The sequence below is a fragment of the Paenibacillus sp. FSL R7-0340 genome, assembly GCF_038002205.1.
GTDB lineage: Bacteria > Bacillota > Bacilli > Paenibacillales > Paenibacillaceae > Paenibacillus > Paenibacillus polymyxa_B.
This window is the reverse complement of sequence record NZ_JBBOBY010000001.1, coordinates 1,617,501-1,675,171: the sequence shown is the minus strand read 5'-3', so window position 1 is coordinate 1,675,171 and position 57,671 is coordinate 1,617,501. Positions and strand designations below refer to the sequence as shown.

The window sequence follows — 57,671 nt, the reverse complement described above, 5'->3', positions numbered from 1 at the left end:
CCGTACTTGTTAGCAAATTCTACACCTTCGCGCATTTCTTCAAAACTGAAATTATCGGCGTTAGAACGCAGACCATATTTTTGTCCACCAATATATACAGCATCCGCGCCATAGTGAACGGCAAACTTCAGCTTTTCCAGATTTCCGGCAGGAGCTAATAGCTCCGGCTTATCCAGACGATTCCGTTTACCTATATATTTTCTCGTTTTGGTTATCGTCCCCATGACGTTCCCCCCTCTGTGAATTCATTTTAAAATTAATAAACCTGCTCTTTATAGAAAAATCCGAAGGAAAGTTCCCGTTCCGGATCTTGAAGACGGCGAACTTCATCCAGCCAGCTTTCATCATAAGCATAAGCATCCGGGTCAGCTGTATAATTATCTATGGCTTTACGATAAGCACGAACAACCGCCTCATTGTAAGCCGTAGGTTTCAATAAGCCCTCGATCTTAAAACTATGCACGCCCGCCTCCATCAGAATATGCAGGTCCTCCATGATACAAAAATCATCTGAACTCATAATATGTGTCCCATTAATATCCTCGTAGATGGGGAACTTCTCTTCCTTTCGCTCTGCTTCAATCAGAAACAAGCCGCGCCCTCTACCCAAATCGCCTTCTACATTACGTCCCTGGTGCAGCATGTAACTTTGAACAAGCTTACGCTTGGAGTGATAAATATTGGTCATGCCATGTACCTGAACCTGTGCTTCTATGTTCAACTTTGGTATCATTTCGGTAATTTCATCCATACTGAGCTCACGAGCCAAAATGACCCGGGAAGCTCCTTTTTCACCCCAATAGTTGGCGGTTGCGAAGTTGGTGGAGATCATCTCACCGTTCCAGAACAGCTTAAGATGCGGGGCGTACTCCTTCACGGCCATGAGCACTGCGGGATCATTAAACTCAATGGCGTCTATGCCGCATCCAGCTAGGGTCTGCACATATTCGGGAAGGAGCGGCAATAGCTCGTTCGTCATCAAATTCGTCATGGATACGTATACCTGCGCCGTATGCTTCCGTGCCTCTTCCACCACTTCACGGATTTGGTCCGGTGTAAAATGTCCCGGCAGCCGCATTCCAAAGCGGTCATCTCCAATAAGTAATGCAGTAGCTCCAGCCTCCAGCATATGGCGGGCATCCTCCGAAGAGCTGGCAGTTGCCAGTAGTTCGGGTTTGTAAGCCATAGGCTCACCTCCTAATTTGTCTTACGGTTACTTACCTGAATGTTATGCAAATGTTCTTTATACGTTTTGGCAAACAAATGTTCATGTGTCCCATCTTTTTTGGTCACGTAAAACAAATAATCTGTAGCTTTCGGCTGTAAAGCCGCTATCACTGATTTCAGACTGGGACTTGCAATCGGCCCTGGTGGAAGTCCCTGATGCATATACGTATTATAAGGGCTTTCCACAGCCAAATCCTTGTAATACAGCCGTTCCTTTTGCTTATCCAGCATATATTGAACTGTAGCATCAATTTCCAGCTTCTTATCCTGTTTGAGTCGGTTATAAATGACGCCAGCTACTACAGACCGCTCATCTTCCACAACCACTTCGCGCTCTACTAGAGAAGCAACTGTCAGCAGTTGATGCAGCGTTTCACCCCGTTGTTTTAGCTTCGCATCCAAATCGGAAACAGTTTCCAACCGCTTTTGTGTCTGTTCTAGCATCGCCTGTATAATATCTTTGGCCGTGCTGCCCTTTTTCAGCTCATAGGTTTCCGGGAAAAGATAGCCCTCCAGCGCATAGCGAAGCCCCGCCTGCTTTGGAATGTCCCGCACCAGCGCGACGTCAAAAGCGGACGGATCGTTGGCCAGCTGCAAAAATTGCTGCCGGTCTGCCAGTCCTTCCTTTTGCAGCTTATCAGCCATCTGTCTAATCGTAAAACCTTCCGGGATTGTAAAACGAATCATTTCCTCTTTGACAACATCTCCAGCCGATAACTTAGTAATCAACTGATCAAAGGTTGCGCCAGGCTTCGCCTCATATTTTCCGGCCTGAAATCCGCTTCCTTGCTGTTTGAATTTTACATAAGCCTTAAACACGAGCGCATTACGTATAAGTCCCTTTTGCTCCAGCGTATCTGCAATAGCCGATGTTCCTGTTCCCTGCACCACCGTAAAAGCAACGGGTTGTGTTTGGGGCTGAACAGGCTGCATGGCATTCCAGATATAGAGGGCTGCACCTCCTGCTATAATGATAAGCAGTAGAAATAACGTAAACATCCTTGTCCTTCGCTTCACATCCACCCAACTCCTTCACAGCCAAAAAGGGCGGACTGGTCCGCCCTTTCAGGTTTGATCTCATCGTTATCCAGACTTACAGTTCTTCCGGCAACGTACATTCGTCGTACAGCTCGGAAATATCTTCCCACTCATCATCATCTTCAATGGTGGTGATGGAGATTTCGCCGTCTGTGGATGAGCTTACATGGTAAAGTTCATGTTCGCCAACAGCAGCCCCAGGTCTACGCAATACGGCGTACCGTTGCTCACCTACCTTGAACTCTGCTTCCAATTCCATGCGAATCGCATGGCCCTGTTCATCCTGCAGCTCTACATCGCCGTCGAACGTTTCCTTCAAATCAGAGGTCCAACTCAGGTCTTCACGTGAATAGCTCGTCATTTCCCGTCTTCCTCTTCATCTTCTTCTACAAATGTATTAAAGGTCTCTTCGACGATTTCCCATTCGGCATCGTCTTGGATCACAAACAATTTAATATCATCGCCTTCTTCCTCGTAACGGAAGGCGTACACATCGGACTCATCAGCTTCAGGGTCCACTGGCGCAACCATCATGTACTTCGCTTCGGAACCATCTACCTCAAACTTCATAATGACCTCGAACTCTTCCTCGTTGCCCTCGTCATCGGCAATATAAATAATTTCCGGCTCTTCTTCCATACCCACTTGATTTTCAGCCATTACGAAATCCCCCTCACCTTGTACTGTGTGCGTCCAAATAGTTTTGCAAGATCAGGCTTGCGGCCAGTTTATCTACCACCTGCTTGCGTTTTTTTCGGCTGACGTCGGCCTCCAGAAGCGTACGCTCCGCCGAACGCGTCGTCAGCCGTTCATCCCAAAGGTGAACGGGTAAACCCAGTAACTCCTTGAGTCGGTTCGCAAACTCGATGCAAATCTCACCGCGTGGACCCACGGTTCCGTTCATGTTTTTTGGCAAACCTACAACAACCTCGCCCACCTCATTGTCACGAACTAAATTTGCAATTTTACCGAACTCACTGTCGTCACCGCGTCGTTCTATGACTTCCAATCCTTGGGCGGTCCAGCCGAAGGCATCACTTACGGCGACCCCAATTCGGCGATCCCCGTAATCCAATCCCATTACTTTCATGCCTGTCTCCTAACGGTGCTTGGCGAGATAGAAACGAACCAACTCTTCAATCAACTCATCGCGCTCTTTTTTACGTACCAGGCTTCTGGCATTATTATGCCGTGGCACATAAGCCGGATCACCGGATAGCAAATAGCCGACGATTTGATTGATCGGATTGTATTCTTTTTCCACCAGCGCATCATATACGGTCAACAAAATCTCCTGTGCAGAAGCTTCCTTCTCATCTGCCTTGACATTAAATTTGACCGTTTTGTCCATGGAATCCATTGTTGACACCTCGCTTCCACAAAACATGTGTACATGTTTATGCCAGCTTATTCTTTTACATCATACCATAAGCAAAGCCCTACAAGGAAATATCTAAGCCCGTTTTTTCCCAAAAATCCGCAAAAATTATCGAACTTTATCCTTGTGAGGCTGCCGACACCAGTTCATGCGCACGTTGAAGTGCTTCGTCCAGCTTGCTGGCATCCTTACCACCGGCTTGCGCCATGTCAGGTCGTCCGCCACCACCGCCACCGCATACGGCAGCAATTTCTTTCACGAGCTTGCCTGCATGAAGTCCAGCCTTGGTATGCTCTGCCGGAACTGCTACGACAAAATTAACTTTGTCGTCCATTGCAGCGCCGAGCACCAGCACAGCAGCCGGAAGTTTCCCTTTCAGTTCATCAGCAATCGCACGCAACGCATCCATGCTGGAAGCCTGCACGCGTGCAGCCAACAGCTGCACCCCGCCTACTTGCACGACCTGATCGGTCAGCTGGCCCGCCTCAATAACGCTCAGCTTGCTTTGCAGCGATTCATTTTCACGACTGAGGTCTTTAATTTGTTGCTGCAAAGATTCGATACGCTTTGGCACCTCAGACAGCTTGGATTTTACAAGCCCAGCTGACACCTTCAACAGCTCTAATTGACCTTCCATATATTCAAAGCCAAAACGTCCGGTCACCGCTTCGATACGACGTACACCTGATCCAATGCCGCTCTCGCTGACAAGCTTGAACAAGCCAATTTGCGAAGTATTGCTGACATGACAGCCACCGCATAGTTCAATGCTGTAATCGCCTACCTTAACGACCCGTACGATATCTCCATACTTTTCACCGAACAGCGCCATTGCTCCGAGAGCCTTGGCTTCATCAATCGGTTTCAGTTCAATACTAACATCCAGTTGGCTCCAGATGGCACGGTTTACACGCAGTTCAATATCCGCCAGCTCTTCTGGTGTAATGCTTCCAAAATGGGAGAAGTCAAAACGCAGACGCCCAGGCTCTACCAAAGAACCCGCTTGATTGACATGGTCACCCAGCACTTCTTTAAGCGCTTTGTGAAGCAAATGCGTAGCCGTATGGTTTTTCTCAATTTCTCCACGTGAAGCTTGATCTACTTCTGCTTTCACCGTATCGCCAACGTTCAGCTCACCGGCTTCTACAACAACCTGATGCACATGCTGACCTTGTGGCGCCTTAAACAGCCCTTCGACCTTCGCAGTTACCGTACCTCCACGCAGCAAGCCTTGGTCACTGACTTGTCCTCCGCTTTCGGCATAGAAAGGAGTCACATCCAGCACGACCTGACAAGACTGCCCTTCACTAACACTGTCCACCAGTACATCTTCATATACAATCGCCACTATTTTAGACTCAGTTACGAGGTCATTATATCCAACAAATTCACTTTTAACCGCCAGATCGGACAAAGCTCCGCCCTGAATCTTCATGCTCGCGCTGTCCTGATGAGCATCACGGGCACGTTTTCGTTGCTCCTGCATCGCTTCATCAAAACCTTCACGGTCTACTTTCAAGCCCTGCTCGTCCGCATAATCCTCTGTGAGATCGAATGGGAACCCGTACGTATCATACAGTTTGAAAGCATCTGCTCCGCTAATGACATTGCGACCTTCGGCCTTCGCCTGAGCACTGATATCGGACAAAATTGCCAATCCATCTGTCAGTGTTTCATGGAAGCGTTCCTCTTCCGTTTTGATCACTTTAATGATGAAATCACGCTTGTCCACTACCTCAGGGTAATACACACCCATGACATCCCCAACGGTTTCCACCAGCTCAAACATAAATGGACGGTTCATGCCCAGCATTTTTCCATAGCGCACAGCCCGGCGCAGCAAACGGCGAATCACGTAACCCCGTCCTTCATTAGAAGGCAGCACACCGTCACCAATTGCAAAAGCTACGGTGCGGACATGGTCAGCAATAACTTTAAGAGCTACGTCACTGTCCACATTTTCGTTATATTTTACTCCTGCCATCGCGGCTGTTTTTTGGATTAGTGGCTGGAAGATATCCGTATCAAAGTTGGAATCCACATTTTGCAAAATGGATGCAAAACGCTCTAATCCAGCCCCTGTATCAATATTTTTGTTCGGAAGCGGCGTATAGCTGCCGTCTTTGTTATGGTTGAATTGTGAGAATACGAGGTTCCACACTTCCAGATAACGCTCATTTTCTCCCCCCGGATACATTTCAGGGTCCGTCATGTCGCTGCCGTAGGCTTCGCCACGATCATAAAAGATTTCCGTACAAGGTCCACAAGGGCCTTCACCGATATCCCAGAAGTTATCTTCCAGTTTGATGATACGCTCGGCAGGAAGTCCAACTTTTTCGTTCCACAGCTTGTACGCTTCCTCATCCTCAGGATACACAGTTACAGCCAGACGTTCTGGATCAAAACCAATCCATTTTGGATCCGTCAGAAACTCCCATGCCCATGTAATGACTTCTTCCTTAAAATAGTCACCAATGGAAAAGTTGCCGAGCATTTCGAAAAAGGTGTGATGGCGGCGCGTTTTACCGACATTCTCAATATCGTTCGTCCGGATACATTTTTGCGAATTGGCAATACGTGGATTTTCTGGCTTCACACGTCCGTCAAAATAAGGCTTAAGCGGTGCCATACCCGCATTAATCCACAGCAGGGAAGGATCTTTATGTGGAACAAGCGGCGCGCTTGGTTCAATCACATGTCCCTTGCTTTCAAAAAACTCCAGCCATTTGGAGCGGATTTCACTAGCTTTCATATAAGTAGCCTCCTAATTATGGTGTCACTGGTTCCTGGCACAGGCCATAAAAAAACAGAAAAACGCCCCTGAACGGATCAGGGACGATTGTATCGCGGTACCACCCTGGTTAACGCCGTCCCCTCTGTACGAAATGCCCATGCGCAAGCTGCACACCAACATTTGCTTAACGGACGATCGATCGCCTTGTTTTCACTGGTAACGGGAGCATCCCGGCGGGTTCAGCCCGCACTTCGAAATGAGCTTTCCCTACTGGATAAACACATTTAAACATACTCAACTCAGTATATCCGTGTCATTTAGCCGTGTCAACGCGATTTCAGACAAGATACATACGGTGTATGGACAAAATCAGATTGTTTTCCGCTTCACGTAATAAGCAAAAAAATGCTGAAGTCCTACCTTTAAAACTGCCATCACGGGAACCGCTAAAATCAAGCCGGTAATTCCCGCAATTTCCCCACCCACTAGCAGAGCGAAAATAATAGCTATCGGATGCAGATGCAACGTTCGTCCCACCACCTGGGGAGAAATGACATTGCTCTCCAACACTTGAATACAGGTGTTAACGACCACGACCAAAAGCACCATTTTTAAGGAGACCGTAGAAGCCATGACTACTGCCGGAGCGGCTCCCAAAAAGGGACCCAAATACGGAACGATGTTAAAAATCGCAACCACTCCTGCCAGCAACAGCGCATAAGGCATGCCAATGAGCATATATCCGAGATAAGCCATCACTCCAATAATGACGCATACCAGTAATTGTCCCCTGACATAGTTGCCAAGCGCCTGATCAATTTCCTTAAGTACCGTTACAATCGCCTTGCGACGAGAACGCGGGAGGTAAGACACAATCGTCCGCTCGAACACATCAAAATCCTTCAAAATATAAAAAATGAGGAACGGTACAATGAACACATTGAACAGCATATTGATCATCCCGCCGATGTTATCCATAAAGTTAGAAATCCCTGTTGCCATCCGATTCTCTAGTTGGAAAAACCATTGATTCATACCCGTTCGCACCCCTTGGGGCAAAATGCCGCTATCCATATTCGTCATTAATCCTTGTGCATGCATGGTCAGCTCAGGCAGATGCTCATTCAGCTCATCTAGTTGTTCAATGAACATCGGAATCAGGTTCATCAGAATCACAACGAGACTGGCTAAAAACACAGCATAGATGAGCAGCACAGCTACGCTTCGAGGCACCTTGCGACCGCCCAGCATACTGACAACCGGATTAAGTACATAGGAGATGATCATCGCTACCGCAAACGGAGCAATGATTGTTTTCAGAAATTCATACAAATGCAAAAACAAAGGTCGCAGCAGCCAGATAAAATATAGAATGACAAGTCCCAGCAGCGTCCATATTCCGTACCGGAACAGTCTACTTTTCGTTAATTGCTCCATTTCGTGCCCCCTTACTGGACTAGCCTCCTTTAAGTATATGCCTGTACCTCTACTTTAATCCTTCCCGCGAGTCTGGAATGCCCCATAGATTACCATTGTAAAAAAATGATGAAAACGGATGAAAACAATTAACAAAGTCATTCCATCTGACGATATAAGTACAAAGCACTACTCTAAGTTTTCACATTTCTGAAACATCGGGGGTCGTTACATGAACTTAAAAATCAAGCTTATTCTCCTTTTCACTTGCATTGTTATCGTTGCAGCTGGGCCATTGTCGATCATTAGCATGACAAGCGTTAAAAATCAGGCCAATCATGATATCGAAGAGCTTATGAACAGCAAAACCTCCGAAACCGTCCATCAGCTCGACGGATGGATAGGTGGTAATGCCAAAATTATTGAAACATTGGCTGCAGGTCTGGAATCCAGCGATATTTCATCAGATGCCAAAGCCGTATCTCTGAAGGCAGCTTTTCAAAACTATAAAGATCAAAATATTTCCAATATTTACGCAGGCTTTGAAGATGGAGCCTACTGGGATGGATCTGGCTGGTTTGAAGCAGGTTATGATCCTCGCGCTCGACCGTGGTACAAGGATGCCAAAACCAAGGGAGAAATGTATTACTCGTCCCCGTACATTGATGCAAATAGTACGAATTTCACCATTTCTATTGCGAAGCCTCTCAAAAATTCGAATGGCTCCGTCACTGGTGTGGTCAGCGAGGATATAATGCTCAACGATATGACAAAAATAATTAAAAGCATAGACCTGAACGGATTGGGCTACGCATTTTTGATTGACCAAAATGGAGCCGTGATCGCGCACCCAGACAACAAGCTGGCTGGCAAAAACCTCAAGGACAATCCCGAGTTGGGTTCATCAACCGCGGCCCTGCTGAGCGCAGCTTCGGGAGAAACAGACTATAGCTATAATGGTAGTGACCGTCAGCTTTATTTTAAAAAGATGCCTAGCACAGGCTGGATTGTAGGGTTGTCCATTTCCAAAGATATTGCTTTTCAGGAGTATTACTCCACTCGTAATATGTTGATTATAACGGTTGCTATCATCTTGGTTGTCGCTATGCTGCTGGCGATCTGGGCGGCAAACAACTTTATTAAGCCGATTCGCAGACTCCAAGCGAATGTCAAACGTATAGCTGAAGGCGATATGACCGCTCGTGTGGATGTTAAAGGTAAAGATGAAATTGCCAGCCTGGGGACAGATTTTAATATCATGTCTGATAATCTCTCTCACCTGTTGCGCAAGGTATCAGATACGGCGGGCGATGTCAGCTCAGCTTCCCATGATATGCATCAGCACGCTAAGGATACTGGAACCATCGCGTCACAAATCTCCAGTGCAGTTCAGGAGCTTGCCCAAGGAGCGAGCGATCAGGCTGAAGCTGTATATTCCGGCTCTGAGAAGCTGACTCACATGACAGGCTCCATCGACCAGATTGGCGAAAGTGTTAAACGGACCCAAACTGCCGTTTTCGAAACAGATTCTGCCGTGCTTGCAGGGTATGAAACAGCAGAACGTCAAGCGAAACTGGCCGCCGAGTCCAGACAAACGACGACTGCGGCAGGAGAAGCCGTAGATTCGCTCGCGCTGAAAACTCAGGATATTGAGCGGCTGGCCGGGGCCATCCACGATATCGCCGCACAAACAAACCTGCTGGCCCTCAATGCATCCATCGAAGCGGCACGGGCCGGAGAACACGGACGAGGTTTTGCCGTCGTCGCGGGAGAAGTGAGAAAGCTGGCTGAGCAAGCGGGCAGTTCCAGTGACAGTATCATGAGTAAGCTGGAAGAAATTAAAATTGCAGGAGTACAAAGCGCGGAGGAAATGAAGAAGGCTCTTGCTGTAACTGTAGAACAGGAGCATGCTGCCATTGCAACGAGACAGGCGTTTGAATCCATTCGTGGGGCTTCTCAGCATATGCTTGCCCAAATTGAGGACGTTACCGCTGCTACAGATCATCTCCGTGTGAATGCTGGACATATTTCCGATGTCATTTCCAGCGTTGTCGCTGTTTCTGAACAAAGTGCAGCATCTACAGAGGAAGTGGCTTCCTCTGTGCAAGAACAAGGTCATGCCATGAACAATATTGCCGACCTTTCTGCCAAACTCGATTCTCATGCAGATCTTTTATTGGAAGAGGTCAAACGCTTTAAATTGTAGAACTAACCATCTTCACAAAAACGGTATACAAAAGAGGGTGCCCCAGCCAATATGGCCGTTCGGGGCACCCTCTTCGTTGTTTTTATCAAGCATTATCCAACCTACTAAGCGTATGTAGATCACACCTCTTAGCAAGCAGCCTGTCCACTTTCGGTGTCAAGCTTAGGAAGAAGCATGAATTTGCGGCAAGTCCTGTTGTGCCATCTCATCTCCAAAGAATAGGTCGTCCAGCGAACTGAGCGTTCCATCCTCTTCCACTTGGTAGACAGACATTTTTTCACCATTCACCTGAAGTTCGATAAAGCATCCCCAGCAATAAAATTGATGGGAGCCGATTTTGCCGATATCTTTGGAATTACAATTCGGACATCTCAATAAACTCACCCTATCCATTAACAGAATATATGGCTTTTTCCAGACGCTGCTCGCTTAACGGGGGAACCATAACAGCATTTTCCCCGATGGACATATCTTCGGTGCAGGGCAGCCATTTCCGCCCCTCTATAATATCCGATACAAAACCATCGCTGATTTCCAAGCCTATTATGTTATTGCCCATTTCCTGGTCAAAATAAACATCCGAGATGTGCCCGAGCATAAGCCCTTCCTCTGTTAGCACGGATAGATCCTTCAGTTTACCGGGTCCAAGCAAGTACGTATGTTGTATATCATGGGCCTCCGTTTTACGGACAGCCTGCTGATTGCGAATCATGATCGCATCCTCACCGTAAGCAACGATGTCATCCCAAGCAACCATTTTCACGTGAGAAGAAAAAAGCCCTTTTCCTTCCAACTCGATCCCTGTGATCCGCCAATCAGCTGTCACCATAAAGTCATGTATTTTACCAATCTGCTTCCCGTCCTCCACATCGAAAACGGCAAGTCCGATCATATCTTGAAGCTTCATATATAGGGTACCTCCTCATTCTGCAATCCGAACGAAGGTGCGGTCCTTTTCCTACATGCCTGTCAGACCTTGCTTCCGTTCATGCAATGAAATGGAAAACCGCCCCTCCCTTCTTATTAAAATGCGGAGAAATCCCTAGTACCTAGTACGCAGCCGCTTCCATATGGTTTCAATTTTCTTGGCCGTGTATTCCATTTCTTCCGTAGTATTACCCAAACCGAAGCTAAACCGAATCGCTGAATGTAAAACATCTTCAGGAAGATCCATCGCCTGCAATACATGCGATAGCTCTAGAGATCCGGAAGTACAGGCTGATCCGCTTGCTACTGCGATTCCTTCCATGTCAAGGTTCATCAGCATGGTCTCTGTACCAATGGCCGGAAAGCTAACATTAAGGACATTAGGTAAAGAATGATCAGGATCACCGTTAATTACAAAATTTTGGCTACCCAGAGTGTCTTCCAACCCTTTAAGCAGTGTCTGGCGAAGAACCGTATCGTGCACCCCACGCTCCTCAATGGAAGCATTAGCTAGAGTTGCGGCTTTAGCCAGACCCGCAATACCGGCGATGTTTTCTGTCCCGGCACGGCGTTTCTTTTCCTGAAGTCCCCCATGCATTAGCGGCTGAATGCGTGTACCTTGGCGGATATATAATGCACCCACCCCTTGTGGTCCGTTAATCTTATGACCCGACACACTCAGTAAGTCAATTGGGAGATTCCGGCAGTCGATGGATATATGACCGTAAGCTTGAACCGCATCTACATGGAATACAATGCCATGTTCTCTCGCAATCTGCCCTACTTCTGAGATCGGCTGAATGACGCCCACCTCATTGTTGGCATACATCATGCTGATCAAAAAAGTGTCCGGACGAATGGCAGCCTCGATATCCGCAGGGTTCACGCGTCCAAAACCGTTGACCGGGACATAAGTCACCTCATACCCCGCTTTTTCCAGCTCATCACAAGCATGAAGCACTGCGTGATGTTCAACCGCGGTTGTAATCATATGCCCGGAAGTACGGCCGTCTGCCGTAGCCGTCCCAAACAGGGCCAGATTATCGCTTTCTGTCCCTCCGCTCGTAAATATAATTTCTTCAGGCTTGCAGCCCAAAGAGGCCGCAACGGCATCCCGAGCAGCGCTGACGGTGCGCTTGGCATCGCGGCCAAAGGCATGAACGCTCGAAGCGTTGCCATATTGGCCGGTCATGATGTCCATCATAGTCTGCGCAACCTCAGGATGCATAGGAGTCGATGCGGCATGATCCAGATAAATTCTGTTCATGTTAATCCACCTCAAATATAGAACATGTAATTGTCCAATTCATCATGTTCTTGGTATGTGATCAAGTCCTTAAGTGTAGTAGAATCCAACACTTCAGCGATGCTGTCACGAATCCGCAGCCACAGCTGACGTTTTGCCGGATCGTCTTCTTCCGTGAAATCTACCGGAGATATCGGACCTTCCAGTACACGAATGATGTCTCCCGCTGTTACTCCTGCCGGTTCATTCGCCAAAATATAACCGCCGTAAGCACCACGGATACTTTTTACCAAACCTGCATTACGCAAAGGCGCGATGAGCTGTTCCAGATAATGCTCTGACAACTGATTTTTTTCGGCAATACTTTTCAAAGAAGTTGGACCTTCGCCAAACCTGGCTGCAAGTTCCATCATAATGGTCAGGCCATAACGGCCCTTCGTTGATATTTTCAATTGTGCCACCTCACTTATAGTAACAATTCCGTTAAACACGCGGAATAACTGGTGTTGTAAACCTCTCTATTCCGATCCTAACCCTCAGCTTATGTTAACATATTAGGGCAGGTAAAGGGAAACATTACGGTAACAATCTTAAAAAAAGTTGCTTTCGAGCGATTTGGAACAGCTTTAGCCCATTTTATATAGCTTTCTTCCATCGTTCGCCGTGTCGTTTGATCGTCCAAACATCGTATCTTATTATCGTTTATGTTACAATAGGTGGGTTCTACAACAATATTGAAAGAATTGGGTGATGACCATGGCTAAAGCCAATCATGAAACCCGTGTCGTCGTCGGGATGTCCGGTGGCGTCGACTCATCCGTTACCGCGCTGCTGCTGAAGGAGCAGGGCTATGACGTAATCGGCATCTTCATGAAAAACTGGGATGACACGGATGAATTTGGCCGTTGTACGGCTGAGGAGGATGCGGAGGATGTGCGCCGCGTCTGTGAACAGATCGACATTCCTTACTATACCGTCAATTTTGAGAAAGAATACTTCGATAAAGTATTCTCCTATTTTCTTGATGAATATAAAGCTGGACGCACACCCAACCCGGATGTCATGTGTAACCGTGAAATTAAATTCGGCGAGTTTCTAAATAAAGCGCTGGATTTGGGAGCAGATTATGTTGCTACTGGACATTATGCACGGGTTGTGGAAGAAGACGGGCACTTTACTTTGCTGCGAGGTGTGGATAGCAACAAGGATCAGACTTATTTCCTAAATGCATTAAGCCAAACACAGTTGTCCCGAGCCATGTTCCCTATCGGTCATCTGCCGAAACCAGAAGTGCGTAAAATTGCGGAAGCTGCAGGACTGTATACGGCCAAGAAGAAAGACAGCACAGGCGTATGCTTTATCGGCGAGCGTAATTTCAAGGAGTTTCTGAGTGGATATCTGCCTGCAAAAGGTGGAGATATGGTGGATATCGCTACTGGTGAAGTCAAAGGACGCCACGATGGTCTGATGTACTATACACTGGGTCAACGACAAGGCTTGGGCATTGGCGGCTCAGGTTCAGGCGAACCGTGGTTCGTAGCGGATAAGGATCTGGAGAAGAATATTCTGTATGTGGTACAAGGTGATCGTCACCACAGTCTGTATTCTACCAGCCTGATTGCAACGGACGTGAACTGGATTGAAGGCGCAGATACTCGTCCGACCAGCGAATTCCGTTGCACAGCCAAGTTCCGTTATCGCCAACCTGATCAGCAAGTAACTTTACAATGGCTTGCGGATGGAACCGTGCATGTCATATTCGATGTACATCAAAAGGCCATTACGCCTGGACAAGCTGTTGTATTTTACGACGGAGAACGCTGTCTGGGTGGCGGAACCATTGATAAGGTTGAAAAACTTCAGCCTGAAACAGTTTAAATAAAATGACCATTTTGCATTGATATAGCAGGGAATTAAAAAAGTCGTCTCTCCAGATTTGGGAGGCGACTTTTTTAATGAAAGATGTTTTTAGTAATGGCTTGTAAAGAATTGATAATCTGCTCTTTATGATGTCTGTCATGCTGGACAAACATTCCTTGCAAAAAATTTTCCATGGTGTATGCACGTCCCTTTTTTAATCCATTGGTATGCTTCCCATTTAAAATAGGAACCGTCATATTTAAATAAGATCGCTACAATGGACTTCTAACTTCTTCCCTATGTAATCCTTTTCGAATTAACTTGAAAGACCATTAATACATAAGGAACTTTTGATAACATCCTCATTTGGGTATATGATGTAGACAAGATCATACTTCAATTGAAAAGGAGCGTGCCTTTATGTCTGATTCATTAGGAATGCTGACACCGGGTAAAAAAGTTTCTTTGAAAGAATGGGACCCCAAGGATACAAAAAATATCAAAAATAAAGAAGAAATCCGACTGGAAACAGATCAATTGAAGGAACGCTTCACGGAATTACAAAGCAAATTATTTACAGAGAAAAAACAATCCGTTTTGTTTGTATTTCAGGGTATGGATTGCAGCGGCAAAGATGGCGTCATCAAACAGGTATTTTCCAACCTTAACCCTGCGGGGGTGACTGTCCACAGCTTTAAATCACCTACGGCTGAGGAATTGAGTCATGATTTCTTATGGCGTGCTCATAGCGTTACCCCAGGACGTGGATATATTGCAGCATTTAACCGTTCTTATTACGAGGATGTGCTGATTACACGTGTTCACGGACAGATATCCGATAAGCAGGCCAAACGGAATATTAAGCATATCAAGCATTTTGAACAGTTGTTGCTGGATAATGGTGTAAAGGTGGTTAAAATCTTTTTACATATTTCAAAGCAATTTCAGTTAGAAAAGCTGATCGACCGGATTGAAAAGCCTCACAAAAACTGGAAACTCGATCCAAGTGACTTGCAGGAACGAAAATTTTGGAAGCAATATACCCAGTATTATGAGGATGTATTAGAGCTAAGCGCAACCAAACAAGCTCCTTGGTATGTCGTTCCTTCAGACAACCGTTGGTATAGGGATTATACTGTGCTACGGATTGCCGTCCAAACGCTGGAGGAAATGAAGTTGTCTGATCCTGATCCAAGACCTGAACTTGAATCCCTTTTACCTGAATTGTACAAAGAACGAGATAAAAAATAGCTGTATAGGTACAGCACTAAGCTTCCAAAACCGTATCACGGCTGAAAATGCCTTGAGTACGGGATTGGAAGCTTTTTATTGCATTTTTACGTGTTATTTCGAAAATGCATAAAGCTTAACTGACTCTGTACCCGATAGCCGCAGCTACAACTCCTACCACGACAGAGGACAGTACATACGTAGCCATGCGTCGGTATTCTTTACGCTCCATCAGTTGAAGAGATTCATAGCCAAATGTGGAAAAGGTGGTGTAGCCGCCACAAAAGCCTGTTCCTAGCAGCATCCAGAGTGCAGGAGACAAATGGTTTTGCGTAAACTCGCCATAGAGCCAGCCTAGCAGCAATGAACCGCTGACGTTAATGATCCACGTCCCCCACGGAAATGCGGTACCAAACCTCTTTCCGGCCCACATGCCAAGCCCGTATCTCGCCAGTGTACCCACGATACCGCCTGCCGCTGCCCACCAGATCATAAGCGTTCCTCCTTGGGAGCAGCCTGCGTCATTTTTGAACCTAGGCGGATACCTGTCCATGTCAAAAACAGCCCTCCGCCTACGCTAAGCAGCAGGTACAACACAGCCGTCAGCATACGATCGTGAACCGTGAGGCGGACAGCATCCACTGCAAAGGTGGAAAAGGTGGTAAAGCCCCCTGTAAAGCCTGTTCCGATGGCAAGTCGCAATCGCGGCTTGATCCGCCATGATCGCAAGGTTACCGTAAAGAACCAACCCAGAAACAGGCAGCCGATCCAATTGATTAGCAGCACACCAAGTGGAAAATCCGCACCCGCCGCAGGCAACAGCGATTGCAGGCCATAACGGGTAGAGGTTCCAAGCGCTCCGCCCGCAGCAACGAATAGCACGTCTTTCATCTTTTTATCCCCTTCTTCGCTCTTGCACGATCATGGTGTAACGTGACGATATCGTACACACTCTGTATATGAAGTCGCACATATATTAAGACTGTGAATCCCGCCACCGCTGGTTTTGCCTGATTTTGGACTCATTCCCCTGCTCAGTAGCCTGATAGAAGGTTTGGTCTGCTATCGAATCGGGCAAATATTGCTGCTTCACATAATGATTCGGATAATTATGTGGATATTGATAGCCAACATGACCGAGCTTTTCCGAGCCTTTGTAGTGTGCGTCACGCAAATGGAGTGGCACCTCGGCCGATTTGATATCGTCCATAGCCGACATGGCCCGTGAAATCGCTGTATATACGGCATTCGATTTGGGGCTTTCCACGGCAAACAAAATGGCCTGTGCAATATTCAGTTTGGCCTCGGGCCAGCCGTTATTGCGATAAGCTTCAAGCGCACTCACCGCTTGCACCATTGCCTGCGGGTTCGCCAGGCCAATGTCCTCACTGCTCGCCGCGATGAGGCGGCGGATAAAGGTCATCGGGTCCATGCCGAGCTTTTCTACGGCGTACAGGAACCAGAATAGCGCGGCGTCGCTAGAGCCGCGAATGCTTTTGTGAAAGGCCGACAGCACGTCATACTGCGTGGATTCATCTGCTTTGACAATCGGGCGGCGAATGGATTCCTCTGCGACTTCCAGTGTCACGTGAATCGTGCCGTCTGCCAGCGGAGGCGTCGTGAGCGCCGCCAGTTCTAGCGCGTTCAAAGCGCGGCGGATATCACCGTTCGCCATGGACGCGATGTGAGCCAGTGCAGCTTCATCTACCTGAAGCTGCATGTAGCCGAGCCCTTTGTCCGCATCACTCAAGGCGCGGCGCATAGCAGCCAGCGAATGCTCCTGCGTTAGCGCTTCAAGCTGGAACAGCGTAGAACGGCTCATTAAAGCGCCGTTGACGTAGTGAAAGGGATTTTCAGTCGTGGCGCCAATAAACACGATCGTGCCCTTTTCCACCGCAGGCAGCAGTGCATCCTGACGTGAACTGTTAAACCGATGTACCTCGTCGAGAAACAAAATAGTTTTTTTGCCATACATCGATTTATTCGTCTGTGCACGGTCAATGACTTCTCTTACGTCTTTCACAGATGCTTCTACAGCATTCAGACGTACAAAATCGCCTTGCGTGTGTTGCGAGATGATATGTGCCAGCGTTGTTTTGCCGCACCCCGGTGGTCCGTACAACAAAATAGAAGAGACCTGATCTGCCTCTATAGCTCTTCGCAGCAGCTTACCCGGACCCACAACATGCTCCTGTCCAATATATTCATCCAGCGAAGTCGGACGCAAGCGATCCGCAAGCAACCGATTGCTTGGCGTTGACTCTTGGGAATATGAAAATAAGTCCATTTCATTCACTTCCTTATGGTTTATGAACGAACACTTTCTCTTTTTCTTCGAAACCTACTATATTATGTTCGCTCATACGGTTAAAAATCATGAAAATTCAAGTCATCTATAATCCTGATACAGTGTAAACCGCCTCTTATTCTACCATATCCGTTAACAAGTTGCAGATAGCATGGTCACGGCACAGCTGTAGATCTCCAAGTCAGTCGCCCACAAAAAAAGAAAGAACAGCTTTAGACGAAAGATGAATTTCGTCGCTGTTCTTCGACTGACATGACTTCCTAATTTCCATCACTAAGATAAACAGTAAACAAAAAGGAATACAACAACTCAGGCGATGCTTTACAACGCTTTTCTGTTTACTCCGTCTGTGCCTGTACGTAACTAGGAAGTGAGCCATCATGCAATAGCCACAGCTCATGCAGCGCACGGGTACATCCTACATACAGCAGCTTGGCATCCCATGCCCGTTCTCCATAATGCTCATGGTCGGCATCCGCCACAATAACTGCATCGAACTCCAGACCTTTGGATAGGTACACAGGCAGTACCGACAATCCGCCTTCATATTGCTTTTTACCACCGTCAATCAAATTCACATCCAACCCCGCGCTTGTGAAAACCTCATGTAGCTCCACAGCCTCTTTTAAGGTACGGGTCAGCACAGAAACAGTACGATACTCCTTGGAGGACAGCTCTTTTAGAGCGGTGAGCAAACTCTGCTCACGCACCGATGAGTCGTAAGACATCGTACGCACCGGATCGCCACTACGAAATACCGGAACTGCCGTAATACCGCCGCGAACTCCCTGCTCCAAAATCGTGTTTGCAAATTCTATAATTTCCAAGGTTGATCTATAGCTCCGCGTAAGTGCAAAATACCCTGTATGTTCGGGCGCAAAAAGAGAACTCATTTCCTCCCACGCATGTACGCCACGATATTCATGAATGCCCTGCGATAAATCGCCCAGTATAGTGAAGGAATGCCCTTTCACGAACAAATCCAGCAATGCGATATGAAAAGGTGAAAAATCCTGCGCTTCATCAATGACCACATGGTCAAAACGTTGAGATGACTCTACCTCATGAATCAGCACGTGAAGATACACTAACGCAGTCAGATCTTCTTCACGGATAATCTGTTTTCGCAGGTCCGACTGTGTGGTCTTAAAAATAGCAGTCGGCAGAGAAGCCTTCATCTCCGCAGCCGTATCTGCGGGTAACCCTTTAGCTGCCTGAAAAAGCTGCTTATAGAGCGTCAGTGCGTCATATTGTGGCCATTTTTTAGCATATGCCTTTTCCCGTGTCCCTGCCTTTTTCTTGCGTTCCTTGAGCGCTGCCGCCGAAGGCGACTTTTTCAGTTCCATTTCAATCCAGCGGTGCACTCTTGCCAGCACACGCTCCTTCCGCTTCGCGAGCGGATAAGGCTTATATTCCTCATTAAACCAATTCAAAATCTCAGCTTGTGGCAGCACCGCTCCATCCCATGGTGAAAAATCCCCCTCGGGCACGGAGATGGGCTCCAGTCGTTCAACAAAAGCTTGAAGCAACTCCATAAAGTGAACCGAGCCCTTGAATCTTCCCGGCGCCTCATCCATGGATTCCTTTCTCAGACTGCCACTCTCAAACCAATAAGATAATGTTTCGGCAGGATCAGCCAAAGGTAAATCCAAACCCAATAAGTCCAGTGCCCAGTCTGCAAATGTACTTTGCTGAATATTCCCGACCCCCAGCTCTGGAAGTACATCTGAAATATAGTCAAGGAACATATGGTTTGGTGCGAAAATTACCATTTTGTCCGCTGATACCTGATCCTTGTATTGATACAGCAAAAATGCGAGACGATGCAGCGCTACCGTCGTCTTGCCACTACCCGCTACCCCCTGAATAACGAGGGCTGTATTTTTGGCCGCGCGGATGATCTGATCCTGCTCCGCCTGAATGGTAGACACGATATCCCGTAAACGGTTATCCTTGTTTTCTCCCAAACGATAAACGAGAAACTCATCAGAAACGGCAGGCTCGTCGCTTTCACGATTATATGTATCGGCTACCCGTTCCAGGATTTTTTTCCGAATGACAACATTACGCTTCAGATAGACCAAGCCCTCAATGGTTCCCTCAGGAGCTTCGTAAGACGCGGTTTCTTCACCACCTGTAAACGAATAAAACAAGCTGGCAATCGGTGCACGCCAATCAATCACCAGCGGATACGCTGACGTTTCTTCACGCTCCACTCCAATTTTACCGATATAAAGTGGCTTCCGCTGCCCTCTGCCACGCTCGTCAAAATCCATACGACCAAAATAAGGCTCCTGTGAGCTTTTGGCCAAAGCCTGACGTTTTTCCTCCCGTGCCGATTCCAGCACTTGCTCCGTAAAATCATGCCCGGTGTACACCGGCGTATTGCGAAGCCGTTCCAATCTCCGATCAATTTCCTCCATAGCAAGCGACAGCCTATGCTGTTCTTCTTGATAGGCACTTTGAAACTCATTCTCCATTTCAGTTACCTCCTAAGAATATCAAGTCTCGATTTCTGCATCGCATTCACTTGCTCCGACACAAAAAAAGGAAAGTAAGCGTAACACATTTAACCATAAAAATCCAACCTTATTTCCTAATACGCCTTTTTCCCTATTCTTTTACAAAAGTATGAAGCTTTGCGGCACCAGTGGAGCGTGTGATTTGAATCCGAAGAAGCGGAGCGATCGGAGGATCAAATCACACGCGAAGCGGCCTCTAATACTCCATACTTCTTTCCCCCATCTCCACAAACTGCTTTTGAGCCAGCTCACGGTACACCTGATGGGACTCTAATAACTCAGCATGAGTTCCTGCACCGGTCACCTTGCCCTTGTCCAACACGATAATCTGATCGGAGTGAACCACTGTAGACAAACGATGAGCAATGACAATCGTCGTGCGTCCCTCCATCAAGTTCGCTAGGGCCTTCTGTACCTCATGCTCAGATGAGCTGTCCAGACTAGATGTAGCCTCATCCAGCATGAGAATGTCAGGGCTACGAAGAAGCGCACGCGCAATAGCGATCCGTTGACGCTGCCCTCCAGACAGCTTCATTCCCCGTTCTCCCACCTCAGTGTTGTAGCCTTGAGGTAGATCCATAATAAATGTATCCGCATACGCCATCGTGGCTGCTCGTCTCACTTCTTCCAAGTCAGCTTCGCGCCCCAAGCCATATGTAATGTTATCTCTGACCGTTCCGGTCATCATTGAGCTTTCCTGCGATACATAACCAATTTTGGAGCGCCAGGAGGAAAGTGTATATGACGATATCGGTTCGTCTCCATAACGAATTTCCCCTGTATCCGGCACATAAAAGCGTTCCAACAATGAAAACAAGGTGGACTTCCCACTTCCACTCGGTCCCACGAATGCTGTCGTCCGGTTAGCCGGGATGACCAAGTTCGCATTATGAAGGACCTCTTCACCTTCAGTATAGGAAAAGGCAACATCACGAAGTATAATATCTCTGCTCTCTTTTGCCGCTTCCTGCTTCAACTCGAGCGGTTCCTCTTCATGATCTAAAATCGTCTGAATCCGTTCAGTAGCCCCAACCACCTTTTGTAGTCGTGAATACAGGGTCGTGAATTGTGCCATCGGTGTGATCACCTGAAACAGCAGCAAAATAAAAGCCACCAAATCCCCAGCGGTCAGCACACCCGATGCGACACGAACACCACCAACACCCAATATAATGACCAGCACTGCAGTCAACAAGAAGGTAGAAATGGGACCTACAAGGGCTAGGATGCGTGACTCTTGCAAACCGAAGCGGAACATCCGGTAAATACGATCCTCACCGGCCTGAGCCTCTCTGCTTTCGGTTCCGTAGGCCTTCACCAGTCTGATTTCGCCGATAACCTGACTCAACACTGAGGTCAGATCTGCCATCTCATCCTGCTGTTTTTTGGAGATACGGTACATTTTTCTGCCTACAGGAAATAAAATTAGGGCTGTTAGCGGAACAATAGCCATAATAATGAGCGTCATCACCCAATCCAGATAAAATAACAATGCAATACCACCAATAATTGCAATCACATTAGAAATCAGATTGACTAGATACTCCGTAATTAAGTTCATAATCAGGCTTGTATCATTGGTGACGCGACTCATCGTATCTCCTGACCGATTTCGATCAAAGTAAGGGATAGGTAGAGATAAGATTTTATGCCATAAGCGTTTGCGCAAATTAGCCACAATCTTATGCCCAGCATAGTTCAACATATAGATAGAAACCGCCGAAGCCACCGCTTGAAGCACAAAAGCGCCAAGCAGACCAACAATGACCATACGGTTTAATGAAGAAAAGGTCAAGCCATCAATCAACCCTTTGGTCATCATGGGTACGATTAAACCAGCAGTGGTCTGAATCAGCGTCAGAATCAGGGCGATGATCAGAATGGCCTTGGGCGGATGCGCACTCGCAATCAATTTGATAAACCGCCCCATGCCAGCCTTATCGGGTCTTTTACCCGGCTTTTCCTTCATCCGGCCCTCCTGCTCATCTCGGTGTATATGATGTTCTTTTTCCATATACCATCAACCTCGCTTCCTGTCTGACCATTCTTGTTCAAACAACAACACCCGCGCTCTGCGCGGGTATGAACAGTACAATCTATCTTCGAGTTTACTACACCAGAGAATGAAGCACAAAGTTAGCCACAAATAGTACAGAAATGATATATAATGCGACAGGCACTTCCTTGCCCCGTCCTGCTGCCAGCTTGGCTACGGGGTATGCAATAAAACCAAATGCCATACCGTCTACAATACTGTAAGTAAAGGGCATCATTACCATGATCAGAAATGCAGGAAACGCTTCAGTAAAATCACTGAAATCCATCTCTCGCACATTTTGCACCATTAGACCCCCAATGATGATCAACACGGGCGCAATGGCACTGTCAGGAATATAAGCCAACAGTGGAATAAAGAAAAACGTCGCCCCGAATAAAATAGCAGTTACCAGCGGTGTCATTCCCGAGCGTCCCCCCGCTGCAATACCAGCCGTCGATTCCGCAGCGGCTACCGCCGGACTGCTGCCCAAAATACCGGCAAAGATATTGGTTACAGCCAACACACGCAAGCTGTTTTTAAATAAATCTGGTCTTCCGATCATGTTGGTTTGTGCAGTAATCATACCAATATTCTCGAATAGTACAATGAGTAGGAGCAAAAAGACAGCGATCCAAAAAGCTACCGAGACAATGCCTGAAAAGGAAAGCTCTCCAAACAATTGCCCATACTGTCGCACCGTTTCAGAGGTTCGTACCGTGCTTGTAGGCTCTACAGCTCCCAGTATATAAGCAAGCCCAGTTCCCGCCAAAATGCTAATTAGTAAACCTCCCTGAACGTTACGCACAAACAATACAATAGCGAGCAGCAACGTTACACAAGCCGTAATTACCTTGGGATCATTAAAATGGCCAATAGCCACAAAAGTCGTCTGATGAGCAATCACGATGCCGCTTTTTTGCAATCCGATAAAGGTTAAAAACAAACCAATGCCTACCGTAATTCCGTGCTGCAAATTATGGGGAATCGCTTGGCTAATCAGCTTGTACAATGATGTAAAGGCCACAATGGCGAATAAGATCCCTGTGATGGCAACCACCATCAACGCTTCCTGCCAACTCAGCTTCATAGAATGTACGAGCGTATAAGTGAAAAAGGCATTAATCCCCATACCTGGTACAACGACCATTGGAGATTTCCCACCAAAAGCCATAAGCAGGCAGCCAATCATTGATGTCAGCAGTGTCCCGAGCATCGCCCCTTGGAGAGGAATCCCGGCATCTGCCAAAATAGTTGCATTAACCATAACAATGTATACAACGGAAAAATAAGAAATGGCCCCAGCGGCTAATTCCTTTTTCCAATGATGCTCGGGCTTGAAACCGAGACTTCTGGACCACAGTCCATCCTTCATACCAAAACCCTCCAGCAAGTTGTTCAATCTGTTTGCAGTAAGCTGCGCTTTTTCAAAACAAAAAAGAGCTGTAGCAACTGTGACACAAAGGATGTGATGCACAGAACTACAGGTCTTAAAGTGAATACATACTGATGTAAATCTACGAATGCACTGCCATGCTATTTTTGCAACTTACACACCAGCATGTTCTAACAAATCCTTCACGGCTACACTAACCATGATCAGTCCTGCTACCGGAGGTACAAATGCATTGCTTGCAGGCGGCTGCTTCGCCTTCCGGATTTCAGGTGCGTTTGCAGGTACAATTTTTTTTGTAATTTCTTCACGTGGCTTCATTGGTTCTTCATCGGAGAATACAACCTTGACGCCTTTGGTAATACCTTCCTTGCGCAACTTGGTGCGGATGACACGGGCAATCGGGTCCATTCTCGTCTGGGAAATATCTGCAACTTGAAAACGACTCGGATCCATTTTGTTCGCAGCCCCCATACTGGAGATCATCGGAATCCCCCGTTTCAGGCATTCCTTAATCAAATGAATTTTGTAAATAATCGTATCCGAAGCATCCAGCACATAATCCAGTTCGTACTTGAACAGCTCCTCATATGTTTCTTCCGTATAAAACATGTTCAGTGCAATCGCTTCACATTCAGGATTAATCAGCTTCACACGCTCTACCATCAGATCAGCCTTTTTTTGGCCTACCGTCGTTGTCAACGCATGTATCTGGCGATTAATATTGGTGATATCTACAACATCTTTATCAATCAAAATGATACGTCCAACACCCGTGCGCGCCAGCGCTTCCACTGCAATCGAACCGACACCGCCGATACCCAGCACGGCCACCGTGCTATTTTTCATAACCTCTAGACCTTCAGTTCCGATGGCCAATTCCGTTCGTGAAAATTGATGCAACAATATGGTATATCCTCCCTCACTGATTTAAACTCTATGCCTGAACTCCAGCATACAAACCACGAACCCATTATCCATATGAGGGTAACGGGTTCATGGCATTCTATAAGCTATCTCATGCCAATGGATGGCACTTGCAAACGTCTTAAGCTTTAGGAGCAACAGGCTTCGGAGCAATACGGATATGAAGCTGTTCCAATTGAGCTTGATCTACTTCGGCTGGTGCATCCATAAGCAGGTCTGTCGCACTAGCTGTTTTCGGGAATGCAATCGTTTCACGCAGGTTTGTACGACCTGCAAGCAACATCACGAGGCGGTCAAAACCGAAGGCAATACCACCATGTGGAGGCGTACCATATTCGAACGCATCCAACAGATAGCCGAATTTATCAGTAACTTCTTCCGGCGCCAGGTTGAGAGCTTTGAACATTTTCTCCTGAACATCACGTTTGTAAATCCGCATCGAGCCGCCGCCCACTTCGTAGCCGTTCAGTACGATGTCATAGGCTTGAGCACGAACTTGACCTGGATCGGTATCCAAGAGGCCAAGGTCTTCGTCCTTCGGACGGGTGAACGGATGGTGTTCCGCCACATAACGTTTTTGTTCTTCGTCATAGCCGAGAAGCGGGAAGTCTACAACCCAGGCAAATTTGAATTTGTTATCGTCGATCAGTCCCAAATGACGGCCAATTTTCAGACGAAGTGCGCCCAATACATCAGCAACTACCTTTTTATTATCCGCAGAGAAGAGTAACAGATCGCCTTCTTCGGCTCCTGTGCGCTCCTTCAAAGCTTCGATTTCTTCCGGTGTGAAGAATTTAACGATAGGCCCCTTGAATTCGCCTTCCTTCACTTGAATCCAAGCCAAGCCTTTAGCTCCATAGCGTGCAGCGTAAGGACCCAGGTCATCAATCTCCTTACGACTCCAAGTGCCACATCCTTTGGCATTGAGGACTTTTACTTCGCCACCCTTTTCAATTACGGAAGCGAATACTTTTACACCACTAGTTGCCACGATATCATTGACTTTAATCAACTCAAGGCCAAAACGCAGGTCCGGCTTGTCCGAGCCGTATTTGTCCATCGCATCAGCATGTGTAATCCGTTGGAACGGTGTTTCCAGTTCTACCCCAACGGTTTCTTTGAACAATTTCACCATAAGACGCTCCATCATTGGCAGCAAGTCATCCTGTTGCATGAAGGAGGTCTCGATGTCGACCTGCGTAAATTCAGGCTGACGGTCAGCACGCAAATCTTCATCACGGAAACAACGTGCAATTTGGTAGTAGCGCTCCAGGCCACTCACCATCAGCAATTGCTTGTACAGTTGTGGCGATTGCGGCAAGGCGAAAAACTCACCTTCATGCACCCGGCTAGGTACCAGATAATCACGTGCGCCCTCTGGGGAGCTTTTCGTCAAAATTGGTGTTTCCACCTCGACGAACTCTTCTCCGTCCAGGAAGTCACGGAATATTTTTGCTGCTTTGGAGCGCAGTTTCAACGTCTGGTACATTTCCGGACGACGCAGGTCCAAATAACGGTATTTCAAACGCAGAGACTCGTCCACTTCTACACCATTTTCAATGAAGAACGGAGGTGTTTTGGACGCATTCAATACTTCAATTTCAGTGACACGCACTTCAATTTCACCTGTTGGCAGGTTCGGGTTAATCGTTTCTGCATCACGCTTAACAATAGTACCGGTAACCTCAAGCACGTATTCACTACGAACACGATCCGCAATTTGCAGTGCGTCACCGGAATATGCCGGATTAAACACAATTTGTACAATTCCGCTACGGTCGCGCAGGTCAATAAAAAGTACGCCCCCCAAATCACGACGGGTTTGTACCCAACCGTTCAATGTAACTGTTTCTCCGATATGCGCATGAGTCAATGCGCCGCATTCATGACTCCTTTTCATAATACACACTCCTGTTTATGTTTAGTAGTTAATGCTATATGACAACCAGAGGAAGCTCCACCGATTGATGTTACACCATTTTCTTTAGCCTAATTCTTCCACCAGCTGATCCAGTTTAACGGTACGCTGCTCGCCAGTTTCCATGTTTTTCAGTGCGATTTCACCTTGAACCAGCTCATCCTCACCCAGAATCGCAGTATACCTTGCTTTAAAGCGATCGGCTGATTTCATCTGCGCCTTCATTTTACGTCCCAGATAATCTCGCTCCGCGGAAAATCCGGCTTGACGCAACTTGAATAGTTGTTTGGTCACTTCTGTTTCTGCTGCTTCTCCCAATGCTACCATATAGATATCTAACGGCTTGGCTTCGTTCAGTTTGACACCTTGATGTTCCAGGATCAGCTGAATTCGCTCCAGTCCAATGCCAAAACCAATGCCCGGCTGATCCGGTCCGCCCAAATCTCCAACCAATCCGTTGTAGCGGCCGCCTCCACCGATCGTATCTATGGCACCAATTCCTTCAGCTTTGAATTCGAACGCTGTCAACGTATAATAATCCAGCCCCCGTACCAAACGCGGGTTAACTGTATATTCCACGCCCATGGCATCCAAATTTTGCTTCACTTTCTCAAAGTGTGTGCGAGATTCCTCGTCCAAGCTATCCAAAATCGAAGGTGCACCTCCAAATTTGTCCTGGTCATCTTTGCTATCCAGCACTCGCAGCGGATTACGCTCAATGCGTGCTTGGCTCTCCTTGGTCAACGTATCCTTAATTGGCATCAAGAAGTCCACCAGATGCTGACGATAAGCTGCCCGGCTGGCTGCATTACCGACGGAGTTAATCTCCACCTGTACTCCTTTCAAGCCCAGCTCACGGCAGAATTGATACCCGAAAGCAATAACTTCTGCATCCAACGCCGGATCGACCGCACCAAATGCTTCAATTCCAAATTGGTGAAACTGACGCTGACGCCCAGCCTGTGGACGCTCATACCGGAACATCGGGCCGATATAATACAGCTTAGTTACATCCGGCTCCCCGTATAGTTTGTTCTCCACATAGGAGCGGACAACCCCTGCTGTTCCTTCCGGACGCAAAGTCATGCTGCGCTTCCCTTTATCCTCAAAAGTATACATTTCTTTTTCCACCACATCCGTCGTTTCACCCACACCTCGAACGAACAAATTCGTTTGTTCGAACATTGGCGTACGAATCTCTCGGTAATTAAAGCGGCGGCTAATCTCACGGGCTTTTTCCTCGACAACTTGCCACTTTTCTACACTGCCCGGCAGCAAATCCTGTGTTCCTGTCGGTTTTTGAAAGGCCATTAACGTATCCCCCCATCGTTGTATTTCGTATTGTGCACTTTCTTCTTGCTCCACTTTCAATATAAAACAAAAAATCCCTCGTCCTGTTAACATTAACAGGGACGAGGGATTGTCGTTTACAATCACCCGTGGTACCACCCACATTCCGGAGTTTGCCCAGACAACCAGCATAAGAATCACTCATTGCCCGTCAGCATTATGCTGACTCCGCTCATACGTATAACGCCCGTAACGCGCAGTACGGCTATTATGCAGGACCATCCACTGTAGGCACAGTTGCAATGCACTTTCAGTAGGGTTTCCTCAATTGTTCGCCGCCTGTTCTCGGGGAGGTCATTCATCCGCTCATCAAGGGAATTTTTACAGCCTGGAAATTCCTCTCTGCGCTTGTGGGTTCGGAGTACTTGGTCCCGTCATCAAATCATTTTTCATTATTTTATGATTTTAATGAACCGCTTCGACAAAGTCAAGACATTCTCCCTATAATCGGACAAATAAGGCTTATAAAAAGAAAATAACCTGCGGAAACGGTCCGCAGGTTCAAAAAGATATATCAAAAGGGGGTCATGCTGTTATTATAAACAACGAATATTAAGGAATGATGTTTTGAATATTACAATTGTATTACAGTCACTCTTTTGCGGCTAAATCCCTCAAGTATCGACAATCTTGTGGCGCGCTCTCAGCTTTAATCCAACTGCGATACATATCCACGATTGGAACGTAGCTTATAAATGACCTCATCATAATCGGCGTCATTCACCTTTGCTGATAATACATACCGCAATTCATCTTGATCACCGTTAATATACACATCTGTCGCACGGAGCAACCCTCCATCATGATTCGTTGTTCCGTTCCGATCTTCATCCAGATCCCTTTGGGCTGAGCCAGAGTTAATCTGGTCATCCTTCGCATCTGGTAGAATATTCTCGCCATAAGCACCCGCCGCAGGGATTGCCGCACCCGCAGAGCCTCCTGTGCTCACAGAGCCTGTATTGTTATAGGGGACCAGCGGAATTAAAACTCTCGTCTCCCGGCCGAGCGTATCACCCAAAGCACCTACTTCCAAATGTTCGGTTCTATAAGCTTGAAGCGAAGCTCTGGCACCCTCAGCTTCATCTTCTGTGCGAAAATAAGCCTGAATCTGTTTTGCCATATCAAATCCTCCTCGTTTGGGAATTGTACTGGCATTAATCTAAAGAAATATTCGCGTTCAGCTTACAATACTTTTAATAACTCACGCACAAAGGCAAGCTCATCCTTAGGGGTCCGAGACGTAATAAAGTTACCATCCACAACCGCCTCTCGATCCTCAAAATGAGCACCCGCATTAATCAAGTCATCTTTCAATGGAGGATAAGCTGTAATCGTCCGGCCTTGTAACAAATCAGCACTCGCCAAAATTTGTGGTCCGTGACAGATAGCGCCTATCGTTTTTTTGGACTCATTAATTTCAGTCACAAATTTCAGAACATTTGCATCTAGTCGTAGATTTTCCGGGGAGGATCCGCCGGGAATAACAACTGCATCATAGTCACTTGATTTCACATCTGCAATGGCTTTTTCAATAGTGTAGCTTGCTTTACCTTGCTTACCGCTCACTTTTTCACCTTGCTTCAGCCCAACAATATCTGCCTCATGTCCAGCCTTTTTTAATTCATCATAAGGTACCTTCATTTCGGAATCTTCAAATTGGTCAGCCAATAAAAATGCAATTTTACTCATTAATGTTCAGATCTCCTTTCCGGTTATCCTCAAAACAAGTTTAAAATTAAGTTTGTTTGTCTATCACGCTTTGTTATTACCCGCTTGATCAGTTTTTATAACAATTCGCAGCGGTGGAAAAGAAAAAGGAGCCTTTCGGCTCCTGCACTAATTCAATGCTACATATTTTGTTTTTGACCTCTTTGTGCTGCTTTCGGGTAGAACCTCATTAACGCTCCATTTAACCCGATGTTACCTGCGCGGCAAAGCACCGCGTCCCGGCTTGTCGATGGCTGTTGCAACATGCTGCAATAACGTATCAGCATTACGAGTAAGGCTGATTGCCTCCTGCATACTACCGGGAAAAAGCAGCACAGTGCTTCGATGCCCGTCCATTTTTGGGGTTTGACGCATAGCTTCGTCTCTCCTGTCACCCTTAGGCTATCCGCCTGGCTAATCACCAATCAGGATGACATTATGGTCCCTCTGAACAGCTATTTTATTCTACTCAGATCACGCCATGAATGCATAGTTACGAACGTTCGGTATCCAAAATCAGTGTCACTGGGCCCCAGTTCGTCAATGAAACATCCATCATAGCCCCAAAAATTCCCGTTTCTACCTCCAGGCCCTTGGCTCGAAGCTGACTGTTGAAGAAATCATACAGCTTCTCCGCTTCCTCTGGTTTGGCCGCCCCCATAAAGTTAGGCCTTCTTCCTTTACGGCAGTCACCATACAACGTAAATTGAGAGACAGACAAAATGGCTCCACCGACATCCAGAACGCTGTCATTCATTTTACCTTCAGCATCCTCAAATATACGTAATCCCGCTGTTTTATCCGCCAAATAAACGGCATCGGCTGCTGTATCTCCCTGACCAATACCAACCAGCAGCATTAATCCGGTTCCAATCTTGCCGACCACCTTTTGATTCACCGTCACCTGAGCGTCTTTACAGCGCTGAATAATGATCTTCATCGCCTATCCGATATCTCCTTTAACCTTCCCTTTTAAAAGGTGCTCACAGCCGTATTACGGCTCTTTTAGCAGCCTATGGGTCTTTCTACCCAAGATGTGTTACAAAGGCTATAAACCTATCTGTACGCTTAATAAGGTTATTGCATAATCCGATGCACAGTGTATACATCCTTCACCCGTTTAATCCGTTCGACAACAGAATGCAAATGATCCGTGTTGCGAATGAGAATCGTGATGTGAATCATCGCCATTTTATTTTTATCTGTACGACCTGTAACGGCCGAGAAGCTGGTTTTGTTCTCAGAAATGGCCTGAAGCACTTCATTCAGCAAACCGTTGCGATCATGCCCCGTAATCTCAATATCGACGCTGTAATTGACTTCCGCTGCTTCTTCCCACTCCACTTCAATCACGCGCGCCTGATCTTCGCCCGTACCCGAAGGAATATTCGGGCAATCCGTCCGGTGAACGGATACGCCGCGTCCACGTGTTACATAGCCGATGATGTCATCTCCCGGTACGGGATTACAACATCGTGCAAAACGAACGAGCAAATTATCGACGCCTCTGACGCTGACACCGTTGGTCGGTGTTTTTTTCCGTTCGCCCTGCGGCTTGTACTCCTTGACCTCGGTCGTCAATTCGATCAACCGTGCCTCTTCTTGTTCCTTACGCAGCTTCTCTGTCAAACGTGTACAGACCTGCGCTGCGGTTATACCACCAAAGCCAATCGCAGACAGCATATCTTCGGAATCGTTAAAAGAGAACTTCTGTGCCACTTCCTGAAGCTTGTCGTCGCTCATCCACACCGATGGCTCGATATCACGTTTTCTTAGCTCACGTTCCAGATTTTCGCGGCCTTTTTCAACATTCTCCTCACGCTTTTCTTTCTTGAACCATTGTTTGATTTTACTGCGCGCGTGAGAGGACTGAGCAATTTTGAGCCAGTCCTGACTAGGTCCATAAGAATGCTTGGACGTCATAATTTCGACAATATCACCGGTTTTAAGTCGATAATCCAAAGGTACGATTCTTCCATTTACCTTAGAGCCAATCGTTCGATTGCCAACTTCGGTATGAATACGGAAAGCAAAGTCCAGCGGAACGGATCCGGCCGGCAACTCAATGACCTCTCCCTTAGGAGTAAACACAAACACAAGGTCTGAGAAAAAGTCCATTTTGAGCGATTCCACAAATTCCGACGCATCCTTCGCCTCATTTTGCAGCTCCAGGATTTCTCGAAAAAAGGTGATTTTATCCTCAAAGTTAGTGTTGTTTGCTCCGTTGCCTTCTTTATAGGCCCAATGGGCCGCAATCCCGAATTCAGCAGTACGGTGCATATCCACTGTGCGAATTTGTACCTCGGTAGGCTCCCCGTTGGGACCTACTACTGTCGTATGAAGGGACTGATACATATTGGCCTTAGGCATAGCGATATAATCCTTAAACCGCCCCGGCATTGGCTTCCACAACGTATGGATAATCCCCAGTGTGGCGTAACAGTCTTTAATGTTATCCACAATAATTCGAATCGCCAGCAAATCATATATCTCATTGAATTGCTTGTTCTTCGTCGTCATTTTTTTAAACACACTGTAAATATGTTTAGGGCGTCCGGACAGATCAGCCTGAATGCCCATCTCTTCCAGCTTCTCTCTGATACGCTGTATGACATTATCAATAAACTGCTCCCGCTCGGCCCGCTTCTTATGCATCAAATTAGCGATGCGATAATACTGCTGAGGATTCAGATAGCGTAGAGCAATATCTTCCATTTCCCATTTAATGGCTGAAATACCCAGTCGGTTTGCAACCGGACAGAAAATCTCTAACGTTTCATAAGCAATCCGACGCTGGCTTTCCTCTGACTGATATTTCAAAGTACGCATGTTATGCAGACGATCTGCTAACTTAATGACGATGACACGAATGTCCTGCGCCATAGCAATAAACATTTTTCGATAATTTTCGTTCTGTTGTTCTTCCTTGGAACGGAACTGGATACGCTCCAGCTTCGTCAGACCATCGACAAGCATCGCACATGTATCGCCAAAATGCTCGCGAATCTGCGCCAAAGACACCGTCGTATCCTCCACAACGTCATGTAAAAGAGCGGCGATAATGGAGATGGTATCCATCTGCATATTAACGACGATATCAGCAACCGCAAGCGGATGCAGAATATAAGGTTCACCGGACTTACGAGTCTGGCCGGAATGGGCCTGCTCGGCAAAATCATAGGCGTCCCTGATGCGGATAAGATCTGCTTCTCTGGTATAGGCCCCGGCCTTTTTAAGTAATTGCTCTATCCCCATTCTGCTCTATTCCGTGTCCTTTCTATGCAAAATGGAACCCGCCGATCAATGTCGCGCAAAGGTTCCCTTTTAAAAGTGATTTCCTACAATTATGACGGTTAGCACGTCGCACGTCAACTATTACAGGTTTGGCATTGTCGCATTATTCTGTCACACATGGATAAGTAAAATGAGGATTGTTGACGAAATGAAACGAATTATATTGAAAAAATTACGAAAAGTAATTAATGTATATAAGAATAATTGAAAGAACTAAGGAGTGAACTGCGTTGCAACGCGAAATTCAAGTTAATGAAAAGCTACCGGCAGGACCCGGGTTCCTGCTCAGCGTACAGCATTTGTTTGCCATGTTTGGCAGCACTGTGCTGGTGCCGAATATTTTCGGCGTCGATCCCGGCATGATTTTGCTAATGAACGGTATTGGCACATTGTTGTACATATGGATCTGCCGCGGCAAAATTCCCGCCTATCTCGGCTCTAGCTTCGCTTTTATCGCTCCCGTCAGTCTTGTGCTTAAAAACAATCCCGGCGGCAACGGCTATGCTATGGCCCTCGGTGCTTTCATCGTTACAGGTATTATTTTCTGCCTCGTCGCACTGGTGATCAAATATGCCGGAACCCGTTGGCTGGACGTCGTTTTTCCTCCAGCTGTTATGGGCTCCATCGTAGCCTTAATCGGTCTAGAACTGGTTCCGGTTGCAGCAGGCATGGCAGGCATTATCAATGCCGATCCTACTAAAGCCTGGACTCCAGATCCCAAAACGATTACTCTTTCGCTCGTTACACTCGGGGTCACTGTTCTCGGTGCGGTGTTGTTTCGCGGGTTTGCCAAAATCATTCATATTCTGATCGGTATCGTAGTGGGCTATGTGCTTGCTTATTTTATGGGCATGGTCAATACACAGGCCATTGCAGACGCTCCTTTTTTCGGACATCCTGCAATTACCACTCCAGTTTTTAATACCTCTGCTATGCTGACGATTCTTCCTGTTGCTCTGGTCGTCATCGTAGAGCATATTGGTCACTTACTTGTGACTAGCAACATTGTCGGGCGCGAGTTGTCCAAAGATCCTGGTCTCCATCGCTCTCTGCTGGGTAACGGTATTTCCACCGTCATTTCCGGTTTTGTTGGTTCTACACCTAATACGACTTATGGTGAAAATATTGGTGTCATGGCATTAACTAAAGTGTACTCTGTATGGGTCATTGGCGGAGCGGCTGTCATTGCCATCCTATTGTCCTTCTCAGGCACGTTCTCAGCGATTGTTTCTAATATTCCAGCTCCAGTTATGGGTGGCGTATCCTTACTATTATTCGGTGTCATCGCTGCCTCCGGTCTAAGAATCTTCGTTGAGCAAAAGGTTGATTTCGCCAAGCCAACCAACATGCTGCTTGCGACCATCGTGCTTGTTGTAGGAATCAGCGGTACTACGCTCACTTGGGGCGCTGTAACCTTGAAAGGTATGGCATTGGCTACAATCATCGGCATCATCCTCAGCTTGTTCTTCAAGCTGATTGACGTGCTCGGCTGGTCCAACGATAAATCGCAGGAACCTTTAACCGAGAAAACACCAGATTGATATCTGTTTTTAAACTTTAAAACGCTGCTCCATGAGTCACGGATCAATACGCTTGAGCTGTTAAGATAAGCGTGTAAGGATCCGTCTCCCATGGTGTCGGCGTTTTTTTATGCACGGCCTTTTTAAAATAGATACTCCTTCATCCATCTTCAGAGCACCCCATCCAAGTCAGTTGCAATAACTGCTTTAACCCTAGATAAGCAACGAGCAGCATTTTTGACTTATTTCCGTATCTAGCTTCTGCTTAGCAAAAAATAAAACAAAAACTGATTGAAATCAGTATGACCACTATGCTCCTTATGACCACCTCTGCTCCTTTTTTTATTGTTCATAGACATTTACGAAATTTTTTCATACCTATTTTCCAACAAAGAAACAAAATAGTCCGATGGAGCAACTCTTTAGATAAAGAGATGTTCCATCGGACTATTTAGGCGATCCGCACATAATTATTTCCCGGGAAACCCGGGTTTCGAAATACTTAATACGTAATCAGGGTGAATACATCTACATCAGGCAGTTTCGCCCGACCGTTTAAGTCAGACAGCTCGATAAGAAAAGCAGCCCCTGCCACATTACCACCAAGCTGGCGTACCAAGTTCACGGATGTAGCAATAGTTCCACCTGTAGCAAGCAGGTCATCAGCAATCAAAACATTTTGGCCTGGCTCTATAGCATCCTTATGCATCGCCAGCGTATCTTTACCATACTCCAAACCGTATGCTTCCTCAATGGTTTCCCCAGGGAGCTTGCCACTTTTACGGATGGGAATAAAACCAACACCAAGCGCATAAGCCAAAGGAGCACCAACAACGAACCCACGTGCTTCTGGCCCTGCAATCAAATCAATTTTCAAATCCGATACCAGTTCCTTCATATCGTTGATAGCCTTGCGATACAGTTCACCATTTTTCATCAGGGTCGTAATGTCCTTAAAACTAATCCCTGGTTGTGGAAAATCGGAAATCACCCGAATATATTCTTTGTAGTCCAACTTAGTTCCTCCTACTGTAAACTTCAAATTAGTATATACATTTTACAACATAAATTGCGAAATAGTATCTCAAGACGCACCCTTCATAAGCGACATAATCCAGCTCGTCATCTGGGTAGTGTCCGCATCCAACAAGTACTTCTCCATCTCAGCCATATTATACAATTCCTGATAGCGTGGAGAAGCTGTTAAATCCCGCTTAGGCGGATTGGATACAAAACAGAATTGACCATCTGTACGCGTCATAAACTCAAGTTCTTCGAAGATGTCCAACACTTTGGATAACATGCGTACTGAACAGGAACACTGTCGGCTAAGAGCAGGCAGCATTGCCTTTTCATCAATAGGCTGTGTCCCCATTCGGGAAAGCACAACGTAAATACGCTTGAACAGCTCTCTGTCGGGGCTTACGAGTCGACCGCCACGCTCACTGACCGAATGAAGGAGAAATACGTTCTCTACATTCTCAAAGGTAGACCATAATGCCTGAAACTGATCCGGTGTATCCGGCGGCTCTAGTACGAACAGCGACTTTACAGAGTGCTGTGCATCTCTTTGACCATCACTGGGAATAACGCTGCCATCTTTATCGTACAACCATAAGGATTCAGCATCCACGGAGCCCGAGGGACGAAGCCTAGATGACGGGTGGATCAACACCGCAACGTCTTTCTTTCTTTCCTCTATGCGTGGATGAAAGATCTTGAGTCCCCGCTCTAATTCGGCAAAAGGGTCCGACACTCCACGATAATCAAAAATTTGCGGCTCCTGCACTCGAATGTCCTGCATCATTAGCTGGAGAGACCTTTTACCGTTCCATTCGTTAATTGACAATTCACCCAGCAGATCTATCTCCGTTTGTTGCTGTAAAAAATCAGCCAAATCGCCACGACGGAAGGCAATCGCGTCCAGCGATAAACCGTTCTGCTCCAGCAAGAGCTTCACATGATTTTTCTCACGTCCCATTTTACGAGCTTCACGCAATTGCAGTCCCTGTAATACGAATCGTGGAGAAGGATTCCCCATACCAAAAGGCTGAAGCAACTCCAGTTCTTCAACCACTTGCAAAGATACCTCGTCCAAACGACAGACCATATCAGCTTCAGCTACAGGAATGAGATCTTCTGGTGTCAGAATGGAACCCGCATAGCGGTTCAGCTGCTCTTCAAACAATTCCAGATTGTCACGGGACAGCGTCATACCCGCAGCCGAAGGATGACCCCCAAAATGCTCCATAAGCTCATGGCTGTCCGTAAGAGCACTGTAAATATCCAATGCAGGAATAGAACGGGCAGAACCTTTGCACATGCCTGTCTCAGCATCTATACCAAGAATAATGGTCGGTCGATAATAACGATCCAATAGCTTGGATGCCACAATTCCGACAACACCGACATTCCAGCCTTCACCAGCCAACACAATAACTGACGGCAGCTTGCCTCGATTCAGTTTGGATGCCAATTGTTGCTCGGCTTGCTCCACAATACGTTCGACCACCTGTTGACGCTCACGATTGAGCAGGTCCAGCGCATGCGCAAGTTGATCTGCTTCTTCCTCTTTTTCTGTCGTCAGCAGAGAAACTGCTCGTCCCGCATGATCCAGACGCCCGCTGGCATTAATCCGCGGAGCCAATGCAAATGCGATGTTGACTGAAGTCACTGTAGATATATCCACGCCCGCTACATGGAGCAACGCACGAATACCCGGAAATGCAGAGTTTCTCATGGATTGAATCCCTCTGCGTACCATCGTCCGATTTTCACCATGTAGTGGCATCAGATCGGCTACCGTGCCGATAGCGGCGATTTCAAACCATTCCTCCGGCACCTCACCCAACAGCGCCTGGGCGAGCTTCAGGGCAACACCAACACCTGCAAGACCTTTAAATGGGTATGGGCAACCGGGTAGCTTCGGATTAATCAAAGTATATGCCTCGGGAAGTACAGCAGGCGGCTCATGATGATCCGTCACAATAACATCTATCCCCAAGGAAGTTGCATAAATAATTTGCTCTACTGCACTAATTCCCGTATCTACCGTAATGACCAGCGTAACTCCCTGCTGATGAGCCCAATCAAGGGCATGGTTATGCAGACCATATCCCTCATTAGAACGATGGGGAATATAAATATCATAAGAAGCCTTCAGAAAACGCATGAGCTGAATCATCAATGATGTACTGGATACGCCGTCCGCATCATAATCGCCATAGATTAATATATGCTCGCCACGTTCCAGAGCCTGGCGAATTCTCGGCACGGCTTCTTTCATACCAAGAAGCAGAAAAGGGTCGTGTACATCGTCCACACTTCCGTACAAAAAGCGGTTTGCTTCCCCGGCGGTAGTGACGCCCCGGTTCACTAAAAGCCGGGACAACAATGGTGAAATCCCCAGTTCTTCTGTCAACAGCTGAGCCGCTTCCAGGTTAGCCTCTGGGGTCTTCCATCTGTACTGCGAATGAAGCAATCCTATTCACCTTTCTTTCATAGTCGTCTGCCCTATTGAAGCAACGACGACACATCATTATCTGGCAGTTCATGATTGGATTTGTAAGGATATCCGGCTTGATAAGAAATGAACTGCATTTGTACATGGGTCACCTGTGGAAAACGGGCTAACAGTAAATTTTTTGCTCGATCGGCAATTTCCTGCGCTTCCTGTACCGTAATCCGCGGGTTCACACTTATCGTTACATCCACTGTTATGAAATGGCCTGTTTCCTGGGCATGTAAGTGTTCAACCGTTACAATACCATACACCCGTTGAATCGTCTCCATAAAGCGTCGGGAGTCTTCCTCCTGCAAGGGCTGTGCAGGAACCTGGTAAGCGGTATTCATTACCATCAAATATCCTTTACGCAGCACCAGACAGGCTACCAGCAAAGCTGCGGTTGGATCAAGATATAATAATGCAGGCCATTCCATTGCTTCGCCAGTCATTGCACCAATCATGCCGATCAATGCAATCAACGATGCATACAGCGAGTAACGTTCATGGTTAGCGTACCGATCTGCTTCCGCTTTATGACCATGTTTAATCGAGTAGCGATATTGAAACTGAAATAGCGCTTCTCTCAACACCAACGCAATAAATACGGTAATTAATGCATACAGACCGGGAGCCTGCGGTTCCGAACTGCTTAATGAACGAACCGCCGAGATAGCTAGCTGAAGACCGCTCATCAGCACTAAAATAGCCAGCACCACAGATATGACCGTCCGAACCTTTTCACCGTTCCGCAACCGTGCCAGCATTCCGTGCCCTGTAGCACCCTTGGAAAACAGAAGCTCCTGCAAACGGGAAGCACTATCCGCAGCCGTGTGCAGTGCATCCCCCAACAACGCCTTGCTGTTTGCAGCATAACCGACGGTTCCCTTTAGAACAGCCAGCGCGAGATTACCTACAATCCCGCTCAACGCCGCAGTTTCCAATGATCGGCTGCGTTCGCTATTCACAACGTTTCCCCCTCAATCCTGAACTAACCCTTTCCCAATAAAGCTCATTCTAAAATAACCGAATTTCTCAAAACCAAAAACCATTCACATTTAAGTGCCACTACTGTGCCTTACTCAAGGTAAATCTCAAAACCTTAGAAAACCGCGCCCAAGCAGACGCGGCTTTCTCTTTAATTTATACTACTGGTATTTGCGTAACTTAAGACTTTGCAGTTTTGACCGCGCCCCCGCCAGCTGTCGGGGATTTTTGTTTTCCTTTCAATGCCACCCACAGCGGGCTGGCAATGAAAATGGAGGAATAAGCACCAAACAACAAACCAATGACCATTGCAAGTGAGAACATACGGATCGATTCGCCGCCAAATATGAACAAACATACGGAGGCAATAAACACCGTAAACACGGTTGCAAGTGAACGAGTCATTGTCTGCGCAATACTGTGATCAACTACCTGCTCTAAGTCGTCTCTGGACTTCTTCTTCGCAAATCGTAGATTTTCCCGAATACGGTCAAAAATAACGACGGTGTCATTAATGGAGAAACCAACAATCGTTAGAATTGCCGTAATAAAGGTCAAATCCACCTCAAGCCGGAAAATCGAGAAAATACTGATAACGAGGAAGGCATCATGCAACAACGAAACGATGGCTGCAATGGCAAACCGCCATTCAAACCGGATCGAAATATAGACCGCGATGGCTACACATGCTAGCAAAATCGCCCATATTGCATTCCGCTCCAGTTCTTGTGCCATTTCCGTATCTACTGTATTGACCTCAAAGGAAGCCTTTGGATCAAGCTCTTTATTAAAGGAAGTCTTAAAGTCATTCACTTGCTGATCCGTCAAAACCTGTGAGAAGCGAATGCCGAAACGCTCTTTTCCCGGTGTATAATCCACCTCTTTACCGATCTTCTGCTTGTCCAGCAAAGTTTGAATCTGTTCCTGCGTAACGACTTTAGTCAAATTGACATCCACATTGGAACCGGAACGAAAGTCTACCCCGTAATTCAAGCCGAATATCGACAAGCTCAGAATACCAAGCAGTGTGATAATAATCGAGAACGTGTAAAACCACTTGCTCATCTTGATATATTTATAGTCCCAATTAAAGCGCACTAATATCACTCTCCTTCACACCAAAATACTTGGGCTTCTTCACAGCATCCGCTTTAACCAGCAGATTGAGCAAGAAGCGGGAGAAGAAGATATTCGTCAAGATACTGGTGACAATATCAACGATAAGCACCAGAGCGAAACCTCTAACGGAGCCTGTTCCGAGACCAAACATAACCGCTGCCGCTATAATTGTCGTAATATTGGCATCCATAACGGTACGGAACGAAGCCTTACTACCTGCGATAACGGAAGAACGAATCGTTTTGCCCGTCTTGATTTCTTCTTTAATCCGTTCATACGTAATAATATTGGCATCGACTGCCATCCCGATCCCGAGCACGAAGGCGGCGATACCTGGGAGCGTGAGCACGAATCCACCCAAGTAGAAGATCGCAAGCACCAGCCAAGTATGAACGATGAGACAAAAACTGGCCACTAATCCTGGTATACGGAACATCGCAATCATAAATACCAGAATAATGATTGAGCCGATCAACCCAGCACGAATCGTCTGATCCAGTGACAATTGACCCAGCGTAGCACCTACACTCTGAGAATATTTTTCCGTCAGTTTGAGCGGAAGGGCACCCAGATTAATCGTATCCGCCAGTTTATTCGCTTCATCACGAGTGTAGCTACCTGTGATTGACGCGCTACCGTCCGTTAATTCCCCACGTACTGTAGGTGCAGACAGCAATTCCTGATCCAGGAAAATAGCTAATTCTTTATTCAGAAGTCGCTTTGTGATTTCTGCAAATTTAGCTTTGTCCTTCACTTTGATACTAATCTCAGGTTGATTCAGCTGGTCATAGCCTACAACAGCGCCATTCTCCACAAAATCATTACCGCGGAGCTCAATTTTGCTGTATTGGCCTGGCTTTTTAGCATCTGCTGCCGTTGCACTGCGGAACGTTAATTCTGCAGGCTTTTTCAGCATGGAGCGGACTTCTGCCTCATTAGTGACACCAGCAAGCCGCACGCGAATTCGGTTGCTTCCCTCTGTTGTTACTTCCGGCTCAGTCGTACCGAGCGCATTAATCCGTCTCTCCAGACTTTGAGCTGTTTGTATAAGAGACTGTCTGGTTACACTCTGCCCGGCTTCCAAAGGCTGGGCTTCATATAAAATCTCAAAGCCTCCCTTTAAATCGAGGCCTAATTTTAAACTGTTCAGTAGGCCCGGGCTTGTCCCGATCATAACACCAGTAGTTATGAGCACGACCACGATGAAACTTAGAATTCTCTTCATTCCGTCCCATGTTCCCCTTTCATTCTCAATATTCCTATTATAGCTACCCCTCAAAAAGCAGTCAATTTGAACGCAAAAAAAGACCCCCTTCTATTCGAAAGTGGAGCCCCGTAATGCGGACATAGTCAAATAGTTCATAAAGCTCGTCGCTTTAAGGGAAAGTATATCGTTAACGAGCTTGTGCAGCGGAGGGATACCCTCCTTTTCATATTTATGGCTGACGCAATTCCACACGTCCTTACTTGTGACATGCTCATAACCTACGAGAATCAACTCGTCCGCCTTACTTTGACAGAGCATCTCAATTGCGTCATCCCAATCCTGCTCATCCAGCTCTTCCATACCCACGATGGCCGTTCCTCCTCCCAGCGACTACCGGTTCCGCAGATCAGCAATTAGCGGGGTTATTGACTGCTTTGTAGAACATTTCTGTCCTGATCCTGGAAAACCCTTCTTTTCGTTGAAAATAGCCTTAAATCAACAATATATGCATTCATTTCGCTCGTCAATAGCAGAATTCACCACTCTCCCTCTTGTTGTCTAAATCACTTTGTTTCTGAACGGAAAAGCTTGTCATGAAGATGGACAGGTCCAGCATATCTTCTAAAGTAATGTATAGACGCAGAATTACATTTTGGGGAAGAGGGAGTTGCGATTGAAAAAGCAGACATTCATCCATGGAGCAATTATTTTATTGGCAGCAGGAATTATCAACCGGATACTAGGTTTTATTCCCCGAATCGCACTCCCGCGTATCATCGGCCCCGAAGGAGTTGGCTTGTACCAACAGGGGTATCCCTTTTTTATCGTTCTGGTGACGCTTATTACAGGGGGAATCCCTCTTGCGGTAGCCAAGCTAGTAGCCGAAGCCGAAACGGCGGGACAGCCCGAAATGTCGCGGCGTATTTTGCACACCAGCCTGCGCTTCACCATTACACTCAGTCTGATCGCCATGGTGCTCTGTCTTGTGTTCGCGCCTTGGATCACAAGCCATCTCCTGACCGACAGCCGCGTGTATTATACATTCGTGAGCATGAGCCCAATGATAGTCATTGTAGCTGTTTCCTCAGCTTATAGGGGCTATTTTCAGGGAAAGCAAAATATGATTCCTTCTGCCACCTCCTCCATTGCGGAGACCGTTATGCGCATTTTTTGTGTCATTTGGTTTGCTTACTTGTTACTTCCTCATGGGGTAGCCTACGCTGCTGCAGGTGCCATGCTCGGTGCTCTGGCGGGCGAATTCATTGGCATGATTGTGCTGCTATGGCAATACGTGTGTAACCATCGAAAAGATCGCATCCTTCAGCCGAAGTCGCCTATCCCCTCCTCTGAGGTTCAACCCGAGCAATCATCCGTTTTGTCACGTCTTATGTCTATATCCGTTCCCGTTACTGCTGGAAGGCTTGTTGGTTCCTTATCCTATTTGCTCGAATCTATCTTGTGCATGCGTAGCCTCGCCGTAGCAGGCATTGCAACTGGCGTGGCAACCGCACAATATGGAGCCATGCAGGGCATGGTCATTCCTGTATTATTACTACCTGGGGTTCTTACCAGTTCGCTAGCAGTTTCACTCGTTCCTTCGTTATCCGAAGCAGCAGCCAAGGGGCATATTACAGCCATTCACAAACGTCTACATCAATCGCTTCGGCTCGCTTTGGTTGCAGGAGCCCCCTTTGCCGTAATCATGTATGTTTTGGCAGAACCTCTGTGTCTGCTACTCTATAATAATGGCGATATTGCAGGCATGCTTAAGCTCATGGCACCTTTTGCTCTTTTTATGTACATTCAGGCCCCGCTTCAGGCAGCACTTCAGGCATTAGACCGTCCTGGAAGTGCCTTATTAAATACCTTTATCGGAGCCGTTATCAAAATTGCGCTAATCGTCTGGCTTGCTTCCCAACCTCAGTACGGTATCTACGGAGCTGTCATCGCCATTTGTATTAACAGTGCCATTGTTACACTCCTTCATGGCTTCAGTGTCAGCAGACTGCTTCGCTTCCGCGTACGTTTGCTCGATTTCTGGAAGACCGGGATAGGTATGATCATCATGGCAGCAGCAGTATTATATACCTACAGACATCTAACGATGTTCAACCAAATGTGGCTTCAGTTTATTTTTGCCGCAGGTTTGGGAATTATACTGTACCTTTTCCTAATGACCTTGATCAAAATGATTGATTGGGACAACCTTACACGCATTCCAATCCTGAGAAGATGGTTTAAAGCATAGGAAATCTAATCCGAAGATTTTCCATAGGCCGGTGGTGTAATATACACATCACCTCTATGGTTAACCGAGCATAAAAAAACATCCTTAAAATCTTTGTGTCCCTTTGCTTGAATCTGATTTTTAAGCCAAAAACGGTTCATATCCATCCGTTCCAAATTTCGATCCAGCACCTTGCCATCCATGATTAATGGAATAGGCAGTCCCTCATATCTAAACTTTCCACCGATTTGTGGAGAAGGATGGACCTTATTCACCTGTTGCTCTTTGTTTATCAAATCTGTTCCGTTTAATTCTTGCTTCATTTTTCCGTGTTCCACTCCATCGTTATCATCCTTACCTATAACCGTTAGCTTACCTGTCGTTTCCAAAATAACATATTCGACTTCGTCCAGACTTTCTATATTTTGTTCACGAAGTTGTAACAGCAAGTCATCTAAATTGTAACGTTGTTTCACCATTTCGTCCTTGTTTAATTGTCCATTGGAGTACAATACACTGGGCCTACCATCAAATAGTAAGCGCAGTCGCCGACTTTTCAGACTAAAAAATGAAATCCCGATTTGCAAAATTAACAGCACTCCTAAAGGAATCAGCCCTTCATAAAGTGGACGTTTTATATCCTCCAGGCTGAATACAGCAATTTCTGCAATCATAATCGATATGACGAGATCGAAAACAGACAATTTGCCGATCTCCCTTTTACCCATCAAGCGCATCACCAGATATACAATAAAATACATGAGCAGCGTCCGAAAAATATGAGCAAAAATATCGTGACTCAATATGTTCGCCTCCTCCCCTGTACTTGCAATAAGACATTAGTCGTTCATTGTACACGTATTCTGACCGTTCCTCACTTGGCTCATACAAAAAACCAAAGGCTAAATTATTGAAATAAAGAGAAAGACTGCTTGCGACTTGGTACTAAGCCGAGAGGCTTGGCCATAGAATGATAATAGTTCAAACCTTGGTACAGGAGGAATTATCAATGGAGCTCATTCGCCGCTGGTGTTCGTTTCGTCTGGCCCATCCCATTTTATCCGGCTTATTTTATGCTTTTGCATGGATGCTGCTTGGCGCATTGATTCTTTCACTACTCTTGTGGCTGACACAGATGCAGGAACAGGACTTATCATTGTATACGTACATCGTCCACGCATTCGCCATGCTATCTGGCGGCTTCGTCGCCGGTAAAAGATCCACAAACAAAGGCTGGTATCAAGGCGGTATTACAGGCATCCTGTATGGACTAATCGTTCTTCTGGTCGGTTTTCTGGCATTGGATGCGGGCATGAACGGCAAGGACCTGTTACACTTAGCTTTCGCGTTTGTCATAGGTGCAGGTGGTGGGATGTTTGGCATTAATCTCAGCAAGTAATCAAAATGTTTGTATCCATGTAATAAAACAACACAAAAAAACCGAGCCTCCTCAAAGGCTCGGTTTTTGCATAACGGTCAGAAGCATTTTACGATTTGGAAACAACTTCCTCAGATGCCGTGTCTTTTGCAATCGCATTACTAATTGCACTGCGGTCAAAGGTCAGCTTCGTGACATCATTCACACGCAAAACTACTACATCATCCGTAATCTCCACAATTGTACCGTGAAGACCTCCGATCGTAATTACTTTATCTCCCTTTTTCAAAGCTTGAAGCATCGTTTGACGCTGCTTTTGTTTTTTCTGATTCGGGCGAATCAGCAAGAAATAGAAGATTACAAACATCAGAGCCAGTGGCCAGATCATTTGAAAAAGTCCGCCAGTTCCACCGGGTGCAGTAGCGGCTGTAGCAAAATGAAACATGTTAAATCCCCCTTTCGTATACTCTCCCTAAAACTTAAAAGCCTTTATCATTATCATGAAGACCGTACTGCTCAAAAAATTCATCTCGGAAATCAAGCAGCCTGTCATCCATAATCGCTTGTCTGACATTACGCATCAATTGTATCAAGAAATGCAAGTTATGATACGTTGTCAGTCGGAGCCCGAAGGTTTCATCCGCTTTGATCAAATGTCGCAAGTAAGCACGTGAATAATTGCGACAGGTATAACAATCACAAGCGGGATCGAGCGGGCCAAAATCGCTTGCATATTGGGCATTGCGAACGACAAGACGACCTTGGCTGGTCATCGTTGTTCCGTTGCGAGCAATTCGCGTTGGAAGTACACAATCAAACATATCCACACCACGGATAGCGCCTTCAATCAAGGCATCTGGAGAACCTACACCCATCAAATATCTTGGCTTGTTGGTGGGAAGCAGAGGCAGCGTGTAATCTAGCACTTCATACATCAAATGCTTCGGTTCACCTACGCTCAGTCCACCAATAGCATACCCCGGGAAATCCATGGAAGTCAAATCCGCAGCGCTTTGCTTACGCAGATCTTCATGCATGCCTCCTTGAACAATGGCAAACAGCCCTTGATCATGAGGACGCGCGTGTGCCTCCAAACAACGCTCAGCCCAACGGCTGGTACGTTCCAGTGACTTTTTCACATACTCATATTCAGCCGGAAATGGCGGGCATTCATCGAAGGCCATCATAATATCTGAGCCAAGCGAGTTTTGTATTTCCATCGCCACTTCAGGCGAAAGAAACTTCTTATCTCCATTTAAATGAGAGCGAAAATGAACACCCTCCTCTGAAATCTTGCGCATTTCACTTAAGGAAAACACCTGGAATCCACCGCTGTCCGTTAAAATAGGGCGATCCCAATTCATAAACTTGTGCAGTCCACCTGCTTCACGAATAATATCGTGGCCAGGACGAAGAAACAAATGGTACGTGTTACTCAAAATAATTTGAGCATCCATCGCTTTCAGTTCCTCAGGACTCATCGTTTTAACAGTAGCTTGAGTTCCCACAGGCATAAAGGTTGGTGTCTCAATAACTCCATGAGGTGTGTGTACACGCCCAAGACGGGCTCCCGATTGCTTGCAGGTTTTAATATGTTCGTATCTTATTGCTGGTGCCATATTTTCTCTACCATCCTTAATTAATAAATGAACATTGCGTCCCCGAAGCTGAAAAACCGATATTGTCGGTCAATCGCCTCCTGGTAAGCATGCATAATATTCTCCCTGCCCGCCAGTGCGCTGACCAGCATAACCAAGGTGGATTTAGGCAAATGAAAATTCGTAATCATCGCATCCACCACACGGAATTCATAGCCTGGATAAATAAAAATCTGTGTCCAGCCACTACTGGCCTCTAATACTCCATCTAGGAATTTATTGCCCACCGTTTCCAGCGTTCGGCAACTGGTCGTCCCCACCGCCACGACTCTTCCGCCGCGCGCCTTGGTTTCATTGAGTACATCCGCTGTTTCCTGTGACAATGAATAGTATTCTTCATGCATCACATGTTCTTCAATCGTATCCACAGACATCGGTCTGAACGTCCCTAAGCCAACATGAAGTGTGATAAAGGCAACGGTAACGCCCTTCTTTTTAATCTGGTCCAGCAATTCTTCTGTAAAGTGCAGCCCTGCCGTTGGAGCCGCAGCAGAACCTTCATGCCGAGCATAAACTGTCTGATAACGCTCGCGGTCATCCAGTTGTTCCTTGATATACGGCGGAAGCGGCATCTGCCCCAGACGGTCCAAGATCTCCTGGAAAATACCGTCATATGAAAATGAAAGTACCCTTCCGCCCATATCTCCTTCTTCCTCAATTACTGCTTTCAGCTCATCACCGAAAACGATAACAGCACCCTTTTTCAGCTTTTTACCGGGTTTCACCAATGCTTCCCATCGGTCCCCTTGCAGTTGCTTAAGCAGCAAAACCTCAGCCTTTGCTCCCGTATCTTCCTTGATGCCAAACAAGCGTGCAGGAATCACTCTCGTATCGTTTAACACCAGCGTATCCCCTGGTTGAAGATACTGCACAATATCCGAAAACGTATGATGACCCACTTCACCGTTATTTTTGTTTAACGTCAGTAATCTGGAAGCGCTCCGATCAAGCAAAGGTGTCTGTGCAATTAATGTTTCAGGCAGTTCAAAATCGTAGTCGTTTACATTCATATATTGGTCAGTCCTTAACTATATCCACATTTTTGTAATAGTGTTGCAAAATTTTCTTGTAATCATACCCCTGCTCGGCCAAACCGTTGGCACCCCATTGGGATAAGCCCAAACCATGACCATTTCCTTTACCTGTAAAAATAAAGCTTTGTGTTTTGTCAATGACCCGTGCATGACGATCTTCATTCATGACGATCACCCCATTACCACTTGAAGTACTGCTACCAGATGCGGACAGGATTTGGGTTCCTTGTGTACCACTTACATGAGAAGTAGCCCCATCAGCGCCTAATACAGTATAACTTCCGGTACTCGCAATATCAAACAGTGTGCTTGGGAGTCCGCCCATCGCTGAGCGAAACATATCTGGATATTTCACTTTCAAAGGGGATCCGTCCGCTTCAACCTCCAACACTCGCCCTGATGGACCACGTTTGGTGACATCGAGGTAATTAATAGAGGAAGGCACTGTGCCCGTGACTTTCCCTTGCAGGGATTTAGCAAGCTGAGCTGAGGTAAAGGGCCCCCGCACCCATGCATAGTCTCCGGACTGAGGCACCTTTTCTAATACAATTATCTCTTCGCCCGGCTGCGCCTTGGCTATTGGTGTAACTGTCGATTGGATTTGGGGAATAGGACGCACATTTGTATTTTCCGCAGTGACGGTGATTTTGTCTAACCCCGCTTCTGTGACACCCTCCAGTTCCTTAGCATTATCCTCACGAATATAACCTGTTTTGCCACTGGAGAGAAGTACATGATACCATTCCTGTGCTCCTTTTTGTGCCGAAGTATCCCCCGAGCTGTCTACGCTGGCAAAGGCTTCGCCACCACTGTTCCACACTTCAGAAGCATCTGCTGTCACACCGCCCGCATTAGATGAAAATACAGCTTCGACCACTTTGCCGCCGCTTTTAATGACTTCACCAGCTGTTGCATCTACAGCCTCATTGACATTGGCATGTTCCGAGCTCTTACCGTTGTAAGCCTGGCTTAACGTGCCATCTACTACATTGCCGATCTGAAACCGATTGCCTTGAGCAAGCGCGTAGCTACGAGCCGCTACCGCTTGAGCCTTGAGCGCTTCATCTGGCCATGAGGAATAGACCTCTGCTCCTACCACGGAATACAAATACTGCTCCAAAGGAACTTCGTTCACAAGCGCCAGCTGGCCTGACGTCATGCCGATCTCCATCTCGCCGCGATATGTACGCTGGGATCTTTCGACCACTTGTATTCCATTATTACCGCCGTTAACAATTACCTTGCTATTATCAGAACCACTTAGCATGTAATGAGACATCACCTGCGAGCCAGTCGTGACTCCTGCTTCCTGTCTTATAATGAGGCCGGTTTGAGTAGCATTAACTTTAGACAGCGTGAGTCTCGGCTGCTTGCTCTCCAGTTCTGTTTTCAAAGCCGACAGCTTGCTGTCATTACTTTCTTCTCCAACCCATACAGCATACTGGCCTCTTGATTGAATCACAGTAAAAGCATCAAAGCCCGCCGCAGCAATTGTCGTTCGAACGAGATTAGCTTCCTGCTCGCTTCCGTAGCTTCCTGTGGACCAATGCTTGTTTCCCTTAACCTCGGGCTGCGCTCCGGTTGCGGAGGAAATCCGCTGTACAGCAGCCTGCGCAGACTGTTCACTAGCATATATTCCCGCGTACACTTGATACACAGAGCTACCATTTTTTGAACCGATAAAAACCGTAGGTTTATCATTAGTCTTTTGCAGGGCTTGGGCCGCTTTTATCGCCGCTGCTTCATTTCCTTCAAGTACCTTCACCCGATAGCTGTCTACACTAAAACGAACCGTACTGTCTGGCAGTCCCATCCAAGTTTGAAAACTGCCTCCACTGTTCTGTCCAACACTCAGACCTCCTGATGATTTCAAGGTTACAGCGGGAACTGTCGCTTTATATTTGCTACCTAGATCCGCAAAAATCACTACACGAATATCCTCTTGGGCGGCAGCAGCGTGAACGCCCGAAGACCAAGGTATGCACACTGTAGCTAATACCATAATCGCTGCTGCTCGTTTGGCCCGGCCCATCCATGCACCGAAAATACTTTTTCGGTTAAATGCTTCTCCACTCATTTCTGGCTCCCCCAATCTAGCTGTCTAGCACTTATATTGCGTAATTTATCGGGATCTCGACCCTTGTCTGTCCCTTTAAATACATCGGCGGAATAAACCAAAATATGAACCCGCTCGAATCTTACTTACATTCTCACTTCCCTCAATCATCCGTCAGCCGATATCGTATTCACCATACTTGCGTGTAACCATGCAATGATTTTTTTAAAAGTGCATCATGTTTCCTAATCACCGTGGATCCGTTGGCATTGGAATTCCAAGGTGGCCATATGCCGCCGGAGTCACTGTTCGTCCCCGAGGTGTTCTTTGTAAAAGGCCAATTTGTAACAAATAGGGCTCGTACACATCCTCAATTGTCTGGCTCTCCTCCCCAATGGTTGCAGCAATTGTGTCCAATCCTACAGGCCCGCCCCGGAATGAATGAATCATGGCCTTAAGCATTTTATGATCAATTTCATCAAGTCCGAGTGGATCTATTTGAAGCCTCTTTAGCGCCTCTGCAGCTAACTCAGAATGAATAATACCGTCTCCGGCAACCTGGGCAAAATCACGCACCCTTTTTAACAGTCGGTTGGCAATACGCGGTGTCCCCCGTGAACGCAATGCGATTTCCTCTGCCGCATCCCCAACAATTTCAATCTCCATAATATCCGCGTTCCTGGACACGATGTAAGCCAGCTCGTCTGTCGTATAAAACTCTAATCGACTAATAACACCAAACCGATCACGCAATGGCGCAGAGAGCAGCCCAGCGCGCGTAGTGGCCCCTATAAGGGTAAAGGGTGGCAAATCCAGACGGACCGAGCGTGCACTCGGGCCTTTACCAATCATAATGTCCAGCGCAAAATCCTCCATTGCAGGATACATGACTTCTTCCACCGTACGATGAAGGCGATGAATCTCATCAATGAACAAAACATCACCCTCTTGAAGATTGGTCAGCAATGCTGCCAAATCTCCCGGTCTTTCAATTGCAGGACCTGAAGTCGTACGCAGATTAACCCCCAACTCATTGGCGATAATGTTAGCAAGAGTTGTTTTACCCAACCCCGGCGGTCCGTACAACAGTACATGGTCCAACGCTTCTTTACGCATTTTGGCCGCTTCAATATATACTTTCAGATTTTCCTTAACCTGATTTTGCCCGATATATTCATTTAGATAACGGGGGCGAAGGCTTAGCTCCGCCGTCTGGTCTTCCATCATCAAATTGGCGGAAATAATCCGGTCATCCATATTCCATCGCTCCTCTTTTCACCAGACATTTGTTAACGGACATCAGCGTCCTATCCGGCAAACAACAGTTGCAAAGCCCGCTTCATCAAAATATCAGCAGATTCATCAGGTTTCGCATCTTTCTTCATTCTGCTCCATACCTTATCCAACTCAGCATCAGTGTAACCCAGCGCCTTGAGCGCCTCACGGGCCTCGCCCCAATATGAACCTTCGCCTTCTTCTACGACAGGCTCAGCAAACAATCCGGTTGTCATCCCCAACGAGCCAATACCGTCGAGCTTATCTTTCAAATCCAGAATCATACGTTGTGCCGTTTTTTTACCGATCCCCGGTAACTTGGTGAGAAATGTGATATTCTCCTGATAAATCGCCGTTACCACATGAGCAGGCGTACCGCCTCCTAAAATACCAAGCGCAACACGCGGTCCAATACCAGATACATCAATCAGTTTACGGAACAGCTGCTGCTCCTCACGAGTCGCAAAACCGAACAGTAAAATAGCATCTTCCCTTACATGATGGTGAATGTAAATGACCACTGAACCTTCAGTTTTGGCGAACGCGTAAGGATTCGGACAAAATACCCGGTACCCTACACCCTGCACATCTAAAACGACATATTCATTTTCCAAATGGGCCACAGAACCACGCAAGAAATCTATCATTTTCGCAATACCTCATTTAATTTTGAATTTAATCCATAAGAATGCGCATGACAAATAGCCACCGCCAAAGCATCCGCTACATCGTCCGGTTTGGGCACAACTTGAAGCTTTAGAAACATTCTAACCATTTCTTGTACCTGTTTCTTCTCAGCCTTACCATACCCTACAATAGCCTGCTTTACCTGCATCGGCGTGTATTCACCTATAGGCAAATTACGTTGTTTTGCAGCTAGTACCAGCACCCCACGTGCCTGACTTACAGACATAGCGGTTGTAACGTTGCGATTAAAAAAGAGCTTTTCCAGTGCTACCGCATCAGGCTTATATTTATCTATTAATTGCAACATGCCTTCATACACATGAAGCAGCCTTTCTTCTTCCGGTGTATGGGCCTCCGTCTGGATGCAGCCATACTGTACAGGAACCACCTTGCTGCCAATCTTGTCTACAAATCCGAAGCCCACAATGGCAATGCCCGGATCAATTCCTAAAAAACGCAAAAAAATCTCTCCCCTATCGCTCAAACATGGCGTAACTAAACAATAGCCAGACGTTATCCTTAATATAATCATGACCAAATACCATATAAAGCGAACATATGTGTCGTTCTTTTCATTATAACAAAACTTTGTATCTAATAGAGGAAAAAATTTAAACGTGAGTAAAAACATAAAAAGAGACGCTTCAAGCCTCACCTCATGGGCAATGCCTAACGTCTCCGTAGTTGTAATCAATAGTGCTGCTTTAATACCCTTTGTGTTCGCTCCACGGCAAAGTCACTAAAAGTGGAGATTACACTGTTATACTCATTTATATCCTGTACACGGATCCCCTGCTGAAGTTGTTTATACACCCCTTCTGGCAAGGCCGTCTCCATGGAACCCACATCCAATTGAAAAAAAGTGCGGATAACTTTTTCTCTTTTAGGTAGCCCTTCATACAATGTAAGCTGGCCGTCAGTGCTCAAACCCATGTATCCACGCTCTTTGCATGACTCTGACAAGTCTTCCACCCTGCGCTCCAGCCACACCTCTCCTTTGGTATTAAGTCGCCCCTTCCAATCGGGATGTTGCTTCAGTAAGGTCTCTAGCTGCTGTGAACTTAGTGTTCCCAAGGAAAGTGTTTCCGTACCACACACGTAGGTGGTTAATAGACGGGTCTTCCTGCTTATACCGGAAGCACGAATACTTTGCAGTAGTTGCATCTGTGAGGAGTGATCTTCAGTTGGGCTCAGATGTGAAGCCTCCTCCATGCTCTCCTCAGCCATGACGGTAGTAGCGAGTGGCTGTGACAACATAGCCTGCAAATAATTCGAAAACAGAATACCCAACCCTGCCAGCAAACAAGCCGCACCAAAAATGCTAAAAGCCCACACTGTTCTTCTCCACTGTTTCCAGCGCCGTTTCATCTGTTTTTTCCAACTTAATCGCTTCACAGTAATCCCTTCCGTCCCACTTTTTGTGTTAGTGTGACCTGACGATTACTGATTTATACAAAAAGATATGAATATAACAAAAAAGCCGCTGCTTCCAGCGACTTTCCTTTTGAATCGGGATGACACGATTTGAACATGCGACCCCCTGGTCCCAAACCAGGTGCTCTACCAAGCTGAGCTACATCCCGAAATAGATGCCGGTGAGAGGACTCGAACCTCCACGGTTTCCCTCACGATTTTGAGTCGCGCGCGTCTGCCAATTCCGCCACACCGGCTTATGAAGTTAATGGCGCGCCCTGAGAGATTCGAACTCCCGGCCTTTTGATTCGTAGTCAAACGCTCTATCCAGCTGAGCTAAGGGCGCAAATATGGAGCGGACGACGGGAATCGAACCCGCGACCCTCGCCTTGGCAAGGCGATGCTCTACCGCTGAGCCACGTCCGCAATATCATTATATCCATGACATATAAGTTCATGAATGGTGAGCCATGAAGGACTCGAACCTTCGACACCCTGATTAAAAGTCAGGTGCTCTACCAACTGAGCTAATGGCTCCCAACAGGGTAATATAACTTTGTGAAAATGGCGGAACTGACGGGATTCGAACCCGCGATCTCCTGCGTGACAGGCAGGCATGTTAGGCCTCTACACCACAGTTCCATAGCAGTTTACATTCAAAAGTTAATTGGTTGCGGGGGCAGGATTTGAACCTGCGACCTTCGGGTTATGAGCCCGACGAGCTACCGAACTGCTCCACCCCGCGATAATATTAGGGACTACTATTTAAATAAATGGTGGAGGCTGAGGGGCTCGAACCCCCGACCCTCTGCTTGTAAGGCAGATGCTCTCCCAGCTGAGCTAAGCCTCCATACTACTTATGACCCGTAGGGGATTCGAACCCCTGTTACCTCCGTGAAAGGGAGGTGTCTTAACCCCTTGACCAACGGGCCATACAATAAAATAATTATGGCGGAGAGAGAGGGATTCGAACCCTCGAGACGCTTTTGGCGCCTACACGATTTCCAATCGTGCTCCTTCGGCCAACTCGGACACCTCTCCATATGGCTCCCCGAACAGGACTCGAACCTGTGACAACTCGATTAACAGTCGAGTGCTCTACCAACTGAGCTATCAGGGAATATTAATCATAAAGCTCTGCTTGGCGACGTCCTACTCTCCCAGGACCCTGCGGTCCAAGTACCATCGGCGCTGGAGGGCTTAACGGTCGTGTTCGGGATGGGTACGTGTGGAACCCCTCCGCTATCGCCACCAAACATGAATTTACATCGTAAATTCTCCCGTACGGTTATTCGGTTCATCACTTATCATGTGAATGAATAGCCATGCGCTTGTTGTATGTCACTTGTACATACTTTCAAGGTTACACCCTGAAAACTGGATCCGAAACTCATTGCGTTTTATTCTTAGGATAAGCCCTCGACCGATTAGTATTGGTCAGCTCCATGCATTACTGCACTTCCACCCCCAACCTATCTACCTCGTCGTCTTCAAGGGGTCTTACTAATTGGGAAATCTCATCTTGAGGGGGGCTTCACGCTTAGATGCTTTCAGCGCTTATCCCTTCCGTACATAGCTACCCAGCGGTGCTCCTGGCGGAACAACTGGTACACCAGCGGTACGTCCATCCCGGTCCTCTCGTACTAAGGACAGCTCCTCTCAAATTTCCTACGCCCACGACAGATAGGGACCGAACTGTCTCACGACGTTCTGAACCCAGCTCGCGTACCGCTTTAATGGGCGAACAGCCCAACCCTTGGGACCTACTTCAGCCCCAGGATGCGATGAGCCGACATCGAGGTGCCAAACCTCCCCGTCGATGTGGACTCTTGGGGGAGATAAGCCTGTTATCCCCAGGGTAGCTTTTATCCGTTGAGCGATGGCCCTTCCATGCGGTACCACCGGATCACTAAGCCCGACTTTCGTCCCTGCTCGACTTGTAGGTCTCGCAGTCAAGCTCCCTTCTGCCTTTGCACTCTTCGAATGATTTCCAACCATTCTGAGGGAACCTTGGGGCGCCTCCGTTACTCTTTAGGAGGCGACCGCCCCAGTCAAACTGCCCACCTGACACTGTCCTCGCACCGGATCACGGTACCAAGTTAGAACCTAGATACGATCAGGGTGGTATCCCAAGGATGCCTCCTCTCAAGCTGGCGCTCAAGATTCAACGGCTCCCACCTATCCTGTACAGATCGTACCCAAATTCAATATCAAGCTGCAGTAAAGCTCCATGGGGTCTTTCCGTCTTGTCGCGGGTAACCTGCATCTTCACAGGTATTAAAATTTCACCGGATCTCTCGTTGAGACAGCGCCCAAGTCGTTACGCCATTCGTGCGGGTCAGAATTTACCTGACAAGGAATTTCGCTACCTTAGGACCGTTATAGTTACGGCCGCCGTTTACTGGGGCTTCGGTTCATAGCTTCGCCCGAAGGCTTACCACTCCCCTTAACCTTCCAGCACCGGGCAGGCGTCAGCCCGTATACTTCGCCTTGCGGCTTCGCACAGACCTGTGTTTTTGCTAAACAGTCGCTTGGGCCTTTTCACTGCGGCCCCCTCGGGCTATTCACCCTACCGAGGCACCCCTTCTCCCGAAGTTACGGGGTCATTTTGCCGAGTTCCTTAACGAGAGTTCTTCCGCGCGCCTTAGAATTCTCTTCTCGCCTACCTGTGTCGGTTTGCGGTACGGGCACCTTCTCCTGGCTAGAGGCTTTTCTTGGCAGTCTGAGATCATGACCTTCGCTACTATAATTTTCGCTCCCCATCACAGCCCAGCCTTACGATGTGCGGATTTGCCTACACACCAGCCTCACTGCTTAGACGGACATCCATCAGTCCGCGTCACTACCCTACTGCGTCACCCCATCGCTCATAACGGATTACGGTGGTACAGGAATTTCGACCTGTTGTCCTTCGACTACGCCTATCGGCCTCGCCTTAGGTCCCGACTTACCCTGAGCGGACGAACCTTCCTCAGGAACCCTTAGGCTTTCGGCGGATCTGATTCTCACAGATCTTTTCGTTACTCATACCGGCATTCTCACTTGAATGCAGTCCAGCGCTCCTTACGGTACACCTTCAACCCGCATTCAACGCTCCCCTACCCCTGATGCAAGCATCAAGCCATAGCTTCGGTGGTGTGTTTAGCCCCGTTACATTTTCGGCGCAGAGTCACTCGACCAGTGAGCTATTACGCACTCTTTCAATGGTGGCTGCTTCTAAGCCAACATCCTGGTTGTCTGTGCAACTCCACATCCTTTCCCACTTAACACACACTTGGGGACCTTAGCTGATGGTCTGGGCTGTTTCCCTTTCGACAATGGATCTTAGCACTCACTGTCTGACTCCCGGAACTAAATCTATGGCATTCGGAGTTTGACTGAGCTTGGTAACCCTTGCGGGCCCCGCACCCAATCAGTGCTCTACCTCCACGATTCTTTTTTCCGAGGCTAGCCCTAAAGCTATTTCGGGGAGAACCAGCTATCTCCGGGTTCGATTGGAATTTCTCCGCTACCCCCACCTCATCCCCGCATTTTTCAACATGCGTGGGTTCGGGCCTCCAGTGCGTGTTACCGCACCTTCACCCTGGACAGGGGTAGATCACCCGGTTTCGGGTCTACGTCCACGTACTCATTCGCCCTATTCAGACTCGCTTTCGCTGCGGCTTCAGCTCTTCACCTTAACCTTGCACGGGAACGTAACTCGCCGGTTCATTCTACAAAAGGCACGCCATCACCCATAAATAGGGCTCTGACTTCTTGTAAGCACACGGTTTCAGGATCTATTTCACTCCCCTTCCGGGGTGCTTTTCACCTTTCCCTCACGGTACTGCTTCACTATCGGTCGCCAGGGAGTATTTAGCCTTGGCAGATGGTCCTGCCGGATTCATACGGGGTTTCACGTGCCCCGCACTACTCGGGATCCGTCTCGGAGAGAACAAGTTTTGAACTACAGGGCTTTTACCTTCTCTGGCGGGCCTTTCCAGACCTCTTCATCTAACCGGTTCCTTTGTAACTCCATGTGAGACGTCCCACAACCCCAAGGAGCAAGCTCCTTGGTTTGGGCTAATCCGCGTTCGCTCGCCGCTACTGACGGAATCACTATTGTTTTCTCTTCCTCAGGGTACTTAGATGTTTCAGTTCCCCTGGTCTGCCTCTATTCTGCCTATGTATTCAGCAGAAAGTGACTGTCGATGAAGACAGCCGGGTTTCCCCATTCGGACATCCCCGGATCAAAGCTTGCTTACAGCTCCCCGAGGCTTTATCGTTGTTCGCCACGTCCTTCGTCGGCTCCTGGCGCCTAGGCATCCTCCGTGTGCTCTTTGTAGCTTAACCTAGACTTTTCTTTCAAAGAAAGAAAATGTCGATGTTCGATAAAGAATGATTTTTGCCAAAGGCAAAAGATCTTTCCTTACCTGCTACCTTTATTTCACTTGTTTACACAAGATCAGCTTAAAGGAATATTCTAAAACGCAATTTCGTTTCGGTATCCAGTTTTCAAGGTGCAATACAGTTTCGTCGAAACTGTAGCCTGTGTGAATATCGGTCTAACTCAAACGAGTAGATGATATTCATGCAGTATGTTGAGAGTTTGAGCTCTCAAAACTGAGCAACGAGTGAGTAAGTTAAGGATATTCATTTCATTCACACGAACGTGATGAACCAAATTGAATATCCGTTCGCAGGTACATGTACCTGCTGATTTGAATGTTTCCGTTGCAGGAAACGATTCTCCATAGAAAGGAGGTGATCCAGCCGCACCTTCCGATACGGCTACCTTGTTACGACTTCACCCCAATCATCTACCCCACCTTCGGCGGCTGGCTCCCTTGCGGGTTACCCCACCGACTTCGGGTGTTGTAAACTCTCGTGGTGTGACGGGCGGTGTGTACAAG

The 57,671-nt window shown here is 47.0% G+C and carries 48 protein-coding genes, 11 tRNA genes and 3 rRNA genes (2 of these 62 cut by a window edge); 6 read left to right on the top strand and 56 right to left on the bottom strand.

Going from position 1 to position 57,671, the window contains the following annotated elements:
• The 9 genes from MKX59_RS07530 to MKX59_RS07490 all read right to left on the bottom strand — a co-directional run.
• Positions 1-224, bottom strand: the beginning of a protein-coding gene (locus tag MKX59_RS07530; protein WP_013311519.1) for a peptidase U32 family protein. 1,108 nt of this gene lie to the left of the window's left edge; the window shows 224 of its 1,332 coding nt (coding positions 1-224); the start codon lies at positions 222-224; its stop codon lies beyond the left edge, outside the window.
• A 32-nt stretch (positions 225-256) separates the two neighbouring features.
• Entirely contained in the window at positions 257-1,186 is a 930-nt protein-coding gene (locus MKX59_RS07525; protein ID WP_076265323.1) for a peptidase U32 family protein, read from the bottom strand.
• 11 nt (positions 1,187-1,197) lie between these two features.
• Positions 1,198-2,226 (bottom strand): endolytic transglycosylase MltG, encoded by a 1,029-nt coding sequence (gene mltG / locus MKX59_RS07520; RefSeq protein ID WP_076265324.1) that lies wholly within the window; start codon positions 2,224-2,226, stop codon positions 1,198-1,200.
• A 94-nt stretch (positions 2,227-2,320) separates the two neighbouring features.
• A complete protein-coding gene (locus MKX59_RS07515) occupies positions 2,321-2,626 on the bottom strand; it encodes a DUF1292 domain-containing protein (RefSeq protein WP_013311522.1) in 306 nt (101 codons plus the stop codon).
• Entirely contained in the window at positions 2,623-2,925 is a 303-nt protein-coding gene (locus MKX59_RS07510; protein WP_023989904.1) for a DUF1292 domain-containing protein, read from the bottom strand. The genes MKX59_RS07515 and MKX59_RS07510 overlap by 4 nt, the downstream gene beginning before the upstream one ends.
• Before the next feature lie 13 nt (positions 2,926-2,938).
• Positions 2,939-3,355, bottom strand: a complete 417-nt coding sequence (gene ruvX, locus MKX59_RS07505) for a Holliday junction resolvase RuvX (protein WP_014282932.1) — start codon at positions 3,353-3,355, stop codon at positions 2,939-2,941.
• Positions 3,356-3,364: 9 nt separating this feature from the next.
• On the bottom strand, positions 3,365-3,625 hold the full coding sequence (locus MKX59_RS07500) for an IreB family regulatory phosphoprotein (protein WP_007431624.1): 261 nt from the start codon (positions 3,623-3,625) through the stop codon (positions 3,365-3,367).
• A 136-nt stretch (positions 3,626-3,761) separates the two neighbouring features.
• Complete coding sequence (gene alaS / locus MKX59_RS07495; RefSeq protein ID WP_053325956.1) at positions 3,762-6,395, bottom strand: alanine--tRNA ligase; 2,634 nt, start codon at positions 6,393-6,395, stop codon at positions 3,762-3,764.
• Positions 6,396-6,746: 351 nt separating this feature from the next.
• Positions 6,747-7,814 (bottom strand): AI-2E family transporter, encoded by a 1,068-nt coding sequence (locus MKX59_RS07490; protein WP_023989907.1) that lies wholly within the window; start codon positions 7,812-7,814, stop codon positions 6,747-6,749.
• Positions 7,815-8,025: 211 nt separating this feature from the next.
• Here MKX59_RS07490 and MKX59_RS07485 point away from each other — a divergent pair, with 211 nt between their 5' ends.
• Positions 8,026-9,999 (top strand): methyl-accepting chemotaxis protein, encoded by a 1,974-nt coding sequence (locus MKX59_RS07485; RefSeq protein ID WP_076265326.1) that lies wholly within the window; start codon positions 8,026-8,028, stop codon positions 9,997-9,999.
• A gap of 162 nt (positions 10,000-10,161) precedes the next feature.
• Here the strand turns inward: MKX59_RS07485 and MKX59_RS07480 are convergent, their stop codons facing one another.
• The 4 genes from MKX59_RS07480 to cymR form a co-directional block, all read right to left on the bottom strand.
• Complete coding sequence (locus MKX59_RS07480) at positions 10,162-10,374, bottom strand: hypothetical protein (protein WP_013311529.1); 213 nt, start codon at positions 10,372-10,374, stop codon at positions 10,162-10,164.
• Between the two features lie 10 nt (positions 10,375-10,384).
• Positions 10,385-10,906, bottom strand: coding sequence for a PRC-barrel domain-containing protein (locus tag MKX59_RS07475; protein WP_013311530.1), 522 nt, complete (start codon positions 10,904-10,906; stop codon positions 10,385-10,387).
• A 135-nt stretch (positions 10,907-11,041) separates the two neighbouring features.
• A complete protein-coding gene (locus MKX59_RS07470) occupies positions 11,042-12,193 on the bottom strand; it encodes a cysteine desulfurase family protein (RefSeq protein ID WP_053325958.1) in 1,152 nt (383 codons plus the stop codon).
• A gap of 11 nt (positions 12,194-12,204) precedes the next feature.
• On the bottom strand, positions 12,205-12,624 hold the full coding sequence (gene cymR, locus MKX59_RS07465; RefSeq protein ID WP_013311532.1) for a cysteine metabolism transcriptional regulator CymR: 420 nt from the start codon (positions 12,622-12,624) through the stop codon (positions 12,205-12,207).
• Between the two features lie 304 nt (positions 12,625-12,928).
• Between cymR and mnmA the strand changes: the two genes are divergently transcribed.
• Positions 12,929-14,050, top strand: a complete 1,122-nt coding sequence (gene mnmA, locus MKX59_RS07460; protein ID WP_023989910.1) for a tRNA 2-thiouridine(34) synthase MnmA — start codon at positions 12,929-12,931, stop codon at positions 14,048-14,050.
• Between the two features lie 402 nt (positions 14,051-14,452).
• On the top strand, positions 14,453-15,283 hold the full coding sequence (locus MKX59_RS07455) for a PPK2 family polyphosphate kinase (protein WP_023989912.1): 831 nt from the start codon (positions 14,453-14,455) through the stop codon (positions 15,281-15,283).
• Between the two features lie 115 nt (positions 15,284-15,398).
• Here MKX59_RS07455 and crcB (MKX59_RS07450) read toward each other — a convergent pair whose 3' ends face one another.
• The 14 genes from crcB (MKX59_RS07450) to MKX59_RS07385 all read right to left on the bottom strand — a co-directional run bounded on the left by crcB (MKX59_RS07450) (position 15,399) and on the right by MKX59_RS07385 (position 32,677).
• On the bottom strand, positions 15,399-15,755 hold the full coding sequence (crcB, locus tag MKX59_RS07450; protein ID WP_069079957.1) for a fluoride efflux transporter CrcB: 357 nt from the start codon (positions 15,753-15,755) through the stop codon (positions 15,399-15,401).
• Positions 15,752-16,153 carry a fluoride efflux transporter CrcB gene (gene crcB / locus MKX59_RS07445; RefSeq protein ID WP_069079956.1) on the bottom strand — a complete coding sequence of 134 codons (402 nt, stop codon included), beginning with the start codon at positions 16,151-16,153 and terminating at the stop codon, positions 15,752-15,754. The genes crcB (MKX59_RS07450) and crcB (MKX59_RS07445) overlap by 4 nt, the downstream gene beginning before the upstream one ends.
• Positions 16,154-16,238: 85 nt before the next feature.
• Entirely contained in the window at positions 16,239-17,549 is a 1,311-nt protein-coding gene (locus tag MKX59_RS07440) for a replication-associated recombination protein A (protein WP_023989915.1), read from the bottom strand.
• 359 nt (positions 17,550-17,908) lie between these two features.
• Complete coding sequence (locus tag MKX59_RS07435) at positions 17,909-20,050, bottom strand: HelD family protein (protein WP_023989916.1); 2,142 nt, start codon at positions 20,048-20,050, stop codon at positions 17,909-17,911.
• Positions 20,051-20,288: 238 nt separating this feature from the next.
• Positions 20,289-22,106, bottom strand: coding sequence for an ABC transporter ATP-binding protein (locus MKX59_RS07430; protein ID WP_068941973.1), 1,818 nt, complete (start codon positions 22,104-22,106; stop codon positions 20,289-20,291).
• A 97-nt stretch (positions 22,107-22,203) separates the two neighbouring features.
• Positions 22,204-23,502: an NCS2 family permease gene (locus tag MKX59_RS07425; protein ID WP_023989918.1), complete on the bottom strand. Its 1,299-nt coding sequence runs from the start codon at positions 23,500-23,502 to the stop codon at positions 22,204-22,206.
• A 174-nt stretch (positions 23,503-23,676) separates the two neighbouring features.
• A complete protein-coding gene (locus MKX59_RS07420; RefSeq protein ID WP_013311554.1) occupies positions 23,677-24,426 on the bottom strand; it encodes a tRNA threonylcarbamoyladenosine dehydratase in 750 nt (249 codons plus the stop codon).
• A gap of 142 nt (positions 24,427-24,568) precedes the next feature.
• A complete protein-coding gene (gene aspS, locus MKX59_RS07415) occupies positions 24,569-26,347 on the bottom strand; it encodes an aspartate--tRNA ligase (RefSeq protein WP_068941969.1) in 1,779 nt (592 codons plus the stop codon).
• An 84-nt stretch (positions 26,348-26,431) separates the two neighbouring features.
• Positions 26,432-27,676 carry a histidine--tRNA ligase gene (gene hisS / locus MKX59_RS07410; protein WP_023989920.1) on the bottom strand — a complete coding sequence of 415 codons (1,245 nt, stop codon included), beginning with the start codon at positions 27,674-27,676 and terminating at the stop codon, positions 26,432-26,434.
• 688 nt (positions 27,677-28,364) lie between these two features.
• On the bottom strand, positions 28,365-28,835 hold the full coding sequence (locus MKX59_RS07405; RefSeq protein ID WP_028542430.1) for a hypothetical protein: 471 nt from the start codon (positions 28,833-28,835) through the stop codon (positions 28,365-28,367).
• 62 nt (positions 28,836-28,897) lie between these two features.
• Positions 28,898-29,404, bottom strand: coding sequence for a type 1 glutamine amidotransferase domain-containing protein (locus MKX59_RS07400; protein WP_068941967.1), 507 nt, complete (start codon positions 29,402-29,404; stop codon positions 28,898-28,900).
• Between the two features lie 231 nt (positions 29,405-29,635).
• Positions 29,636-29,797, bottom strand: a complete 162-nt coding sequence (locus tag MKX59_RS07395) for a hypothetical protein (protein WP_023989922.1) — start codon at positions 29,795-29,797, stop codon at positions 29,636-29,638.
• A gap of 118 nt (positions 29,798-29,915) precedes the next feature.
• Positions 29,916-30,362 carry a D-aminoacyl-tRNA deacylase gene (gene dtd / locus MKX59_RS07390; protein ID WP_023989923.1) on the bottom strand — a complete coding sequence of 149 codons (447 nt, stop codon included), beginning with the start codon at positions 30,360-30,362 and terminating at the stop codon, positions 29,916-29,918.
• A gap of 137 nt (positions 30,363-30,499) precedes the next feature.
• The gene (locus tag MKX59_RS07385; protein ID WP_025720225.1) at positions 30,500-32,677 is read right to left on the bottom strand and encodes a RelA/SpoT family protein; all 2,178 of its coding nucleotides are present in this window, start codon (positions 32,675-32,677) and stop codon (positions 30,500-30,502) included.
• Positions 32,678-32,946: 269 nt separating this feature from the next.
• Between MKX59_RS07385 and uraA the strand changes: the two genes are divergently transcribed.
• Complete coding sequence (gene uraA / locus MKX59_RS07380; protein ID WP_061829372.1) at positions 32,947-34,257, top strand: uracil permease; 1,311 nt, start codon at positions 32,947-32,949, stop codon at positions 34,255-34,257.
• Positions 34,258-34,738: 481 nt separating this feature from the next.
• On the opposite strand, the gene MKX59_RS07375 is transcribed toward uraA, so the two are convergent.
• The 6 genes from MKX59_RS07375 to MKX59_RS07350 form a co-directional block, all read right to left on the bottom strand.
• A complete protein-coding gene (locus MKX59_RS07375) occupies positions 34,739-35,251 on the bottom strand; it encodes an adenine phosphoribosyltransferase (RefSeq protein WP_023989926.1) in 513 nt (170 codons plus the stop codon).
• 69 nt (positions 35,252-35,320) lie between these two features.
• On the bottom strand, positions 35,321-37,717 hold the full coding sequence (gene recJ, locus MKX59_RS07370; RefSeq protein ID WP_068941965.1) for a single-stranded-DNA-specific exonuclease RecJ: 2,397 nt from the start codon (positions 37,715-37,717) through the stop codon (positions 35,321-35,323).
• Positions 37,718-37,749: 32 nt separating this feature from the next.
• Positions 37,750-38,706: a cation diffusion facilitator family transporter gene (locus MKX59_RS07365; protein ID WP_023989928.1), complete on the bottom strand. Its 957-nt coding sequence runs from the start codon at positions 38,704-38,706 to the stop codon at positions 37,750-37,752.
• Between the two features lie 199 nt (positions 38,707-38,905).
• Complete coding sequence (gene secF, locus MKX59_RS07360) at positions 38,906-39,823, bottom strand: protein translocase subunit SecF (RefSeq protein WP_023989929.1); 918 nt, start codon at positions 39,821-39,823, stop codon at positions 38,906-38,908.
• Positions 39,813-41,069 (bottom strand): protein translocase subunit SecD, encoded by a 1,257-nt coding sequence (secD, locus tag MKX59_RS07355; protein ID WP_023989930.1) that lies wholly within the window; start codon positions 41,067-41,069, stop codon positions 39,813-39,815. The genes secF and secD overlap by 11 nt, the downstream gene beginning before the upstream one ends.
• A 90-nt stretch (positions 41,070-41,159) precedes the next feature.
• A complete protein-coding gene (locus tag MKX59_RS07350) occupies positions 41,160-41,417 on the bottom strand; it encodes a post-transcriptional regulator (protein WP_013311570.1) in 258 nt (85 codons plus the stop codon).
• 307 nt (positions 41,418-41,724) lie between these two features.
• Here MKX59_RS07350 and spoVB point away from each other — a divergent pair, with 307 nt between their 5' ends.
• Positions 41,725-43,299 (top strand): stage V sporulation protein B, encoded by a 1,575-nt coding sequence (gene spoVB, locus MKX59_RS07345; RefSeq protein ID WP_023989931.1) that lies wholly within the window; start codon positions 41,725-41,727, stop codon positions 43,297-43,299.
• Positions 43,300-43,304: 5 nt separating this feature from the next.
• On the opposite strand, the gene MKX59_RS07340 is transcribed toward spoVB, so the two are convergent.
• The gene (locus MKX59_RS07340) at positions 43,305-44,081 is read right to left on the bottom strand and encodes a DUF421 domain-containing protein (protein WP_025720234.1); all 777 of its coding nucleotides are present in this window, start codon (positions 44,079-44,081) and stop codon (positions 43,305-43,307) included.
• 206 nt (positions 44,082-44,287) lie between these two features.
• On the opposite strand from MKX59_RS07340, the gene MKX59_RS07335 reads away from it, so the two are divergent.
• Positions 44,288-44,677 (top strand): TIGR04086 family membrane protein, encoded by a 390-nt coding sequence (locus MKX59_RS07335; protein WP_023989933.1) that lies wholly within the window; start codon positions 44,288-44,290, stop codon positions 44,675-44,677.
• Positions 44,678-44,765: 88 nt separating this feature from the next.
• Here MKX59_RS07335 and yajC read toward each other — a convergent pair whose 3' ends face one another.
• From yajC to MKX59_RS07225, 22 genes are all read right to left on the bottom strand, one after another.
• Entirely contained in the window at positions 44,766-45,101 is a 336-nt protein-coding gene (gene yajC, locus MKX59_RS07330) for a preprotein translocase subunit YajC (protein WP_023989934.1), read from the bottom strand.
• A 34-nt stretch (positions 45,102-45,135) separates the two neighbouring features.
• A complete protein-coding gene (gene tgt / locus MKX59_RS07325; protein WP_013311575.1) occupies positions 45,136-46,275 on the bottom strand; it encodes a tRNA guanosine(34) transglycosylase Tgt in 1,140 nt (379 codons plus the stop codon).
• A gap of 20 nt (positions 46,276-46,295) precedes the next feature.
• A complete protein-coding gene (gene queA / locus MKX59_RS07320) occupies positions 46,296-47,324 on the bottom strand; it encodes a tRNA preQ1(34) S-adenosylmethionine ribosyltransferase-isomerase QueA (RefSeq protein WP_028542424.1) in 1,029 nt (342 codons plus the stop codon).
• A gap of 7 nt (positions 47,325-47,331) precedes the next feature.
• A complete protein-coding gene (locus MKX59_RS07315; RefSeq protein WP_053325961.1) occupies positions 47,332-49,425 on the bottom strand; it encodes a SpoIID/LytB domain-containing protein in 2,094 nt (697 codons plus the stop codon).
• A gap of 228 nt (positions 49,426-49,653) precedes the next feature.
• A complete protein-coding gene (gene ruvB, locus MKX59_RS07310) occupies positions 49,654-50,661 on the bottom strand; it encodes a Holliday junction branch migration DNA helicase RuvB (RefSeq protein ID WP_023989937.1) in 1,008 nt (335 codons plus the stop codon).
• Between the two features lie 50 nt (positions 50,662-50,711).
• Positions 50,712-51,326 carry a Holliday junction branch migration protein RuvA gene (gene ruvA, locus MKX59_RS07305; protein WP_068941961.1) on the bottom strand — a complete coding sequence of 205 codons (615 nt, stop codon included), beginning with the start codon at positions 51,324-51,326 and terminating at the stop codon, positions 50,712-50,714.
• Positions 51,323-51,826, bottom strand: a complete 504-nt coding sequence (gene ruvC, locus MKX59_RS07300; RefSeq protein ID WP_013311580.1) for a crossover junction endodeoxyribonuclease RuvC — start codon at positions 51,824-51,826, stop codon at positions 51,323-51,325. Before ruvC ends, ruvA begins: the two co-directional genes overlap by 4 nt.
• A gap of 230 nt (positions 51,827-52,056) precedes the next feature.
• Positions 52,057-52,761, bottom strand: coding sequence for a BofC C-terminal domain-containing protein (locus tag MKX59_RS07295; protein ID WP_023989939.1), 705 nt, complete (start codon positions 52,759-52,761; stop codon positions 52,057-52,059).
• Positions 52,762-52,875: 114 nt separating this feature from the next.
• A tRNA-Pro gene (locus MKX59_RS07290) sits at positions 52,876-52,949 on the bottom strand.
• 7 nt (positions 52,950-52,956) lie between these two features.
• A tRNA-Leu gene (locus MKX59_RS07285) sits at positions 52,957-53,036 on the bottom strand.
• 12 nt (positions 53,037-53,048) lie between these two features.
• A tRNA-Arg gene (locus tag MKX59_RS07280) sits at positions 53,049-53,125 on the bottom strand.
• Positions 53,126-53,130: 5 nt separating this feature from the next.
• Positions 53,131-53,205, bottom strand: a tRNA-Gly gene (locus MKX59_RS07275).
• Between the two features lie 35 nt (positions 53,206-53,240).
• Positions 53,241-53,316, bottom strand: a tRNA-Lys gene (locus MKX59_RS07270).
• A gap of 28 nt (positions 53,317-53,344) precedes the next feature.
• Positions 53,345-53,421, bottom strand: a tRNA-Asp gene (locus tag MKX59_RS07265).
• A gap of 26 nt (positions 53,422-53,447) precedes the next feature.
• Positions 53,448-53,524, bottom strand: a tRNA-Met gene (locus MKX59_RS07260).
• A gap of 29 nt (positions 53,525-53,553) precedes the next feature.
• A tRNA-Val gene (locus tag MKX59_RS07255) sits at positions 53,554-53,629 on the bottom strand.
• Positions 53,630-53,639: 10 nt separating this feature from the next.
• A tRNA-Glu gene (locus MKX59_RS07250) sits at positions 53,640-53,711 on the bottom strand.
• 17 nt (positions 53,712-53,728) lie between these two features.
• Positions 53,729-53,820 (bottom strand) — tRNA-Ser (locus tag MKX59_RS07245).
• 3 nt (positions 53,821-53,823) lie between these two features.
• Positions 53,824-53,899, bottom strand: a tRNA-Asn gene (locus MKX59_RS07240).
• Between the two features lie 19 nt (positions 53,900-53,918).
• A 5S ribosomal RNA gene (rrf, locus tag MKX59_RS07235) occupies positions 53,919-54,035 on the bottom strand.
• Between the two features lie 151 nt (positions 54,036-54,186).
• Positions 54,187-57,111 (bottom strand): 23S ribosomal RNA (locus MKX59_RS07230).
• A 404-nt stretch (positions 57,112-57,515) separates the two neighbouring features.
• Positions 57,516-57,671 (bottom strand): 16S ribosomal RNA (locus MKX59_RS07225) (it continues 1,400 nt past the right edge of the window).
• Together the 16S, 23S and 5S rRNA genes with 11 tRNA genes alongside form the textbook arrangement of a ribosomal RNA operon.

Bases quoted from the DNA above. Each gene is read 5' to 3' on its own strand.
- secD (WP_023989930.1), bottom strand. From the start codon at position 41,069: ATGAAGAGAATTCTAAGTTTCATCGTGGTCGTGCTCATAACTACTGGT.
- aspS (WP_068941969.1), bottom strand. From the start codon at position 26,347: ATGAAAAGGAGTCATGAATGCGGCGCATTGACTCATGCGCATATCGGA.
- MKX59_RS07455 (WP_023989912.1), top strand. From the start codon at position 14,453: ATGTCTGATTCATTAGGAATGCTGACACCGGGTAAAAAAGTTTCTTTG.
- yajC (WP_023989934.1), bottom strand. From the start codon at position 45,101: ATGTTTCATTTTGCTACAGCCGCTACTGCACCCGGTGGAACTGGCGGA.
- mnmA (WP_023989910.1), top strand. From the start codon at position 12,929: ATGGCTAAAGCCAATCATGAAACCCGTGTCGTCGTCGGGATGTCCGGT.
- crcB (WP_069079956.1), bottom strand. From the start codon at position 16,153: ATGAAAGACGTGCTATTCGTTGCTGCGGGCGGAGCGCTTGGAACCTCT.
- MKX59_RS07435 (WP_023989916.1), bottom strand. From the start codon at position 20,050: ATGGAGAATGAGTTTCAAAGTGCCTATCAAGAAGAACAGCATAGGCTG.
- ruvX (WP_014282932.1), bottom strand. From the start codon at position 3,355: ATGAAAGTAATGGGATTGGATTACGGGGATCGCCGAATTGGGGTCGCC.
- MKX59_RS07485 (WP_076265326.1), top strand. From the start codon at position 8,026: ATGAACTTAAAAATCAAGCTTATTCTCCTTTTCACTTGCATTGTTATC.
- MKX59_RS07510 (WP_023989904.1), bottom strand. From the start codon at position 2,925: ATGGCTGAAAATCAAGTGGGTATGGAAGAAGAGCCGGAAATTATTTAT.
- MKX59_RS07430 (WP_068941973.1), bottom strand. From the start codon at position 22,106: ATGGAAAAAGAACATCATATACACCGAGATGAGCAGGAGGGCCGGATG.
- MKX59_RS07490 (WP_023989907.1), bottom strand. From the start codon at position 7,814: ATGGAGCAATTAACGAAAAGTAGACTGTTCCGGTACGGAATATGGACG.
- MKX59_RS07475 (WP_013311530.1), bottom strand. From the start codon at position 10,906: ATGAAGCTTCAAGATATGATCGGACTTGCCGTTTTCGATGTGGAGGAC.
- hisS (WP_023989920.1), bottom strand. From the start codon at position 27,676: ATGGCCTTTCAAAAACCGACAGGAACACAGGATTTGCTGCCGGGCAGT.
- MKX59_RS07405 (WP_028542430.1), bottom strand. From the start codon at position 28,835: ATGGCAAAACAGATTCAGGCTTATTTTCGCACAGAAGATGAAGCTGAG.
- MKX59_RS07525 (WP_076265323.1), bottom strand. From the start codon at position 1,186: ATGGCTTACAAACCCGAACTACTGGCAACTGCCAGCTCTTCGGAGGAT.
- MKX59_RS07400 (WP_068941967.1), bottom strand. From the start codon at position 29,404: ATGAGTAAAATTGCATTTTTATTGGCTGACCAATTTGAAGATTCCGAA.
- dtd (WP_023989923.1), bottom strand. From the start codon at position 30,362: ATGAAGATCATTATTCAGCGCTGTAAAGACGCTCAGGTGACGGTGAAT.
- crcB (WP_069079957.1), bottom strand. From the start codon at position 15,755: ATGATCTGGTGGGCAGCGGCAGGCGGTATCGTGGGTACACTGGCGAGA.
- ruvA (WP_068941961.1), bottom strand. From the start codon at position 51,326: ATGATAGATTTCTTGCGTGGTTCTGTGGCCCATTTGGAAAATGAATAT.
- alaS (WP_053325956.1), bottom strand. From the start codon at position 6,395: ATGAAAGCTAGTGAAATCCGCTCCAAATGGCTGGAGTTTTTTGAAAGC.
- MKX59_RS07335 (WP_023989933.1), top strand. From the start codon at position 44,288: ATGGAGCTCATTCGCCGCTGGTGTTCGTTTCGTCTGGCCCATCCCATT.
- MKX59_RS07470 (WP_053325958.1), bottom strand. From the start codon at position 12,193: ATGAACAGAATTTATCTGGATCATGCCGCATCGACTCCTATGCATCCT.
- MKX59_RS07500 (WP_007431624.1), bottom strand. From the start codon at position 3,625: ATGGATTCCATGGACAAAACGGTCAAATTTAATGTCAAGGCAGATGAG.
- mltG (WP_076265324.1), bottom strand. From the start codon at position 2,226: ATGTTTACGTTATTTCTACTGCTTATCATTATAGCAGGAGGTGCAGCC.
- MKX59_RS07315 (WP_053325961.1), bottom strand. From the start codon at position 49,425: ATGAGTGGAGAAGCATTTAACCGAAAAAGTATTTTCGGTGCATGGATG.
- ruvB (WP_023989937.1), bottom strand. From the start codon at position 50,661: ATGGATGACCGGATTATTTCCGCCAATTTGATGATGGAAGACCAGACG.
- MKX59_RS07425 (WP_023989918.1), bottom strand. From the start codon at position 23,502: ATGAAGGATGGACTGTGGTCCAGAAGTCTCGGTTTCAAGCCCGAGCAT.
- MKX59_RS07395 (WP_023989922.1), bottom strand. From the start codon at position 29,797: ATGCGTCAAACCCCAAAAATGGACGGGCATCGAAGCACTGTGCTGCTT.
- MKX59_RS07440 (WP_023989915.1), bottom strand. From the start codon at position 17,549: ATGGACTTATTTTCATATTCCCAAGAGTCAACGCCAAGCAATCGGTTG.
- MKX59_RS07385 (WP_025720225.1), bottom strand. From the start codon at position 32,677: ATGGGGATAGAGCAATTACTTAAAAAGGCCGGGGCCTATACCAGAGAA.
- MKX59_RS07515 (WP_013311522.1), bottom strand. From the start codon at position 2,626: ATGACGAGCTATTCACGTGAAGACCTGAGTTGGACCTCTGATTTGAAG.
- queA (WP_028542424.1), bottom strand. From the start codon at position 47,324: ATGAATGTAAACGACTACGATTTTGAACTGCCTGAAACATTAATTGCA.
- tgt (WP_013311575.1), bottom strand. From the start codon at position 46,275: ATGGCACCAGCAATAAGATACGAACATATTAAAACCTGCAAGCAATCG.